39 protein-coding genes and 1 tRNA gene (2 of these 40 cut by a window edge) are annotated in these 57,671 nt (G+C 61.7%); 18 read left to right on the top strand and 22 right to left on the bottom strand.

From position 1 onward, the window contains the following. The 4 genes from Pan216_RS26420 to Pan216_RS26405 form a co-directional block, all read right to left on the bottom strand. On the bottom strand, positions 1 to 659 hold the 5' portion of the coding sequence (locus Pan216_RS26420; RefSeq protein WP_145262973.1) for a BtaA family protein. The gene continues 541 nt to the left of window position 1, outside the view; only the first 659 of its 1,200 coding nucleotides appear in the window; it begins with the start codon at positions 657 to 659; its stop codon lies beyond the left edge, outside the window. 310 nt (positions 660 to 969) lie between these two features. Next, positions 970 to 1,827 (bottom strand): UDP-2,3-diacylglucosamine diphosphatase, encoded by an 858-nt coding sequence (locus Pan216_RS26415; RefSeq protein ID WP_419193028.1) that lies wholly within the window; start codon positions 1,825 to 1,827, stop codon positions 970 to 972. Between the two features lie 559 nt (positions 1,828 to 2,386). Beyond that, complete coding sequence (locus Pan216_RS26410; protein WP_145262969.1) at positions 2,387 to 5,497, bottom strand: efflux RND transporter permease subunit; 3,111 nt, start codon at positions 5,495 to 5,497, stop codon at positions 2,387 to 2,389. Next, positions 5,494 to 6,717, bottom strand: a complete 1,224-nt coding sequence (locus Pan216_RS26405; RefSeq protein ID WP_419193027.1) for an efflux RND transporter periplasmic adaptor subunit — start codon at positions 6,715 to 6,717, stop codon at positions 5,494 to 5,496. Before Pan216_RS26405 ends, Pan216_RS26410 begins: the two co-directional genes overlap by 4 nt. Positions 6,718 to 7,119: 402 nt before the next feature. Here Pan216_RS26405 and Pan216_RS26400 point away from each other — a divergent pair, with 402 nt between their 5' ends. Continuing rightward, entirely contained in the window at positions 7,120 to 9,420 is a 2,301-nt protein-coding gene (locus Pan216_RS26400) for a TolC family protein (protein ID WP_145262965.1), read from the top strand. Between the two features lie 225 nt (positions 9,421 to 9,645). Here the strand turns inward: Pan216_RS26400 and Pan216_RS26395 are convergent, their stop codons facing one another. The 5 genes from Pan216_RS26395 to Pan216_RS26375 form a co-directional block, all read right to left on the bottom strand. Further along, complete coding sequence (locus Pan216_RS26395) at positions 9,646 to 12,099, bottom strand: copper-transporting P-type ATPase (protein WP_145262963.1); 2,454 nt, start codon at positions 12,097 to 12,099, stop codon at positions 9,646 to 9,648. Positions 12,100 to 12,397: 298 nt separating this feature from the next. Next, complete coding sequence (locus tag Pan216_RS26390) at positions 12,398 to 15,079, bottom strand: M16 family metallopeptidase (protein WP_145262961.1); 2,682 nt, start codon at positions 15,077 to 15,079, stop codon at positions 12,398 to 12,400. 37 nt (positions 15,080 to 15,116) lie between these two features. Next, positions 15,117 to 16,310, bottom strand: a complete 1,194-nt coding sequence (locus tag Pan216_RS26385) for a class I SAM-dependent rRNA methyltransferase (RefSeq protein ID WP_145262960.1) — start codon at positions 16,308 to 16,310, stop codon at positions 15,117 to 15,119. A gap of 112 nt (positions 16,311 to 16,422) precedes the next feature. Next, complete coding sequence (gcvPB, locus tag Pan216_RS26380) at positions 16,423 to 17,880, bottom strand: aminomethyl-transferring glycine dehydrogenase subunit GcvPB (RefSeq protein ID WP_145262958.1); 1,458 nt, start codon at positions 17,878 to 17,880, stop codon at positions 16,423 to 16,425. A gap of 88 nt (positions 17,881 to 17,968) precedes the next feature. Next, on the bottom strand, positions 17,969 to 19,603 hold the full coding sequence (locus Pan216_RS26375; RefSeq protein ID WP_145262956.1) for a CTP synthase: 1,635 nt from the start codon (positions 19,601 to 19,603) through the stop codon (positions 17,969 to 17,971). A 310-nt stretch (positions 19,604 to 19,913) separates the two neighbouring features. On the opposite strand from Pan216_RS26375, the gene Pan216_RS26370 reads away from it, so the two are divergent. The 5 genes from Pan216_RS26370 (at position 19,914) to Pan216_RS26350 (ending at position 29,183) form a co-directional block, all read left to right on the top strand. Further along, positions 19,914 to 20,900 carry a FliH/SctL family protein gene (locus Pan216_RS26370; protein ID WP_419193026.1) on the top strand — a complete coding sequence of 329 codons (987 nt, stop codon included), beginning with the start codon at positions 19,914 to 19,916 and terminating at the stop codon, positions 20,898 to 20,900. Between the two features lie 184 nt (positions 20,901 to 21,084). Next, complete coding sequence (locus Pan216_RS26365; RefSeq protein WP_145262952.1) at positions 21,085 to 23,664, top strand: M1 family metallopeptidase; 2,580 nt, start codon at positions 21,085 to 21,087, stop codon at positions 23,662 to 23,664. Positions 23,665 to 23,962: 298 nt separating this feature from the next. Further along, on the top strand, positions 23,963 to 25,444 hold the full coding sequence (gene glgA / locus Pan216_RS26360) for a glycogen synthase GlgA (RefSeq protein ID WP_145262950.1): 1,482 nt from the start codon (positions 23,963 to 23,965) through the stop codon (positions 25,442 to 25,444). 51 nt (positions 25,445 to 25,495) lie between these two features. Beyond that, positions 25,496 to 26,581, top strand: a complete 1,086-nt coding sequence (locus Pan216_RS26355; protein ID WP_419193025.1) for a galactose-1-phosphate uridylyltransferase — start codon at positions 25,496 to 25,498, stop codon at positions 26,579 to 26,581. A 430-nt stretch (positions 26,582 to 27,011) separates the two neighbouring features. Beyond that, positions 27,012 to 29,183: an alpha-amylase/4-alpha-glucanotransferase domain-containing protein gene (locus tag Pan216_RS26350; protein WP_145262946.1), complete on the top strand. Its 2,172-nt coding sequence runs from the start codon at positions 27,012 to 27,014 to the stop codon at positions 29,181 to 29,183. Positions 29,184 to 29,444: 261 nt separating this feature from the next. Here the strand turns inward: Pan216_RS26350 and Pan216_RS26345 are convergent, their stop codons facing one another. The 9 genes from Pan216_RS26345 to Pan216_RS26305 all read right to left on the bottom strand — a co-directional run bounded on the left by Pan216_RS26345 (position 29,445) and on the right by Pan216_RS26305 (position 39,857). After that, positions 29,445 to 30,428 (bottom strand): NAD-dependent epimerase/dehydratase family protein, encoded by a 984-nt coding sequence (locus Pan216_RS26345; RefSeq protein WP_145262944.1) that lies wholly within the window; start codon positions 30,426 to 30,428, stop codon positions 29,445 to 29,447. A gap of 191 nt (positions 30,429 to 30,619) precedes the next feature. Then, positions 30,620 to 31,513 carry an HDOD domain-containing protein gene (locus Pan216_RS26340; protein ID WP_145262942.1) on the bottom strand — a complete coding sequence of 298 codons (894 nt, stop codon included), beginning with the start codon at positions 31,511 to 31,513 and terminating at the stop codon, positions 30,620 to 30,622. A gap of 79 nt (positions 31,514 to 31,592) precedes the next feature. Next, entirely contained in the window at positions 31,593 to 32,357 is a 765-nt protein-coding gene (locus Pan216_RS26335; protein WP_419193024.1) for a tetratricopeptide repeat protein, read from the bottom strand. Positions 32,358 to 32,473: 116 nt separating this feature from the next. Continuing rightward, positions 32,474 to 33,823 (bottom strand): ATPase, encoded by a 1,350-nt coding sequence (locus Pan216_RS26330; RefSeq protein WP_145262938.1) that lies wholly within the window; start codon positions 33,821 to 33,823, stop codon positions 32,474 to 32,476. Between the two features lie 386 nt (positions 33,824 to 34,209). Next, positions 34,210 to 34,884: a hypothetical protein gene (locus Pan216_RS26325; RefSeq protein ID WP_145262936.1), complete on the bottom strand. Its 675-nt coding sequence runs from the start codon at positions 34,882 to 34,884 to the stop codon at positions 34,210 to 34,212. Positions 34,885 to 35,010: 126 nt separating this feature from the next. Further along, positions 35,011 to 35,973 carry a type II secretion system F family protein gene (locus Pan216_RS26320; protein ID WP_145262934.1) on the bottom strand — a complete coding sequence of 321 codons (963 nt, stop codon included), beginning with the start codon at positions 35,971 to 35,973 and terminating at the stop codon, positions 35,011 to 35,013. Positions 35,974 to 36,010: 37 nt separating this feature from the next. Beyond that, positions 36,011 to 36,976, bottom strand: coding sequence for a type II secretion system F family protein (locus Pan216_RS26315; protein WP_145262933.1), 966 nt, complete (start codon positions 36,974 to 36,976; stop codon positions 36,011 to 36,013). A 216-nt stretch (positions 36,977 to 37,192) separates the two neighbouring features. Then, positions 37,193 to 38,533 (bottom strand): TadA family conjugal transfer-associated ATPase, encoded by a 1,341-nt coding sequence (locus tag Pan216_RS26310; protein ID WP_145262931.1) that lies wholly within the window; start codon positions 38,531 to 38,533, stop codon positions 37,193 to 37,195. Between the two features lie 127 nt (positions 38,534 to 38,660). Next, positions 38,661 to 39,857, bottom strand: a complete 1,197-nt coding sequence (locus tag Pan216_RS26305; protein WP_145262928.1) for a CpaE/TadZ family protein — start codon at positions 39,855 to 39,857, stop codon at positions 38,661 to 38,663. Between the two features lie 644 nt (positions 39,858 to 40,501). Here Pan216_RS26305 and Pan216_RS26300 point away from each other — a divergent pair. Next, positions 40,502 to 41,335: a hypothetical protein gene (locus Pan216_RS26300; RefSeq protein WP_145262926.1), complete on the top strand. Its 834-nt coding sequence runs from the start codon at positions 40,502 to 40,504 to the stop codon at positions 41,333 to 41,335. Positions 41,336 to 41,545: 210 nt separating this feature from the next. Here the strand turns inward: Pan216_RS26300 and Pan216_RS26295 are convergent, their stop codons facing one another. Beyond that, entirely contained in the window at positions 41,546 to 41,830 is a 285-nt protein-coding gene (locus tag Pan216_RS26295) for a putative quinol monooxygenase (protein WP_145262924.1), read from the bottom strand. Positions 41,831 to 41,950: 120 nt separating this feature from the next. On the opposite strand from Pan216_RS26295, the gene aroC reads away from it, so the two are divergent. The 5 genes from aroC to Pan216_RS26270 all read left to right on the top strand — a co-directional run bounded on the left by aroC (position 41,951) and on the right by Pan216_RS26270 (position 46,595). Then, positions 41,951 to 43,048 (top strand): chorismate synthase, encoded by a 1,098-nt coding sequence (aroC, locus tag Pan216_RS26290; RefSeq protein WP_145264436.1) that lies wholly within the window; start codon positions 41,951 to 41,953, stop codon positions 43,046 to 43,048. 354 nt (positions 43,049 to 43,402) lie between these two features. Then, positions 43,403 to 43,963: a thioredoxin family protein gene (locus Pan216_RS26285; RefSeq protein ID WP_145262922.1), complete on the top strand. Its 561-nt coding sequence runs from the start codon at positions 43,403 to 43,405 to the stop codon at positions 43,961 to 43,963. Positions 43,964 to 44,009: 46 nt separating this feature from the next. Continuing rightward, complete coding sequence (locus Pan216_RS26280) at positions 44,010 to 44,693, top strand: phytanoyl-CoA dioxygenase family protein (protein WP_419193023.1); 684 nt, start codon at positions 44,010 to 44,012, stop codon at positions 44,691 to 44,693. Between the two features lie 909 nt (positions 44,694 to 45,602). After that, positions 45,603 to 45,675: transfer RNA gene (locus Pan216_RS26275), tRNA-Lys, on the top strand. A 383-nt stretch (positions 45,676 to 46,058) separates the two neighbouring features. Continuing rightward, positions 46,059 to 46,595 (top strand): hypothetical protein, encoded by a 537-nt coding sequence (locus Pan216_RS26270; protein WP_145262920.1) that lies wholly within the window; start codon positions 46,059 to 46,061, stop codon positions 46,593 to 46,595. Between the two features lie 39 nt (positions 46,596 to 46,634). Here Pan216_RS26270 and Pan216_RS26265 read toward each other — a convergent pair whose 3' ends face one another. Continuing rightward, positions 46,635 to 47,462 (bottom strand): phytanoyl-CoA dioxygenase family protein, encoded by an 828-nt coding sequence (locus Pan216_RS26265; protein ID WP_145262918.1) that lies wholly within the window; start codon positions 47,460 to 47,462, stop codon positions 46,635 to 46,637. A gap of 316 nt (positions 47,463 to 47,778) precedes the next feature. Between Pan216_RS26265 and Pan216_RS26260 the strand changes: the two genes are divergently transcribed. The 5 genes from Pan216_RS26260 (at position 47,779) to Pan216_RS26240 (ending at position 55,068) form a co-directional block, all read left to right on the top strand. Continuing rightward, complete coding sequence (locus tag Pan216_RS26260) at positions 47,779 to 48,540, top strand: class I SAM-dependent methyltransferase (protein ID WP_419193022.1); 762 nt, start codon at positions 47,779 to 47,781, stop codon at positions 48,538 to 48,540. 199 nt (positions 48,541 to 48,739) lie between these two features. Continuing rightward, entirely contained in the window at positions 48,740 to 50,011 is a 1,272-nt protein-coding gene (locus Pan216_RS26255) for a glucuronate isomerase (protein WP_145262914.1), read from the top strand. A gap of 1,458 nt (positions 50,012 to 51,469) precedes the next feature. Beyond that, positions 51,470 to 52,168 carry a hypothetical protein gene (locus tag Pan216_RS26250; RefSeq protein ID WP_145262913.1) on the top strand — a complete coding sequence of 233 codons (699 nt, stop codon included), beginning with the start codon at positions 51,470 to 51,472 and terminating at the stop codon, positions 52,166 to 52,168. Between the two features lie 335 nt (positions 52,169 to 52,503). Next, a complete protein-coding gene (locus Pan216_RS26245) occupies positions 52,504 to 53,454 on the top strand; it encodes a DUF1559 domain-containing protein (protein ID WP_145262911.1) in 951 nt (316 codons plus the stop codon). A 123-nt stretch (positions 53,455 to 53,577) separates the two neighbouring features. Further along, the gene (locus tag Pan216_RS26240) at positions 53,578 to 55,068 is read left to right on the top strand and encodes a PepSY domain-containing protein (RefSeq protein WP_145262909.1); all 1,491 of its coding nucleotides are present in this window, start codon (positions 53,578 to 53,580) and stop codon (positions 55,066 to 55,068) included. A gap of 13 nt (positions 55,069 to 55,081) precedes the next feature. Here Pan216_RS26240 and Pan216_RS26235 read toward each other — a convergent pair whose 3' ends face one another. Together Pan216_RS26235 and purH are read right to left on the bottom strand one after the other, a co-directional pair. After that, entirely contained in the window at positions 55,082 to 55,531 is a 450-nt protein-coding gene (locus Pan216_RS26235) for a hypothetical protein (protein WP_145262908.1), read from the bottom strand. Between the two features lie 72 nt (positions 55,532 to 55,603). After that, positions 55,604 to 57,178 carry a bifunctional phosphoribosylaminoimidazolecarboxamide formyltransferase/IMP cyclohydrolase gene (gene purH, locus Pan216_RS26230; RefSeq protein WP_419193021.1) on the bottom strand — a complete coding sequence of 525 codons (1,575 nt, stop codon included), beginning with the start codon at positions 57,176 to 57,178 and terminating at the stop codon, positions 55,604 to 55,606. A 251-nt stretch (positions 57,179 to 57,429) separates the two neighbouring features. On the opposite strand from purH, the gene Pan216_RS26225 reads away from it, so the two are divergent. Beyond that, positions 57,430 to 57,671 carry the start of a metal ABC transporter solute-binding protein, Zn/Mn family gene (locus Pan216_RS26225; RefSeq protein WP_419193020.1) on the top strand. 703 nt of this gene lie beyond the right edge of the window, so the window shows 242 of its 945 coding nt (coding positions 1-242); the start codon lies at positions 57,430 to 57,432; the stop codon falls past the right edge of the window.

Here is a 57,671-nt window from a genome sequence, read left to right as displayed (position 1 = left end):
ACCTGTTGCCGCTGGGGCCGGGGAACCCCGACGAGCGAGAGGGTGGTGTCCTGGCCGAGCCACCAGCGCATGAAGGGGGTGAAGATGATGTCGCGCAGCTCATCGTAGATGACCCGCTGTTCCTCGACGGTTTGGGCGGCGAGTAGTGCGGAGATCCCATCGCGGACCTTGGCGATCTTGTCGATGTAGACGTTGATCAAACGGGCGAAGGTGCCGGAGGTGCCACGGAAGTAGAAGGAGCGGCGCCGCGGGTCGGAGGTGAAGTAGCCAATCCGGCGGTCCCAATAGCTCCGGGCCCAGGGCGAGAGGTCGCTGCGCAGCGAGCGACGGTAGACGGCGCGGGAATCGTCGAGCCGACCGAGTCCGAAGAGGGAGAAGAACTGTTCGTAGTCGAGATTGCGCACCGCGGAGATCTTGAGCTCCAGCAGGGCGTTCTGACGAGGGTTCATATCGACGGCGTAGACGTGCTGGGGGCCGACGAGGGCGTAGTCCAGGGCATTGCATCCCGCGGAGGTGATGACCAGGACGTTGTCCTCGGGGCCAAGCTCCAGCGCGACGCGGTCGAGTCGTGGATCTTCCCAGCAGGTGTTGTAGACGAGGTTGTTGCCGTGGACGAAATTGAACCACTTGCCGCTGAACCAATCACCAATGTTCTTCATCGTGTCGCCGCCTCGAAGTCGCTTGATCGGGAGCCGCTGTCAGCTTCACCCGTGAATGTCCTGGTCGAATCGTACTCCACGAGCCTTTACCGATCACCCGACAAACGGGCATGTTTCCCAGCATGGCGTAAGGATCCCACGGCCCGATCATGGGCACGGCGACATTCGCGGTTGGGTACCTTGGGGAGGTGCTACCGCCGAGAGTCTACCACAGGCCGTTGGGGGGAGTATGGAACTACTTCGCCATGAAGCAATCGTCGACTCCCCGAAAAACCAAAAACGCCGAGCAAGCCCGGTCCCTCCCCTGTTGTCAGGCGAGAGCGACGGGCTCCTCTTCTTCCGCATCGGGTGCGATCAGCGAGTCGAGATCGGAGGGAGCGGGAAGCGGAACGGTTTGCTCCTCTTGAGCCGACGCGTTCCAGGGTTGCTCCGTCCAATCGTGTAGCGGGGAATGGACAAGCCTGAGCCGCCCCTTGTCGTCCTCGACGATGGCGGTGCAGCTTTCTACCCAGTCGCCCGTGTTGTAGTACATGACATCGTTTTGCCGGTGGATGGCGGGGTTATGGATGTGTCCGCAGACGACACCCTCGCAACCCTTCGACCGAGCATAACGCGTGATCATGTGCTCGAAGTTGCTGATCGCGCTGGTCATCTCCTTGACTCGTCGCTTGACGTAGATGCTCAGGGGCCAGTAGGTCATCCCGAGTTGTCGGCGAATCGAGTTGAAGATTCGGTTAAAGCTCAAGAGAATGTTGTATCCAATGTCACCCGCCAACGAAAGCCATTTCGCTCGAACTACCACTGCATCAAACTGATCACCATGGATCACGAGGATGCGGCGCTGGTCGCTGGTGGTGTGGATGAACTCGTCGGAAATCTCGACGCCGCCCAGGGTGACGATAAAGCTCCGGAGGAACTCGTCGTGGTTGCCGGGGGTGTAGAAGATCTCGGTGCCGGCGTTGGCCAAGTCGAGCAGTCGCTTGAGGATCAGCGTGTAACTCTCGGTCCAATACCAGCGTTTTCCGAGCCGCCACCCGTCGAAGAAATCACCCACGAGGTAGAGCCGTTCCGGCTGGTGATCGCGGAGGAATTCGAGGAATGCCGAGGCGTTGGCATGTCGGCAGCCGAGATGGACGTCGCTGACAAAGAGAGCGCGCACCTTTTTCATGGCTGGGGTTCCTTGAGTTGGATCTCCATTTCCGATCGAGGCCGCCCGCGGGTGGCCCCATCCGTGCGTCCAAGCGCGGTGAAGTTGCGGTGGGAGAAGAGGTTTCTCCGAAGGAAGACGAGTCCTCGACAAGGGAGGGAGCCGTCCTCGCCCCAGGCGGGCGAGCGGGAGTTCACGAGTCTCGATTGGCGACATTCAAGCAGGAAACGTTCCCGCCGCGACCCGCCGACTGCTCGACAGGATCGCCAGCGGTAGACCCAGCCCGAAGGCTTGAGATCCGCATTGGGCTGGTCGGCACCCTTGGTGCTTCCCTCGCGCGGAATCATCGGCCTGACCGTTCGCCTCTCTAAGTGAGGTCCGGTTCCGCAGGTTCAGATCCCAGCCCACGGAAATGTACCGGCCCTGTGCAAACTATGTCGATTTCGCTTCAATAGGAGGTGAAGATCTGATGAAGGGTTCGTGAAATTTTAGAGTCGGCAATCTTCGTAAAGTCTTAATTTCAAAGAGCGTTAGGGTTATTCGGCCTTCAAGTCGGTCCGTCGGGGCGTCCCGGGAGATGCTAGCGGGCTTCGGACGTCGGTGGGGAGTTCGGATGGCGATGGCCGCCCAGACGCTCCTGGAGGGATTCGAGGTAGCTGTAGATCACGGGGGTCAGGTAGAGCGTCACCAACTGGGAAAAGACGAGACCTCCCACCACCGCCAGTCCGAGCGGACGACGCGATTCGGCCCCCGCTCCCAGCCCCAGAGCGATCGGCATCGCCCCGAAGATGGCGCACGCCGTCGTCATCATGATCGGCCGGAACCGCACCAAGCTGCCTTCCACCGCCGCCTCGATCGGCGTCTTCTCCCCCTTGTGCTGGGCTTCGATCGCGAAGTCGACGACCATGATCGCGTTCTTCTTGACGATGCCGATCAGCATGATGATGCCGAGGAAGGCATAGAAGTCCAAGGCACAGTTGAAGAGGTAGAGCGTGACGAAGCCTCCCAGGGCCGCTGACGGCAAGCCCGAGAGGACCGTCACCGGATGAAAGAAGCTTTCGTAGAGCATGCCCAGCAGGATATAGATCACCAAGAACGAGAGCAGAAAGAGGATGTAGAGGCTGGTGATCGACTGGATGAAGGCTTCGAGCGCTCCTTGGAACTGGGCGGTGACCTCGACCGGAATCATCCCCTGCGAGGCATCCTTGACCGTGGTGACCGCCTCGGAAAGGGCCACTCCCTCGGCATTGTTGAAGGTGATCGTCACGGCCGGGATACCGCCGTCGTGGTTGACCACCAGCGGCCCGACAGTCTCCTTGACGTTGACGATCGTGTCGAGCGGAATCATCTGCTGCGACTGTGTCTTCACGTAGATGTTCGAGAGCGCCTGCGGGTCGTCGCGGAAGTCTGGCCCCACTTCGAGAATGAGCCAGAAGACCAGACTCGTCCCGTAGATCTTCTTGATCTTCCGCTCGGCGTACGAGTTGTCCAGCGCGTTGATGATGTCCTGGGCGCTGACCCCGAGCGACTCGGCCAGTTCGCGATCGATTTCGATGCTGACTTGGGGATTGCTGAGGTAGGTGTCGGTGCCAACGCCCTGTAGCTCCGGCAGTTCCTGGAGTTTGAGAAGCATCTTCTCGGCGGTCTCGTAGAGAGCGGCCGTGTCCATCGACTTCATCTGGTATTCGTAGAGCGCCTTGGTCTGGGTCGCATTGACCGGGACGGCGGGCGGGTTGACGACGAAGGCCTCGATGCCTGGGACCTGCCGGAGCTTTTCGGCGAGGATGGGGACGAGTTCCTCGGAGCTGTGCTGGCGCTCGCTGCGCGGTTTCAGGATGATCACGAGCAGCCCATTGTTGGGCGAGGTGATCGGTCCGACGACGCCGACGACGCCCAGGACGCTGTCGACGTTCGGGTCCTTCTCGAGGATTGGGTAGAGCGCCAACTGGTGCCGACACATGTCGTCGAAGGAGATACCGGGCTCCGCGACGGTGAAGGCGATGAGGTAGCCCTTGTCCTCGGGTGGGATGAAGCCCTTGGGCATCACCATGAAGAGGTAACCGGTCGCGATGACGCTCGCGACTCCCAGCAGCAGGACGACGAGTCGGAACCGCATCGCCCAATGGAGCGTGTGGGCGTAGATCTGAAGGAAGATCTTGAAGAGCCCCGTTTCCGCTTCGATGGGAGATTTCGCTTCGACCTCCCGTTTCGGGGTCGCCTTGAGCAGCCGGGCGCAAAGCGTCGGGGTTAGGCTCAACGAGATGAAGCCGGAGACCATGATGGTCGCGATGATCGTCCAGCCGAACTCGTTGAAGATCCGCCCGAGCAAGCCGGACATGAAGATGATCGGCAGGAAGACCGCGGCGAGCGACAACGTCATCGACAGGATGGTGAAGCTGATCTCTCGCGACGCGTCCATCGCCGCCTGAAGTGGGCCCTTGCCCATGTCGATGTGTCGGACGACGTTCTCCATCATCACGATGGCGTCGTCGACGACGAAGCCGATCGAGAGGGTGAGCGCCATCAGTGAGAGGTTGTCGAGGCTGAAGCCCGCCAAGTACATCACGGCGAACGTGCAGACCAGCGAGAAGGGAACGGCCAAGCCGCTGATCGTCGTCGCGGTCACTTTTCGCAGGAACGCGAAGATGACGATGATGACCAGCAGGATGGCGATCCCGAGCGTGTCGCGAACGTCGTTGACCGATTCCTGGATCGAGGTCGACTGTTTGTAGACGGTGAAGAGCTTGATCGACGCGGGAAGCTGATCTTCCAGGATGGGATACATCTTTTCGATGGCGTCGACCAACGCGATGGTGTTGGCGTTGCCCAATCGCTCCACGCCCATCACGACGCACTCGCGATTGTTGAGCCAACTCTTCATCTGGTCGTTGCTAATACTGTCCTCGACGGTGGCGACGTCGCTGAGGCGGACGGGGCTGCCGTTGACGTAGGAGATAATCGTCGGTTCGTAGTCCGCGGCGGTGTTGAGTTGTCCATCGGTCAAGACCGTCGGATTGGAAGCGGGGCCGCGTAGACTTCCGGTCGGGAGGGTCGCGTTGGCGTTTTCGATAGCGTTCTGCACGTCGCTGAGACTCAAGTCACGCGAAGCGACCTTGAGCGGATCGGCCTCGACCCGAACCGCGTGGAGGTAGTTGCCGTAGACGAGGACTTGCGAAACCCCCTCGAGCATCGACAACTGGTTGGCGACGAGGACCTGGGCGTACTCGTAGACGGTGGTCGTCGGCAGCGTCTCGGAGGTCAGCCCGATGTAGATGACCGGTTGCTCGGCTGGATTGACCTTCAGGTAGACCGGTGGCGTCGGCAAGTCGTCAGGCAAGTAGCCCTGGGCGCGCTGGATCGCCGCTTGCACGTCGCCCGCGGCGGCGTCGATGTTGCGGCTCAAGTCGAACTGAATCGTGATCGTCGTCGAGCCGAGCGAGTTGCTCGAGGTCATCTGCTGGATGCCGGCGATCATCGCCAACTGCTGCTCGAGCGGAGCGGCGCACTGGGACGCCATGCGGTCGGCGCTGGCGCCGGGGTAGCTGACGGTGATCTCGATCGCCGGGTAGCTGACGTTGGGCAGGTCGCTCACCGGAAGCGCGAAGTAAGAGACGAGCCCGAAGAGGACCATCGAGAACATGACCAGGGTGGTCATGACGGGACGGCGGATGAAGAGCTCCGAGATGTTCACCGGCCGGCGCCCCGCTTCGAGGTGGTTGGGGCGTTGCTCGTCGATTCTTTCGACGTCGCGGCACTCTTCTCGGCCGCCTCGTTCGCCGCCGACTCGAGGCTCTTCTTGATGGCGATCTTCGCGCCCGGCGCCAGCAGGAGTTGGCCGTCGGTGACGACCGTTTGGCCGTCTTCGACTCCCTTGGTGATGACGACATTCGTGCCACGATCGAGCCGATCACCCACCTCGACGTGTTGAATCTGGACCGTGTCGTCACTCTTGACGACATAGACGAATTTCCCGTTCTCGCCCAGCGTCACGGCCGTGAAGGGAACTACGAACTGATCCTTCAGGATCGTCAGCGTTAGGTAGACCTCCACGAACTGTCCGGGCCAAAGGAGGCTGTCATCGTTGGCGAACGTGCCCCGAAAGTCGATCGTTCCGGTCTGCTCGTCCACGGCGTTGTCGCGAAAGGTGAGCTTGCCCTCCTGGGGCTGGGTCGCTCCCTCGATGTAGGCCTGGACCGTGAGCGTTCCCTTCTTGCGGTAGTTGTTGATCTCGAGCAGGTATCGCTGGGGAACGGCGAAGTTGACGTAGATCGGCTGCACCTGATTGACGGTGACCAAGGCGTCCTGGGAGTCCTCCGTGCGGTAGGCGGAGACAAGATTGCCCTCGTTGACGAGATACTTGCCCGCGATGCCATCGATCGGGGAATGGATGTAGCAATAGTCGAGTTTGATCTGGGCCTGGTCGACCGAGGCGGCCGCGGAGGTCACTTCGGCGCGAAGGGCCTCGGCATCCTTGACCTTGGTGTCGAAGGTCTGGGGGCTGACCGAGTCGCTCTTAATGAGGTTGGTGTAGCGTCCCAACTCCCGCTCGGCGGTCGCGGCGCGGGCGAGGTTGGCCTCGAGCTGGGCTTTGGCTTGCTTGAGCTCGGCCTTATAGAGGCTCGGCTCGATGGTGACCAGCAGTTGTCCTTTCTTGACCGCGTCTCCCTCATTGAAGTGCAGCGTCTCGACCTTGCCCGCGACTTGGGCGTTGATCTTCACCGTCCGGTAGGCGTTAACATTGCCGATGACCCGAATCTGCTTGGGGACATCGCGTTTGACCACCTTCGCGGTGAGGACGGGGACCGGAGGGCGCGGGGGCCGGGTCACTTCCTTCTTCGCGCAACCGAGGACCGAAAGGGCGCTCGTGGTCAGCAGCGCGACGCCGAGAAGACGGGGGAACAGGTCTCGCATGGAGGGCTTCCGAATGGACGCGTCACGGACACGTTGACTGGGCGACCACATTCACTTCCGGTTAAAAGATGACGCCGTCCATATTCGCGTCAACCTCACATCGCCCCTAATCTACAGAGTTGACCTCATTTGCAGCAACGCCAGAAGGGAGGTTCCCGCCTGGCGTGGATCGACGTGGAGCACTTCTCGGGGCGTGGCTCGATCGGCGAGACTGTTCTCGCCCAAACTTCCTTGGTCTCCCAGTTGCCCTTCTTGCGGAATTCCGCGCCCTTCGCGAGCGTCATCAGAACCCGCAAATCCGAAACAATCCCGTCTTTCACCCCAGAAACCGCTCAGTTTGTGTCGATAGGGTTGGAGGACGACTGTCCGGCGACAGCCCTTGGGATACGGGATCGAAGTGTCATGGAACGACGCAGCGAGGATACGAGACATCGTCGCCCTTTCGAGGGGCTCGCGTGGAACCTCGTCCTCGCGTTGCTCTTCCTGGCGGCCGGTTGTCACCACGAGCAGATCTCCGTGGTCCAAGATCTTCCCTGGTCGCTCGCCGATGGTCCCGCCCAGACGGGGACAGTGTGCCACGACGACATCGTCGATCGAGCCCTCGCCCTCGACCCGCGCACGATCAGCGAGCCGGAGGGGAAGGAGGTCTGGGAACTCAGCCTCGAGGAGGCGATTCAGATCGCCCTCGAGAACAACAAGACGATCATCACGCGCTCCTACATGCCCGGCCAGGTGGGCACCTTCATCGACCAGGAACTCTCGACCTTCGACACCACGATCTCGTTCGGCACGTCATACTCGCAAGCCGACGAGCCGCAGCAGACCTTTCTCAACACCCTTGGTGCGTCCAGTGCCGAGGACATCACCTACGAACTGCTCGGCAAGGCCAACGGGCTAAGCAACTACGGTTACAGCTCCACCTTCGGCGGGGAGACGTTGCCCTTCCTTTTCGACATCCCTGGCGAGCACATGACCGAGGTCTCCAAACGCAACGCCACCGGCGGATTCACGAAAGCCTATTTCGACGCCAATCAGTGGTATCAGAACCCCGCCTCGCCCGTCCTGACCCAGGTCAACCCGGCGGTCTTCGCGACCGGCGGCATCGAGTACTATCAACCCCTGCTCCAGGGAGCGGGCATCGAGTTCAACCGAGCGCCGGTCATGATCGCCCGCGGAAGCTATCGCGAGTCGATCTACAACTTCGAATCGAAGGTGCACGAACTGCTGCGCGACGTCGAACAGGACTACTGGAACCTCTACAGCTCCTACCAGGTCCTCTACGCCAACGAAGTCGCGATGGCCCAGGCCCTGGCGACGTGGCAGAAACTCAAAAACGAACAGCGCGCCGGCGTCGGTTCGCCCTCCGCACTCGGTCAGGCCCTCGATCAATACGAGGAGTTCCGATCCGCCCGGCTCTCGTCGCTGATTCAGGTCCTCGAGGACGAGCGGGCCCTTCGCGAGGAACTCGGGATTCCCCCCGACGACGGCCGCCGAATCATCCCCGCCGACGATCCCATCGTGGCGGAGTACACGCCCGACTGGCAAACCGGCGTCCTCGAGGCGATCGAGTATCGCCCGGAGCTTCTCTCCCAACGTGAGAGTATTGGTGTCGCCGAACTGCGCTTGCTCCGGGAGCGGAACGGCTTGTTGCCCGATGTCACCTTCGCGACCAGCTATGGAGCGACCGGACTCTCGTCGAGCTTCGGACCGGCCTTTCACCAGTTTGTCGAGAATCGCTTCATCAGTTGGTACTTCGGACTTCGCTACCAGGCCCAGATCGGCGAGCGGGCCGCCCACGCCTCGGTTCGCCAAGCCCAACTGGAGCTATCCCAAGCCCGAGCGAAGCTGCGCGAGAAGGAACATCAAGTCATCCACGAACTCTACAAGGCCTACTTGAACGTCACCGGGCAGTACAAGGTGATCCAGGTCGACGTCGAACGGCGCGAAGCGGCCGCGGACGTGGTGAAGGTTCAAGAGCAACTCTTCCGCGAAGGGACGATCACCATCGACGTCCTACTCAAGGCACAGGAGAGCCTCGCTCAGGCGATCGAAGCCGAAGCCACATCGATCGTGGCCTACAACCAGGCGATTTCCGATTGGGAATACGCTCGTGGCACGATCGCCCGCAACGACAACGTGGCGATTCTCGAACGCGTCTGCCGACTCGAGAAGGTCAAGAAGAAGAAACGGAACCGGTGGATGGCGATGCTGACGCCCTTCCCCTCAATGTCGTCGACTGAGGAGCCCGGCATGCCGATGGGCTTCCCAAGTGACCCCGGCGAGATGATGACGCCGACTCCATCGACGTCGCCGGTCATGGAGACCCCCGAGCAGATCATCGCCCCGCGGCCAGCGGACTCGACGAACCACGTCATGCCACCCTCGGGGCCGTCCAACGTGGAGCGAGGCGGCAAGCGTCGCGAAGCGCGGGGCTTCATCGAGGCCGCGCTCGACACCGTCCCCAGGCCCGGGAAAGAGGCGAGCGACACGGGTGGCTTCGCGTTTCCCGACGCGCTCCCGCGTCGCGAAAAACCGATGCCGATCGAGTCGACATTGGGGGATGGGATGACGCCCAAGTGGAAGACGCCCAGCACGTCGGTCCCGACGCCCAAGCGATTTTGGCCCAAGGAGTACGCGCCGCCCGAGCGTTTGGAGAAGCCCACCGTCAACCTCGCCGGAGCCGAGAGCGCCCAGCCGAAGTGATTGCTCCACGGCCATCGCCGTGGTTTTTCGATCCATCGTGATTGCTTGGTTCCACTGGCTGCTGGCCAGCCAGTCAGGATGATCGGCCGCTACCTCTTCGTTTTTCTAGCCGGGTGCGATGCCCACGCTTGCGTGGGGATGCGGGAAACGCCTCGTTGCGCCAGAGCCACGCCTTCTTCCGTTGGGACATGGTGACCATGTCTCGAAGATGTACCTCCGCTGAGCCTACAGCTTCACCCACCGGAGCCGTAGGGCGTTGGAGATGACGGAGACGGAACTCAGGCTCATCGCCGCGCTGGCGATCATCGGACTGAGAAGAAGTCCGAAAACCGGATAGAGCACGCCCGCGGCGATTGGCACACCCGCCCCGTTGTAGACAAAGGCGAAGAAGAGGTTCTGGCGAATGTTGCGCATCGTGGCGCGGCTCAGCTTGCGGGCTCGGACGATGCCGCGAAGATCGCCCTTCACGAGAGTCACCCCCGCGGCCTCCATCGCGACATCGGTACCGGTACCCATCGCGACGCCGACGTCGGCTTGGGCGAGCGCCGGGGCGTCGTTGACGCCATCCCCCGCCATCGCGACTTTTCGTCCTTCCTCCTGGAGTTTCTTGACGACCTCCCCCTTTTGATCGGGGAGAACCTCCGCGACGACCTGGTCGATACCGAGCTTTCGCCCCACCGCCTCGGCGGTCGTCCTGCTGTCGCCGGTGAGCATCACGACTTTCACGCCGGCCTGGTGAAGCAGTTCGATCGCCTCGGGTGTCGACTCCTTGATCGGATCGGCGACCCCGAGAAGCCCGGCCGCCTTGCCGTCAAGCGAGACGAGCATTGCGGTCTGACCTTCCGATCGCAGTTGTTCCGCATGGCCAAGCAGCGGTTCCGGATCGGCGCCGACCTCCTCGAGCATCTTGCGGTTGCCGAGGGCGACTTGTTTGCCGTCGACCACGCCGCGAACGCCCTTGCCCGTCGTCGACGAGAAGTCGCTCACGGGCAGCAGCTCCAGGCCGCGGTCCTTTGCCCCGCGCACGATCGCCTCTCCGAGCGGATGCTCGCTTTGACGTTCCAGGCTCGCCACCAGCGTCAGAAGTCTCGTCTCGTCGACGCCATCGGACGCGACCACCGCGACGAGCGACGGCTTCCCCTCGGTGAGGGTGCCGGTCTTGTCGACGACGACGGTGTCGACGCGTTCCATGTGTTGGAGGATCTCCGCATTCTTGATGAGAACACCCGCTCCGGCTCCGCGTCCGACGCCGACCATGATCGACATCGGGGTCGCCAGGCCCAACGCACAAGGGCAAGCGATGATCAAGACCGCGACCGCGTTGACCAGGGCGTAGGCGAACTTCGGTTCCGGGCCGATCGTCGCCCAGACCGCGAAGGTGACGATCGCCGCCACGACGACCAATGGCACGAACCATGACGCGACCTTGTCGACGAGGTTCTGCACGGGGGCCCGGCTGCGCTGGGCGTCGCCGACCATCCGCACGATCTGGGAGAGGACGGTATCGCCGCCGACTTTCTCGGCGCGCATCAGGAAGCTTCCCGTCCCGTTGACCGTGCCTCCGGTGACCGGTTCTCCCGGCTGTTTCTCGACGGGCACCGGTTCACCGGTGACCATCGATTCGTCGACGAAGCTGGTCCCGTCGACGACCTCGCCATCGACGGGGACTTTCTCACCCGGGCGGACGCGGAGCTGATCGCCGATCTGGACATCATCGAGCGGGACGTCGTGCTCGCCGCCGTCGGGATCGACCTTGCGCGCGATCTTGGGCGCGAGGCCGAGCAACGAGCGGATCGCGTCGCTGGTTCGGGCGCGGGCGCGAATCTCGATCACCTGGCCGACGAGGACCAGGACCACGATCATCGCCGCCGCCTCGAAGTAGACGTGGACCGAACCGTCGTCGGAACGGAACTGAGGCGGTAGATAGTCTTCAAAGAAGAGCGCGGCGACACTGAAGACGTACGCCACGCCAACGCCCAGCGAGACGAGCGTGAACATGTTCGGGCTCAGGTGAAGGATCGACTGCCAGCCACGAACGAAGAAAGGCCACGCTCCGTAGAGGACCACCGGTGTCGCGAGGAGGAACTGGACGATGCCGGAAGCTTGGGCGTCGTAGAACTGGGCGATCGGATCGCCGGGGATCCATTCGGACATCGCCAAGAGCAGCGTTGGCACGCCAAACAATGCGCTGATGTAGAGCCGGAAGGACATGTCGGCGAGCTCGGTGTCCTCGCCCTCTTCTTCGGCACTGATCGTCATCGGCTCGAGCGCCATGCCGCACTTCGGGCAGGTTCCCGGTCCATCTTGGACGATCTCCGGGTGCATCGGGCAGGTGTACTGCGTCTTGCTACCCGGCGGCGGAGGCCTCTTGGTGGATCCGGGAGCATCGACCTTCATCGGGTGGCCGCACCCATGTTCGTGGTGCTGGCAACACGCCCCCTTGACGAGATGGGCGTCCTCCGGATGGGCGTGACGTTCCTTCATCAGGACGGTGGTGTCGTTGCCATCGTGATCTTGGTGCTTCTTGTGGTCATGGTGCTCGCCGTCATCGAATGGTGAGCTCTTGGCTTCGTAGGGTTCGCCCTCCTCGTGCTCGTGGGGCTCTTGCTCTTGGTGACAATCGTGGTTCTTGTGCTCGTCGTGATCGTGGGAGTGATCGGGATGGGGTGTGTCGGCCATGATTGGCTTCTCCGCCAAGAGATCGCACTAACGTTACTCACCGAAAGGATACTCGTCGAAGGTGTCGAATCAACGGAGGGAAAGCAACGGGTCGTTTCGAGAAACGTGAGAATGGGCGATCGAGGAATCGTTGACGAGCGACGTCGTCGGGGCTCTTCGCGTGGGAACACGCACGATGGGAAAGCCCAAAACCAGATTGGGGAGAGGTCGAACGCTCGCGAGGGATCCTGGAGCGATCGCTCCAGGTTCCCAGCCACTTGGTTGATTGTTCCCGCCCGCAGTGGGACGGGGAAACGTCTTAGTTCGCTTTCGGGCTCGCGGCCTTTGTCGGCGAAGCGGTCAGGATGATCGCGTGCTGGAAGTACTTCTTGACCACGTCGACGACATCTTCAGGCGTTGCCTTCTTCAGTCGTTCCGGATAGGAGCGATCGAAGTCATAACCCAAGCCGTAGAGTTCGTCGATCGCCGCTTGGAAGGCCTGCGAGGTCGCGGTCTGGTTCTTCATCGAGTGCGACGTGATCATCTTGTCGCGAACCTCGTCGAACTCCTTCTGCGGGATGCCTTCCTTCTCGATCTTCTTCAGGCTCGCCTGGATCCGTTCGATGACTTCGTCGGCCGTTTCGGGACGGGTTTGGGCGAGGAAGACGAAGTAGCCGGGCGCGAAGCCGGTCAACTGGAAGCCGAAGACGTAGTAGACGAGCCCTTCGCCTCGCAGCTCCCCGTAGAGTCGGGCTCCCAGGCCGCCGGTGAGAACCGATTGCAACATCTCGATCGAGGCGCGATCCTTTTCGTCGTAGATGCTCGAGGTCGGGTAGGCGACGAGCACCAACGCGGTGTTCTTCTTTTGGTTGGTCAAGTGAGCGATCTTGTTGGCGTCGAGTTTGGGCGCCTGCTCGGGGAACTTGGGCCAGGAGAAGCTCTCGCTCTTTTGCAGCGAGCCGAAGGTGCTTTCGACGAGTGACATCGTCTTCTCGGGATCGATGTCGCCAAAGATCGCCAGCACGGTGTTGTTGGGAACGAAGTAGGTCGCGTGGAGCTTGCGGCAATCGTCGTCGGTCAGCGACGCGACCGTCTCCTTGGTTCCCATCACGGTACGGCTATAGGGGAGCGCGTCGGGCACCTTGGTCGCGAAGAAGTCCATGATCTCCGCTTGGGGATTGGAGCCGCGAGCCGCGATCTGCGCGAGCTGCAGCGCCTTGACCTTCTCGAACTGCTCCTTGGGGAAGGTTGGCTTGGCGTAGACCTCGAAGAGATAGTCGAAGCTCTCCGCGAAGTCCTCCTTCAGCACGGTGCACTGGAGGTAGCTGCTGTTGCGTTGGCTGTTGACCGAGAACTGGCCGCCAATCGAGTCGAAGTAGTTGGCGATCTGCTCCCCGGTGAACTTCTCGGTCCCCTTCTCCATGGTGCTTGCGGTGAGCGACGCCAGTCCGCTGGTCTTGGCGGTGTCGGCGATCACGCCTCCCTTGACGAAGGCTTGCATCGTGACCAGCGGCGCGGTGCCATTTCGCTTGACCAGCACGGTCAGGCCGTTGGGGAGCGTCTTGGCAACGACCGGCGTCTCGTTCGGCGACTCTTCGTTCGCGAGCTCGGTTCCCAGGGACGAACCGATCGGCTCGATCATGACGGTGTTCATGCGATCGACACTGATGTACTTCTTCGCGACCGCTTGCACTTGCTCGGCCGTCACTCCCTCGATGCCGGCGAGGTACTCCTCGTCGAAGGTCGGGTCGCCGGTGCTGAGGTAGTTGCGGCCCAGGCTGTTGGCTTGGTCCTGCACCGTCTGATTTCCGAAGACGAAGGCGGCGGCCATCTGCCGCTTGGCTTTCGCGAGCTCTTCTTGCTCGACGGGCGTCGAGATCAAGCGATCGAGTTCCTCCAGGAGGATGCCCTGGATTTCGTCCATGTTCTCGGGGGTGAAGGTCGCGGAGACGTCGAACCAGCCGCGAACGAAGTCGGGCGTGTAGGAGGAACTGCTCACCGAGGTGGCGAGCGGCTTGTCGATCTTCAGCCGCTTGGCAAGTCGCGAACTGTCGCCACGGGCGAGGATGAAGCTGGCGACGTCCAGCGCGTAGAGATCGGGGTCTTGGAGCGGAACGGTCGGGAAGGCGAGTGACAGGTCGACGACATCACCTTCCATCTGGACCGCGACCGAGCGTGGCGAGATCTGTAGCGGCTCCTCGGGAAGGACCGGCCCTTCGCCGCGCGAGCGCCGAAACTCCTTGAAATTCTCCAGGACGCTGGCGAGCACCGCCTTGGTGTCGACGTCGCCGACGACGACGAAGACGATGTTCTGCGGAACGTAGCGCGACCTGTAGAAGGCGACGACGTCGTCGCGGGTGATCTTCTGTAGCACCGAGAGATAGCCGATGATCGGCACCCGCATCGGGCTGACGGTGTAGACGAGTTCCTTCATCCGCTGATAGCCGACGCGCGAACGCTCCGACTCGCCCATCTCCAGTTCGCGCTGGACGACTTCCATTTCGCGGCGGTACTCCTCTTCGTTGAAGGCGGCGTACTGCATCATGTCGGCGACCAACTCGATGGCGCTGTCGACCTTGTCGCCCGGGGAGTCGATGAAGTAGGCGGTGAGATTGTTCGAGGTAAAGGCGTTGGTCCGCCCGCCGAGCGAGTCGACGATCGCTTGGATTTCGTCCTCGGAGCGTTTCGTCGTCGAACCGCCCGCGACGAGGTGCTCGACCAAGTGACTGATCCCGGCGCCCAGGAATCGCCCTTCGAAGGCGCCACCGGTGTTCTTCACATAGGCCCGCGCGGTCGCGAGCGGGGCGGCGTGGTTCTCCTGAACGATCACCGTCAGCCCGTTGGTCATCTTGGCGAGCGTGATCCCCTTGCCGAGATCTTCCTTCGAGCTGTATGAGACCGTCGTCGCGGCGCGATGCTCGACGGGAGGAGCCTTTTCTTGTGCAAATGCCGACGAGGCAACAAAGAGCAGGCCAAAACAGAAAGCAGCCAATCGCGTCACGGACGTTCCCTTCCACCACGAGTGCCGAAGGCCCGGACTACGTGCGCCGGGCCAGCACGCATTTTAAGTAGGACGTCTCCAAACAAAAGACCGAAATTGGGTGATCGGGCGCCTGGCCGCGTTCCTCGAGGATTGCCAGTTCGTGGCCCGACTCGCGCGCGACCTTCGCGAGCATGCCCTGAAAGAGGTCGCGCGTCACCAAGCCACTACAACTACACGACACCAGAAGCCCGTCCGGTTCGAGGAGTTCCAGGGCCAGTCGGTTGATCTGTTCGTAGCCGCGAAGGGCGCTGGGAAGTGCCCCGGAGGATCGGGCGAACTTTGGTGGATCGAGTACGATGACCCCGAAGCGATGATCTTCTTTCTGGAGTCGTTTCATCGCGGTGACCGCGTCTTCTTTCACGAAAGCGACGTCGACGCCGTTGCGCTGCGCGTTGGCGTTGGCGAGTTCGATCGCTCCCGGCGAGGAGTCGATGCCGATCGCGGTGCGAGCCCCAGCCTTGGCGGCGCGGATCGCGAACCCGCCACCGTGACAGAAGACGTCGAGCACGTCGCGCCCCTTGGCGTAGCAGGCGACCGCGCGGCGGTTGTCACGTTGATCGAGGTAGGCCCCCGTCTTTTGGCCGGTTGGGATCGAGACCGACCACTCGAGGTCATCCTCACGCATCCAAAGCGGCTCGCTCGGGACCTCGCCGAGGAGAGGGCCGTCGTCGACTTCGAGCCCCTCGACCTCGCGGATGCCTCGTTCGGTTCGTCGATAGATCGCTCGCGGACTTAGGAGCTGAGCGAGGCCCTCGACGATCGCCGCTTCGAAGCGATGATGCATCGCGAGGCTATTGAACTGAACGACGAGGACGTCGGCATAGCGATCGACCACGAGACCGGAGAGACCGTCCGACTCACTAAAGACGAGTCGGCAGCCGCCGCGAGGATCATCGAGCCCCAAGGTCTGGTGCCGGAAGTCGATGGCCTGGGCGAGGCGTTGGAGGACGAGTTCCCCATTGACGGGCTGATCCTCGTCCCAGGAGTAGAGCCGGATCCTGATCTTGCTGTTGGGATTGAAGAGGCCGTAGGCGATGAAACGCTCATCCTCGGCCACAAGCCGCACGCTGGCGCCGGGCTCGAGGTTCTTGGGGCACTTGCCGATCGCTTGCTCGAAGACCCAGGGATGTTTTCCGAAGAAGGGTTTCGCGCGGCGTGGCTTCAGGACGACCGTGGGAACGTCAGCCATGGCATCCTCGAATGCTCTCCGTTTTGGTTCCGCGGCCGAGAGGCCTCGGCGGGCGTTGGTGGCCGAAGGAGCTTCCGGCCATGGCGACACGATGGGTATGTTCGACGCGTGGTTACGTCGACGCTTGCCAACGAAGGACGGGCTTGCGGGCCGCGCGGACCTCGTCGGGACGGCTGATGCCAAGCGTGTGCGGCGCCTGCTGAAGGAGTTCGGCCGGCTCCTCAATGATTTCACGCAAGACGTCGGCGAACTGTTCGAGTGTTTCCTTCGATTCGGTCTCGGTCGGCTCGATCATCATGGCCTCGGGCACCACCAGCGGGAAGTAGACCGTTGGCGCGTGGTAGCCACGATCGAGCAATCGTTTGGCGATGTCCATGGTGCGAACGCCCCGGCTCTTGTGCAGCCCGCTCGCGGAGGCGACGAACTCGTGCATGCAACGATCGCCGTGCGGAACGGGGAGGAAGTCCTTCACCAGCGAGAGGAGGTAGTTCGCGTTGAGCACCGCGTTGGTCGAGACGCTCTTGAGGCCTTCGGCGCCGTGGGTGCGGATATAACAGTAGGCTCGAACCAGCACACCCGTGTTGCCGAAGAAACTTCGCACGCGGCCGATCGAGTCGGGGCGATCGAAGTCGAGTCGCCACTGGCCGTCGCGCTCGGCGATCCTCGGAGTGGGCAAGAAGGGTTCGAGCATCCCCCGCACCGCGATCGGTCCAGCGCCGGGGCCGCCGCCGCCGTGGGGGCCGCTGAAGGTCTTGTGCGGGTTAAAGTGCATCAGGTCGATGCCGAAGTCGCCCGGGCGGGTCTGTCCGAGGATGGCATTCATGTTGGCGCCGTCGAGATACATCAGTCCGCCGGCCTCGTGAATGAGGCTGGCGATCTCGACGATCTGATGGTCGAACAGCCCGATCGTGTTGGGGTTGGTGATCATGAAGACCGCGACATCGCCGTCGATCTTCGCACGCAGGTCGTTCATGTCGACGAGGCCGCGTTGGTCGCTGGCGACTTGCACGCAGTCGAAGCCCGCCAGATGGGCGCTCGAGGGGTTGGTGCCATGGGCGCTGTCGGGAATGAGGACCTTGGTGCGCGCCTGCCCCGACTTGCGGAAGTAGGACGCCGCGACGAGCAGCGCCGTCAGTTCGCCGTGGGCACCCGCCGCCGGCTGGAGGCAGACGGCGTCGAGTCCGGAGATCTCGCCGATCATCGCTTCTAGATCGAAGAGAAGACGGAGCATCCCCTGGTGAGTCGCGTCGGGCTGATACGGATGCAGGTCGGCGAATTGGGGAAGCGACGCCAAGCGCTCGTTGCGCTTGGGATTGTACTTCATCGTGCAGGAGCCGAGCGGGTAGAAGTTAGTGTCGACCGACATGTTGCGTGTCGAGAGGTTCGTGAAGTGACGCACGACATCGATCTCGGCCAACTCCGGCAAGGGCGGCGACTCTTCCGCGAGGTCGTCGGCCCCGAAGACGGAGTCGACGGGCGTCGTCGGGACGTCAATCGCGGGGAATCGAGCGGCGCGGCGTCCCGGCTGGCTCAAGTCGAAGAGAAGTTCGGTCGATTGGTCTTTGTCCATGAAGTCCCATCTTCCTGCGGCGGGGCGAAGGCTCGGTTTGATTTACTCTAGAGATCGCGGGATGCTCGATGGTCCTTCGAGCACTCCGCTAGACTCCGTACTCGGCGTTCTCCAGCGTGCTGGACTGACGGCGTCGGCGGCTGGCAGCCACGAAACCCCGAAAGAGCGCGTGGGGAGCGGTCAGTTTCGACTGAAACTCGGGATGGAACTGGACCGCGGCGAACCACGGATGATCCGCCACTTCGACGATCTCCACGAGCGAGTCGTCCAGGCTCGTCCCAACCGGATTGAGGCCGTTGGCGATGAACTGAGAGCGAAACTTGTTGTTGAACTCGTAGCGGTGACGATGACGCTCGCTGATGAACTCACGGCCGTAGGCGTCATGAACGCGGGAGCCGACTTGCAGCTTGCACGCGTAGGCCCCCAATCGCATCGTCCCGCCCTTGTTCATGATCTCCTTTTGCTCTTCCATCAGGCAGATCACCGGGTGCTCGGTCTGCGAGTCGAACTCGGTACTGTTGGCGTTTTCCAGACCCAGGACGTTGCGAGCGAACTCGATCACGGCGCACTGCATGCCGAGGCAAAGTCCCAGGAAGGGGATCTTCCGCTCCCGGGCGAAGCGGATCGCTTCGACCTTGCCCTCGATGCCGCGATCGCCGAAGCCGCCGGGGACCAGAATGCCGTCGAGCCCCGAGAGCATTCGCTCGGCGCCTTCCCGTTCGATCTCCTCGGATTCGATGCGCCGCACGACGATCCGGGTTCCCTCGGGAATGCCGGCGTGATCAAGCGCCTCGTAGACCGACTTGTAGGCGTCCTTGTGACGGACGTACTTGCCGACGACGCCGATCGTCACTTCGCAATCGGGGTTCTTCATCGCGTGCAGAATGTCGCGCCAGTCGTTGATGTCGATCGTGTTCGCCCGGAGCCCGAGCTTGGTGATGATCAACTGATCGAGCCCGTTGTCGAGAAGGCTCATCGGCACTTCGTAGATGCTGAACTCCTTGTCCCGCTCCTCGATCACCGCCCGCTTTTCGACATTGCAGAAGAGGGCGATCTTCTCGCGATCGCCCGCGTCGACCGCGCGTTCGGTGCGGCAGATGAGGATGTCGGGCTGGATACCGAGTTGACGCAGCGCCGCGACGCTGTGTTGAGTCGGCTTGGTCTTGAGTTCGCCGGCCGCCTTCAGGTAGGGAAGGAGCGTCAGGTGAATGTAGAGGCAATTCTCCCGACCGATGTCGAGCTGGAACTGACGAATCGCTTCCAGGAAGGGGAGGCTTTCGATGTCGCCGACCGTTCCCCCGATTTCGGTGATGACGACGTCGACATCGTCATCGGCGAGATGGCGAATCGCCCCCTTGATCTCGTCGGTGACGTGGGGAATGACCTGGACGGTTCCGCCCAGGAACTCGCCGCGCCGTTCCTTCTCGATCACGGTGCGATAGACGCGCCCGGTCGTGAGATTGCAGTGCCGTGTCAGGGGGGCGTTGGTGAATCGCTCGTAGTGCCCCAGGTCGAGGTCCGTTTCCGAGCCGTCGTCGAGGACGTAAACCTCGCCGTGCTGGTAGGGACTCATCGTTCCCGGGTCGACGTTGATGTACGGGTCGAGCTTTTGCAGCCGGACATTCAGGCCGCAGCGTTCCAAGAGCATGCCGACCGAGGCGCTCGTGAGACCCTTGCCGAGGGAACTGACGACCCCACCGGTCACGAAAATATGCTTGCTCACGACCTATTCTCCATCCGCGATTTGGACGAAGCAAAAGACCTGTCGGCCTCCCTGCCGCCCGAAGGAAGGGGTAATGCGCTGCTGAGGCGCTATCTTATCGAGACGGCTCCCCAGCCGGCAAACGGAAGTCGTCCGAGGACCGCGTCGAGCGGACGCTAGTTGAACGCTCGACGGGACTTAGCGAAGATTTGTCCGCGACCCACTCTGCTTGACAATTCGGGCCGATCTGCGAGGCTTCTCCATGGAGCAGCGGTCGGTCGCGCCATCGAGGCGCGGATCGCCGGAGTCCTTGGGAGCAATCGGGGGCACGATGTCCGGACAACCACGGGTGATCAAGGCGGGACAACTGCCGAACGTCCGCGCCGCTCAATTCAATACCGTCGACACCCTCGAAGAACTCCAGCGCCAGCTCGATCAGGCTCGCGCTCAGGTGGAGGCCTACAAGAAAGACGCCCACGCCGAGATCCAGAAGCTCTACGACCGGGTCAACAAGGAGGCATGGGACAAAGGGTACAAGGACGGGTTCGAGAAGGGGAGCGACGAAGCGCGTCAAAAGGGGGAGGCCGAACATCAGTCGAAGGTCGAGTCGGACGTCAACGAACGCCTCGAAACCACCACCCAATCCCTCCGGCAGGCCATCGACCAGTTCGCCGCCGAACGCGGCAAAGTCCATAAGGCTTGGCTCGGCGAGTGGGAACAGACCGCCCTTCGCTTCGTCACCGAGATGGCACGCAAGGTCGTTCGCCGGGAACTCCAGGATCCCTCCGGCATCGCACGGCAGGCCCTCGCCGAGGCGATTCGCTCCATCGGCTCCGGATCCCAAGTCGTGATTCACCTCTCCCCTCGCGATGCCGAAACGCTCGACATGAGCAGTGAGGACTTTCGCCTCCTCAATCGGGGCATCGACAAAGTCCGCATCGTCACCGACCCGCGCATGACGCCTGGTGGCTGTTTGGTGCAAACGGAGTACGGCGAAATCGACGCGACCATCGAAACCCAGCTCCGACGCATCGAGGAGGAACTTCTCGGCAACCCCGAGGATGACGACGAGAGTGCCGAGGAAGAGGCCGTTCCTCCGACGGAATCCGCCGAGTCCTCCAGCGAGGAACCGGAGCAAGAGGAAGATCCCATCGTCGTGACCAACCACGAGACCAGCGCGAGTGATGTCGGCCCATCGGGACAGGACGAAGAACCCTCTCCGCCCGAGGAGCGAACGGGAGTCTCCACCGAGGAACTCGAAGAGGCGCTCCGCCGCCGGCCCAATTCCCAAGATGACCAGCCACCCATCCTCACTTGAGCGAGGGGTCCGAACCTCTCGGACCTTCAATGCCTCGCGTCATTGTCGAGCCCTGTTCACGCCAGCCCCGACCCTGGAGGGTCTCCCATTTCTTTCGGAGAGCCGATCTCAAGGCGGAATAGGGGCGGGCGGTTTGCTTATGATGTCCTGATCAGTGATTGCCGCATCAACTAAGGAGCGCGCGATGCCGTTGGCACGCCAGGGAAGCCTCTGGGTGATTCTCGTCGTCGTTGGGACGATCGTCGGCGAGGAGAAAACGCCCTACCGCACGGCGGCCGATCGGCCGATCGACGTGAAGCACATTCGCTTGGACCTGGAGGTCTTCCTTGAAGATCGCAAGATCGCCGGCGACGCGACGATCACCTTCGCTCCTCTTCGAAGCGTGCGATCGGTCCGTTTCGACGCCGTCGACCATGTGGTCGAATCGGTTCGGGACGCGAAGACGAAGAAGGATCTCTCCTTCGAGAACACCGGCAAGCAGATCGTGGTCGATTTCGGCGAACCGCTTCCCGTTGGCGAGGAGTTCTCGCTGATCATCGACTACGCGGTTCGTGAACCGAAGGCGGGGCTTTATTTTTTCGGCCCAAGCGAGAAGGAGCCCGACGAACCGCTCATGGTCTGGAGCCAGGGAGAGCCGATCTCCAATCGCCACTGGTTCCCATCGCTCGACCATCCCAACGAACGTCAGACGACCGAGATTTTGGCGACGGTGCCCGAGGGAATCGAGGTTCTTTCCAACGGCCGACTCGTCAGTCGCGATAAGCTCGGTGACAAGAGGAGAGTTCGTTACCACTGGAAGCAGAGCAAGCCCCATGTCGCTTACCTCGTGACCCTGGTGGCCGGTCGATTCAACGTTGGCCGAACTCAGTGGCGCGGCATCCCAGTCACTTTCTATGTTCCTCCCGATCGGCAGGCGGACATCGAACGGACCTTTGGCCGCACGACGAAGATGCTCGACTTTTTCAGCGAGCGGTTTGGGATCGACTATCCCTGGGAGAAGTATGCTCAAGTCGTCGTCCACGACTTCATCGCCGGGGGGATGGAGAACACCAGTGCGACGACGCTCTACGATCGAGTGATGCATGATGAGCGGGCGATGCTCGACAGTTCCCCCGACTGGTTGATCGCCCATGAACTCGGCCATCAATGGTGGGGCGATCTCGTCACGTGCAAGGATTGGTCGCATCTTTGGCTCAACGAGGGGTTCGCGACGCTGTGCGAACTGCTTTGGAGCGAGGAGGCCGAGGGGCAGGACGAGTACCTCTATTCGCTGCTGCGGAAGAGCCGAGCGGCGCGTGGCGGAGGTGGCGTGAAGACCCGCCCGATCGTCGATCGTCACTATCGCAACCCACGCAGCATGTTCGATGCCCGAGCCTATCCGAAGGGGGCTTGGGTGCTGCACATGCTCCGCCACCTTCTGGGGGACGACGCGTTCTTCGAGGCGGTGGCGAGCTACGGCAACGAGTACCGCTACCGTACGGCCGAGACCGCCGACTTCCGCCGGTCGCTCGAGCGATCGACGGGCCGGTCCCTCGAACGGTTCTTCTACGACTGGACCCAGCGTCCCGGTCATCCGGAACTCGAAGTCGAGAGCAAGTACCTGCCGGAGGATCGACTCGTTCAAGTCGACGTGAAGCAGACTCAAGAGGGCGAGCCCTTTCAGTTCCCGTTGACCTTCGAGCTGAGAACCGACTCGAGCGACGCGAGCCGGCGGCTCACTCATCAGATCACCGAGAAGGAGGTGCGATTCTTTCTTCCCGCGGCGAAGGCGCCGACGATGATCCTGGTCGATCCCGACGTCGCGCTGCTCGCGGATCTCAAGGAGATCAAGTCGAACGATCTGTGGAAGAAACAAGCTCTCGAGGGTCCGAGCGTGGTCGATCGCATTCGAGCGGTCGAACACTTCGCCGAGAGCAAGTCTCCCGCCGACGTGGAACTGCTGACGGAGGTGCTCAAGAACGACTCTTTCCAGGGTGTGCGGTCGGAAGCGGCGGCGGCTCTCGCGAAAGTGGGCGGGGAGACCGCGAGCGAAGCCCTCATCGCCGCCCTCGAGGATGATCACCCGAAAGTCCGACGCTCGGCGGCGAAGGCACTAGGTGACTTCGTCGGCAATGACGAGGTGGTCGCCGCTCTTAGTAAGGCGATGAAGAAGGGCGACAAGAGCTACTTCGTCGAGGCGGAGCTGTTGGAAGCCTTTGTCAATTGCCAGCGGTTTCCGGAGATCCGCCCACTGACGGATGCCCTGGGTAAGACGTCCCATGGGGAGGTCATTCGTCGGGCGGCGCTGCGTGGGCTCGGCAAGTCGCGCGATCCGATCGCCCTGGATGTCTTGCTCGAATGGTCTTCTCAGGGGAAACCGAATCGCTGCCGGGTCGAGGCGTTGCGAGCGCTTGCGAACTACCTTCGGCACGCCGACATCGAGGAGAAAGAGAAGAAGCTCGCCCTCGACGCGATCGCGGGAGCGCTGAACGAAGGGGGCCCGCGCGTTCGGGGGGCGGCGATCGAAACGCTCCGCGATCTCGGACGGGAGTCGCGGCCCGCGCTGCCGGTGTTGGCGTCGCTCGCGAAGCAGGATCCGGACACCCGGGTGCGCGAGCTGGCGGAGAAGTCGCTGGCGAAAATTAAGGCGGAGACGCCGGTGCCCGTGGAGTTGGGGGAGCTCCAGGAGGAACTCGAGAAACTTCGCAAGGGCAACAAACTCCTCACCGAGCGGCTTGAGAAGCTCGAGTCGAAGAGCCTCGATCCCCTCACCGAGACGAAGTAGCCTGTGGCACTGGGCGCCCCGTGGCTGTCATAGCCGTCACAATGGGAAGACTCCTTTCCCCAATCGGGAAGGAACGATCTCCCGCCGGGCTGTCTCCCTGGCCAGATCGTCCGCCGATCGGATAACATGACGCCACTGATGTGTCGGACCGGAGGCTTTCCCGCGGGGAGAGTCGGACTCGTCCTCGCCTTGTGGAAAGGCCGATCAGTAGCCGAGCCTATCCGCGTTGGGGGCCTACCTTCCGCGACGCGTGGCTCGGTCGTGACGGATCGCATCGACGCCCAACCAGAGGCATTGAATGGACATCGTCTTCGTTGCCTCCGAAGCCGTTCCCTACGCGAAGACGGGCGGGCTGGCGGATGTGGTCGGGGCTCTCCCGGCGAGCTTGGCCAAGCTGGGCCATCAAGTCACGATCATCCTTCCCTGCTTTCGCTCCTGTCGCCCGTTTATCCGCTTCCCGAGTTTTCAGCCGACGGTCGACGTCAATGTCGGGGAACGCCGTGTCGAAGGGGTGATCAAGCAGGCCGAGTCGACGCACGAAGGCGTTCGCGTCTTGCTTGTCGATCAGCCCTCCTATTTCGACCGGGCGGGGCTCTACGTCGACGAGCACGGGCAGGACTACTCGGACAATTGCGAGCGATTCACCTTCTTTTGCCGGGCGGCGTTCGCGGCGATGGAGGCCTTCGACCTCAACGTCGACTGCGTGCACGCGCACGATTGGCACACCGGGTTGCTGCCGGTCATCCTGCAACACGAGGTGCGCCACGTGGAGCGATTCGCGCGGACCGGGTCGATCTTCACCATCCACAACATCGCGTTCCAAGGTCTCTTCGACCGTCGCCAGTGGTACATCACCCGACTGGATGACTCGCTGTTGACGAGCGACCGACTCGAGTACTTTGGTCGGTTCTCCTTCATGAAGGGGGGCATCGTCTTCAGCGACGTGATCTCCACGGTCAGCCGCCGCTACGCGCAGGAGATTCAGGAACTCGAGTTCGGCGGCGGACTCGATCCCCTGCTCCGCCACCGCGCCGATCGACTCACGGGCATTCCCAACGGGATCGACTTCGCGTCTTGGGATCCCGCGAACGATCCCCACGTCCCGGTCGGGTTCGATCGCGAGACGTGGAAAGTCGGCAAGCGGGAATCGCGGCGCGTGCTTCGGGAGGAACTCGGGCTCGAGCAGCGGGAAGAGACCCCACTCCTGGGCATCGTCAGTCGGTTAACCGATCAGAAGGGGATCGACCTGCTGGCCTCGACCATTCGGGAACTCCTTTCCCAGGACCTCCAGTTGGTCATCTTGGGGACGGGCGACCACCACTACGAGAGCCTCTTCGGTCGACTCTCGCAGCAATTCTCGCGACAGCTCAGCGCGCGGTTGCGTTTCGACGAAGGGCTTGCGCGACGGATCTACGCGGGTGCGGACATGCTGCTGATGCCGAGCCTTTTTGAGCCTTGCGGGCTTAGCCAACTCTACAGCCTTCGCTATGGGACCGTGCCGATCGTCCGAGCGGTGGGTGGCCTCTACGACACCGTGGTGGACGCGACACCCGCGACGATTCGCGACCGGACCGCCACGGGTTTTCATTTCGATCACTACACGCCGGAAGCCTTTCTCTCGGCAATCCGTCGGGCGACCGGAGTGTTCCGCAACCAAGCGACGTGGGCCAGGCTCGTGGAGCAAGGAATGTCCCAGGACTGGTCTTGGCAGAAGAGTGCGAAACAATACGTCGAGCTTTATCGGCGAGCGACCTTCCTCGCCGGTGCCCGTTCGCGATAGTCTGTCTACGTCGCGCGGCGACACGGAACTGCCTTGGGCGGGAAGATCGACTTGAAGCCAACAGACGACCGGTCCCATCCGGAGTATCGCCGCGATCCCCTCACCGGGCAGATCGTCATCATCGCTCGGCAGCGAGCCCATCGCCCGATGTCTCGCTTTCCGAGCGACGACGAAGACCTTCCCAGCGGCGATTGCCCCTTTTGCGAAGGGCGCGAAACGATGACTCCACCGGAGGTCTTCGCCATCCGCCCCGAGGGAGGGGCCCGCGACAGTGTCGGTTGGCAAGTTCGCGTCGTTCCCAACAAGTACCCGGCGTTGATGGTCGGCGCGGGAGAAACGCCCTCGTGGAGCGAGCACTCCGGTCACCTCGGCGACTTGCTCCAGGATGACGCTCTACCGGGAGTCGGTCATCACGAGGTGGTGATCGAATGCCCCGACCACGCGTCGAGCTATCACCGCCACGGCGATGCTCAGGCGGGGGCCGTCTTTCTGGCCTATCGCGAGCGGCTCCGCTGCTTCGCCCGCAAGGAGGGGATCGCGAGCGCCATCGTCTTCAAGAACTCCGGTCGATCGGCGGGAGCCAGTCAGCCCCACGCTCATTCCCAGATCATCGCGATGCCGCTCGTCCCTCCGATTCTCGAACGTGAGTGGCGAGGATGCGACGACTATTGGCGAGAGAACGGGCGTCACTATTTCGCCAACCTTCTCGACGCCGAACGGAGCCACGGAGAACGCATTGTCGAGGCGACGGACGACTTCGTCGCTTGGTGCCCCTACGCGAGTCGGTTCCCCTACGAGTTGTGCGTCTGTCCACGCGAGGAACAAGCTCGCTACGACGAGGCGAGCGACCATCAGGTCGAGGCGTTGGGAGCCTTGATGCGACGATTGATGCTCGCGATGGACAATGCCCTCGGTTCGGTCGCGTTCAACTATTTTCTGCACACGGCTTCACTCGATTCCCCCAACGTGGACGGAGTTCCAGCCGGTTTTCGCTGGCATCTCGAGATCACGCCGCGTCTGGAAGGGCTGGCCGGCTTCGAGATCGGTAGCGGGATGTACATCAACCCCGTTCCTCCCGACATGGCGGCGCGCGATTGGCGACGGTACATGCCCGCCGCGGACGGAGCAACGTCGTAGGTTCCTGATCGACTCGTTGCCCAAAACCCTCTTGCGGGCCATGCCCATGCTTGCCGTGGGCATGTTGAAGAGACCCATGCTTGCCGTGGGCATGTTGAAGAGGCCCATGCTCGCCGTGGGCATGCGGGAAATGCCTCTGATTGGGCACTCTCCCGCACGATCTGAGAACCGAGATTTCATGGAACGAACTTGCCAATCAAGACACCAGCGGACCGTTCCGTTCGGCGACTTCGCGATCGTCATTACCGCGACTACCTACCTAGATTTCCCCGATGGCTCAGCCGGCTGCTAAGACACGTCGGTCCTCCCGATCTTATCAGCCGTACATAGGCCCTCAGTCCGCCCAGAGACGCGAGTGGCCTTGCCAGCGTCACGACTGAGGTTAGAGTTGATGGCGGTCCCTCGCGCCTCGCTTTCCGGGAAATCGCCAATGTCCAATGTTCGCTTCGCGTTCGTGCTCCACAACCATCAGCCGGTCGGCAACTTCGACGGCGTTTTCGAAGCGGCATTCCAGGAGAGCTACCTACCCTTTCTCGAGGTCATTGAGGAGTTCGAGGACATCCCGATCAGCCTGCATACCTCGGGGAGTCTGCTCGAATGGCTGGTGGCCCACAAACCGGAGTACATCGATCGGGTGCGAGAACTCGTCGGGCGAGGGCAAGTCGAGATCCTCGGGGGCGGCTTCTATGAACCGATCATGACGATGATCCCCTCGCGCGATCGTCAGGGCCAGATCCGTGGCTACTCGGACTATCTCGAGCATCTCTTCGAGCAGAAGATTCGCGGGATGTGGATTCCCGAGCGCGTTTGGGAGGCCTCGTTGGTCAGTGACATCGTCTCCTCCGAGATCGAGTTCACGGTGCTCGACGACTTCCACTTCCGTAAGGCGGGCGTGCCACCCGAAACGCTGACCGGCTACTTCACCACCGAAGACGATGGCAGCGTCCTGGGCGTTTTCCCTGGCAGCGAGCCGATGCGCTACATGATTCCTTTCCACGAGATCGATCATGTGCTCGGCCACTTGCGGCACGTCGGCGAACAGCGGGACGACGCGCTGGTCGTCTTTGCCGACGACGGCGAGAAGTTCGGCAGTTGGCCGGGAACCTACGATCACGTCTACAAGTACGGCTGGATCCGCAGGTTCCTCGAGGCGCTGCGCGAGAATCGGGATTGGCTCACGCCTTGCACGCTTGGGCAAGCGTTCGACGAGCTCGAACCGCGTGGCGGCGTCTACCTTCCCGCCGCGAGTTATCGGGAGATGACCGAGTGGGCCCTGCCGACCGATCGTCGGCCCGAGTACGAACAACTTCGCACCGAGCTGGAGCACTCCGGCCGAGGCGACCAAGCCAACGACTTTCTCCACGGCGGTTTCTGGCGCAACTTCAAGGCCAAGTACCCCGAGACACGTGACATGTACGCGCGGATGATGGAGGTCAGCCGGCGATTGAACGACATCTGCGTTCGCAACCCGTCGGCGCTGGCGGACCATCGCCTCTACGAGGCCCGGCGGGAGCTCTTCCGAGGACAATGCAACTGTCCCTATTGGCACGGCTCATTCGGAGGGCTCTACCTTCCTCACTTGCGCGGGGCGGTTTATGGCCACCTGATCAATGCCGACAACCAGCTCGACGCGTTCGAGCGCGGCGCCAGGGCCGAATACGCGGAGGTCGCGGCCGCCGACTTCAACTTTGACGGCAAGCCGGAGGTACGGCTCTTCTCCGACCGGCTGGTCGCCATGTTCACGCCTCATGACGGCGGGCATCTCTACGGCTTGGACGTGCGCGCGATCGCGACCGCTCTGGGAGCGGCGGTCGCGCGTCGCCCGGAGCCCTACCACCAGAAGATCCGCGAGGGGCTCTCCGCTCACTCGGGGGATGGGCTTCAGGCCAAGCAGGAGGGGCTTGATCGCTGCCTGATCTACGACGATCACCAGCGTCACTCACTCATCGAGCGTTTCCTCGAGGCCCCGGTCGACGCGGACCATTTGCGGCTTGGCGAGTTCCAGGAACTGGGCGAGTTCTCGACCGGTGACTATCGCTACGCGACCAGCCGGAGCGGAGAGAGCGTACTGCTGACCATGTCGCACACGGGGCGACTTGGCGCGCGTTCGGTGACGGTGGGCAAGACGATTACGCTCACCGCCGGAAGCTCGGACCTCGCCATTCGGTATCGGCTTTCCGACTTGCCGCTCGAACGCCCCGCTCACTTCGCGGTGGAGTTCAATATCGCCGCGCTCGCGGGAGGAGCGGACGATCGCTACTATCGCGACGCCCAGGGGACGCGGCTTGGCCGACTCGATGAGCACGTCGATCTCGACGCGACCTTGGGGATTGACCTGGTCGACGAGTGGCTCGGGATCGAGGCGATGATCCGTGGCAGCGAATCGGCGCGTGTCGCGGCGTATCCCGTGCAGAGCGTCAGCCAATCGGAGGGGGGCTACGAGTTGGTCCATCAGGCCGCGTGCGTCGTGCCGACGTGGACGATTCCCGCCGGCACCGGCGAGTGGGAGGTCGAGCTCGTCATGACGTTCGACGTGAGCCGAGCGGAGAAGAGTGGGCGGATCGATTCGCTCGACGCGCAACCCTCTTCCGCGACGACGTAAGTCGACGGCACGTCGTCGCGATCCGTCGCACCGGGGGCTTCTTGCTCTCGCTGAAATGGCCGCACTGATCGTCAAACACCGAACGTTTCGCCCGAACCGGTGGCTGGCGCGACGACGTCGCGCGAACGGTTCTTGCACGCACGCGGCGCCAATGTGTATATTGAGCGTGGCCAGTCGATTGATCCTGACGGTTCCGCTTGTGGCTGGCCTGTGCAAGCGGTAGTGGGCGAACCGTCGGGGTCTTTTCACCTCTACTCCCTTCTACTCCTTCCATTCCGTCTTCAACCATTCCACGGTGTCGTGAAGTGATTCCTCGGGCGAGCGGCAGACGAGCCCCAGATCGCGACCAGCCTTGGTGTAGTCGAAGTGCCAGCAATGCGATGCGAGACGGACGTCGCCGACGCCGACGTAGATCTTCTTTCCCTGGATTCCGTAGTAGACCCTTCCGAGGGGGGCGATCCCCATCGCCAACCAGGGGGGGATGCGGAATCGCGGGGCGCGGTGGCCGGTCAACTTGGCCAGAATCGCGTGATATTCATGGAGGGCGAGGTTCGTTCCGCCGAGGATGTAGCGTTCGCCCGGCGTTCCCTTTTCCATCGCCGCGACCAACCCCGAGACGATGTCCCGCGCGTCGGTGTAGCACATTCCTCCCTTGGTGAGCCCGAACCAGACTTGTCCCTTCAGGAAGGAGACGATCGTGCGGGCGCTGGAGAGATACTTGTCGCCCGGGCCTCCGAAAAAGGTCGGGTTGCAGATGACCACGGGCAGGCCGCGCGACGCGTATTCGAGGGCGACCTTCTCCGCGCGGTACTTGCTTTGGGGATAGGGAAGCTGAAGCCCTTCGCCGGTGCCGAAGTCCTCTTCGTTGAGCGGCTTGGTGGGGTCGCTGGTCGCGCCGATGGTGCTGACGCTCGAGACGTGAACGACGCGGCTCACCCCCGCGCGCTCGGCGGCGCTCATGACGTGGCGCGTTCCCTGCTCGTTGACCGCGAGGAGTTCCTTGCGGCGCCAGGGGTGAAAATCGACCCGCCCCGCGACGTGAAAGATGCGTTCGACGTCCTTGGTCGCGTCCTCGACGGACGCCGCGTCGGTCAGATCGCCGCGCGCCACCTCGACCCGCGAGGTGTCGAAACTGGCGTTGGTCGGTTCGGACCGGCACAAGATCCGGACACGCTTTTCCTGACTGAGCAATTCGTTCACAAGCTGGCCGCCGAGGAAGCCCGTCGCGCCCGTCACTAGATCCATCGTCTCTCCACGTCTTCGTCACCGCGAGGTGTCCACGTCCTGTCTCGGAGACATGGTATGAGCGCGCGTGGGGAAGGGACACGAGGAGGCGTTTGAGGGCGGGATCGCGTGTTGGGCAAACCGCGACATTGACCGCGCGCGTGCGCACGGAACCGAATGGCTGAGTCGGCGGCGAATCGATCAACGGGTTGTCAGACGGTGACTTCCGCGTCGACGACGACGAGGGCTTCGGCCTCATCCATCGCCTCGATCATGACGGCGGTCGCGAAGACGGAAGGGTCGAGTTCGTCGATCGCTTGCCAACGATTGCGGAGCAGGATCCAGCCGGGGTTGTTCGACAAGTCGATCCCCTCGACGGTGCGATGCTCCTCCATGAAGTTGGCCATCTCCTCGCCGATCGACACGATGGAACAGAGGATCGAATACTTCGGGGCCCGATCGGGATGATGGTGGTATTGAATTGCTTCGACCATCTCCTCGGAGAGGTTCCACATGTTGGCAAGCCACGACCCGAGATCAGTGTGGTTGAAGCCGAGCAGGCTCTCTTCGTCCTGCAGGAGTATCCCTTCGTCGAGTGACTCGCGTTCGGAGAGCTTGCAGAAGACATCGGGATAGCCGACCGCGAGCATGATTCGGCCCAGATCGTGCGCCAGTCCCGAGGAGAATTCCTCGCCATTGAAGTCGAACCCAAGCTTCTCGTTGATGTGGCGACAGAGCACCGCGGTCAGCGCGGAGTGCCTCCAGAGCCGATCGCGCTCTTCCTGCTGGTCCTTCGGCATCCAACGAAAGACGCTTCGGACGCTGACGGCGAGGATCATGTTCTGCGTTTCGCGCAACCCCAAGCGCGTGATCGCCATCGTCAGGTTGCTGATCCGGGAATTCCCCGCGTAGTAGGAGCTGTTGACGAGCTTGAGCAAGCTCGTCGCGAGGGCGGGATCGGACTCGATGACGCGAGCGAAGTCGCTGATGGTGCACTTGGGATCGTTGGCGATCGCCAACGCCCGCGTCGCGGCCTGGGGGAGCGTCGGGATGGTTCCAAGTTTTCGAAACTTTTCGACGAAGATTCCCGCAGATACTGGAGACATAGCGCGTCGCGTTCCTTCAGTTGATGTTTCGCTGGTGAACTATCCCGCGGGGGGAAACGCTATTTCTACCTCCACTATATCATCGGGTTTGCGTCGGTGCGCCGGGTCTCGCTCCAATCTGGCTGACATGCCTGGGATCGGTTCCCGTCATCCGCGAGAGCATCTCCGAGGCGAGAGAGTTTTCTGGATCACACTCGAGGGACCCCTTCAAGTGTTCCACGCACTCGCGATCGCGTCCGTGGCTGTAGCAGAAGCCGGCGATTCGGTAGTGGGCCTCCCCGGGGCTGAAGATGTCGGCGTAAAGCTCAAAGGCTTGGCGTTCCTTGCCTTGCATCGCCAAGACCCCGGCCAAGTTCGACTTGAAGAGGACCCGCGTCGGGTCTCCCTCGATCGCCTTCTCCATCTCTTCACTCGCTTTGTCGTACTCGCCCAACTTGCTGTGCGCGACCCCTAGCTCGTTCCAGAAGTCAGGCGTCTGCTCGCACTTTCTCTCCGCTTTGCGAAGAATCGCGAGCGCCTGCTTGGGCTCATTTTTTCTCTCATACAAGCGGGCTAGGCTCAAGTATGCAGGCAGGAAGCTCTCGTCCTTCTCGATCGCTTCCTCGAAGAGGGGCTCGGCGACGGTGTAGTGCTCGCTGGCGAGCTGAAGGTTGCCGAAATCAACGAGCATCTTCGGCGTCCGTTTGTCGCGGAAACGATCGAAGATACTGACGATCTCCTCGTCGGGCTCGGCGGATTCGTACTGGCTGCGCGTCGGCAGCAGCTTACAGCCCGACAGGCTCGCCACGATCAGCAGCGAGCAAATGATCTCGGTAGGTAGTGAAGCGCGAATCATGCTTCGCATCGATGATCTCCCCATCATCATTCCGCGAGTGTGGCTGCGATGGCGGAGGGCGAAGCTCGGTCAATGGGTGTGAAGCGATCCGCAAGACGGCTTGCCCGCGAGTCTCCTCGCGAGCGTTAGAATTCGGCGATGAACTGGCGTGCCGCCAATTCGATGAGCTCACGCGTCAGGTGTGGTTTCTCCTCCCTGAATCGGCAGATCGACACCACGATCTCCAGCAAATCGCGGCAATCGCTCGGACGCGCGAGCCGACCGTCATTGTAATAGCGTTCGTAGAGGAACTCGATCGCTTCGGGGCATTCGTTGAGCCGTAACCGCTTGCAGTTGAGATTGAAAATCTGGATGTAGAGATCCTTCGAGGGAGCGTCGACGCTGAACTTGTGGCGGATACGGCGAAGGAACGCGTCATCGACGAGATCGGCGGGGTCCATATTCGTCGAGAAAATGATCAGTTGCTCGAAGGGAACCATCACCTTCTTGCCCGAGGCCAGGGTCAGGAAGTCGTGACGGTCTTCGAGTGGCAAAATCCAACGATTGAGCAGCTCGCGGGGACTGCACAATTGGCGGCCGAAGTCGTCGACCATGAAGATGCCGCCGTTGGCTTTGATGTGCAGCGGAGCTTGGTAGACGTTCGCGTTGCTCGAATAGCGCAAGTCGAGCATGTCGAGGGTCAGTTCGCCCGCGACGATGATGACCGGCCGGCGGATCTTGACCCAGCGCGGATCGGGCGTGTCCTCGTTGAGTAGGCGCTTGACGAGCGCTTGGGCGTTCGGGCCGACGTCGGCGGCGTCGTCCTCGATCGGGCGATGGACGATCGGGTCGAAGAGCGTGACCACGCCATCCTCGGCCATCAGGGCGTGGGGAATGTAGATCTCGCCGCCCGAGTTGTTCATGTACTCGCCGACGGCGCGGGAGAGACTCGTCTTGCCGGTACCCGGCGGACCGTAGATGAAGACCGCTTTGCCGCTGACGATCGCCGGCCCGATCGTGTCGATCAAGTCATCGCTGACGATGAGGTGCGAAAAGGCGTTGCGCAAGCCCTCGGTGTTCATCGGAATACCGGTGACGACCTGCTTGTAGCACTGCTCGACGTAGCGTTCCATTGGCACGGGGGCCGGGCCGATGTAGGAGCAATGGGCCATCGCGTCGCGTGCGCGCTGCCGGCCGAGGTCGGTGAGCAGAAAGCGGTACGATGCGGTCCCGATCAAGTCGCCGCCGCTGATCTCGACGCACTTTTGATCCTTGAGGAAGAGAAGCGACTCCTCCAAGATCCGGAAGGAGATCGCCAGTTCGCGCGAGAGCTCGATCCCCATGAGGGTACCACGAGCGAGTAGGGTCTTGAGGATGAGGTCGGTGAGAAAGCCGGCGTTGAGGCCGGTCTCTTCCATGTTTTGAGGAGCGACGGGCGCCTCGGGCGTGAATAGATCGCCTGTTGATTCCTCTTCGTAGAGTTGAGCCCGTTCCACTTGGTCGCTCCCGAGATGCCGATTGCTTGCTCGCGTCGTCGTTGATCGCCCGACGTCGTCACCGGACGTGATCTCCCGCGCGGCGGATGTGGCCACTTCGGGAAGTTGAAAGTGCTCGCCGAGGCTGTGCCGCGAACCGAACCCCTTCGCGCGATCGACTCCATTATACTTCAGGACAAGATGACAAAGGACGCCTACTCGGGGCGAATCTGAACTCCACGCGATTGGCGTTCGATCGTGATCGGTCGAGCATCGAGTCCGGGCGGGAGTGGTTGGTCGCGCTTCTCCTCTCCAAGAACGCGACGATCCCGCCAAGGAATGTCTCCTTGGCGAGATCGCGATGGTTGTTAATGGACGCGTCTTGTCGGGACGCGATAGGCAAACGCTTACTGAGCGCCGCCGAAGAAGTCCTTCTTGATGGCGCCTTCGTAGACGGGCGGTCCCGCACCCGGGCCGATCATCTTCTCGATGTTCTTGGGTGCCTCACGTCCGAAGAGTCCGGCGGGACGGCGGTTCACGATGGAGACCTGCCAGTCGAGAGGCTCCAGGGAGCGCGTGCGGGCGAAGTCGACGACCGCTTGAGCACGCTTGGAGTCGAGTTCCGGATCGAAAGAGGTTTCGAGGAAGAGCTGCGGAATGACGTAGGGCTTGCGACGACTCAAGTACGTGAGGCGCGCCTCGCCGGCCGAGTTGAGTTGGCTTTCCTTGCCCTCTTGGGTGCTGAAGTAGTGCTTCCAGACGGTCTGCTCGACCTCGATGCCGTTGATCATTTGCTGGCCAAGCGGAGCGTTGACGCGCCGGGCCGCCTCGCGAGCATATTGCTCGGGCCAACAGTGGTCGGAGTGAAGCTGCTCCCAGTCGAAATCCTTCAGGCTCTTGTGCCACTTGTCGCGGCCGCAGCCATTGCAGGAGGAGCAATCGTCCTCGAAGCATCCATCGGCGCACTCGACGGCGCCGCACTCATCACAGTCCTTCTTGGGGAGAACCTTGCAGCCAGCCGCGAGAAAGGTCACGCCTAGAGTGACCCCCGCGATGCCGCCCCAGCGCATTACTGCCTTCATGACGGTATCCTTTCCATCCGGCAGACGGCCCTTCATGGCCTCTTGCCTTGAAGGGGATCCTAGGATCGTACCTCGATTGACCCGCTTGCGGCGCGTCGGTACCCGAGGGACGCCGACGGCTCGCGCTTACTTGTTCAGCATGCGGTCCGCGATCTGGATAGCCGCGGGACCGACCAGGACGACGAAGATCGCGGGAAAGATGAACAACACCAAGGGGAAGATCAACTTTACCGCGGTCATGGCCGCCTTTTCCTCGGCCATCTGTCGGCGACGCGTCCGCATCGAGTCACTTTGGACCCGCAGCGCCTGCGCAATGCTCGATCCGAAGCGGTCGGCTTGGATCAAGATCGCCGCCAATGCCTTCATGTCGTCAACGCCGGTGCGAACACCCAAGTCGTGCAGCACCTCTCGTCGGGGGCGTCCCATTTGAAGCTGGAAGTTGCAAATGGAAAACTCCTCACTAATGATCGGAAAGGTGCTACCCATTTCTTCGCAAACTTTTCGCATTGCCGCATCCAACCCAAGTCCCGCCTCGACGCAAACGACCATCAGATCAAGGGCATCGGGCAATCCGAGAAAGATTTGTTCCTTGCGTGTATTGACCCGCCACGTCACCAAGAGAGTCGGAATGTAGAAGAAAATCCCCGTGAGCAGCACCATGTAGAGGATGCCGTTCATCGAGAATCCGTAGCTCGGATAGATGGTGATTCCGGCAACCGCCGCCCCGACGAGAAGGGAGACGAGCCGCATGGCGTTGTAGACGGTGACGGCGTTTTCCGACCGCCAGCCGCCGTGCGCCAGCTTCATCTTGAGGTTATTTTCTTCCTTTTCGGAAGCTTGGAGCGGCTTGGCCAGCGCCGGCGCGGCTCGCTCGAGGAGATCCTGAAACCGGTCCGGGGTTCCCCCAAGACCCGACGCGCCGTCGGGGGAGGAGAGCTTTCCGATTCGATCGAGCCGTTCCTCGGTCTTGCCGTCACGCTGTGAAACGATGCTGAAGATGACGTAAATGATCGCGACGATCGACAACGCCACGAGTACCGGCACGATCTCTCGCGCTCCCAGAGCGGCAAAGATCAAGAAGGTGGACATGCTTGGATTCTCCCTCGCAGGCGGGGTCTGGTGCCGCTTAGACCTTGATGTTGACGATTTTCCGGATCAAGAGGGCACCGAAGATCATCGAAATGATCGCGAAGACGGACATCTTCTGGCCCATCGGGTGCGTCCAGAGCAGACGAATGTAGGTCGGGCTGATTTGCATCATCAGCAGCAATAGGCCGAACGGCAGCGCGAGAAGGACCACACCGCTAAGGCGGCCTTCGCCAGTGAGTGCCTTGACCATGCCCATGATCTTGAACCGCTCGCGGATGACATAGCCGATCTTGTCGAGGATTTCGGCCAAGTCACCACCGGTTTGCCGCTGGATGATGACCGCGGTGACAAAGAACCGCAGATCGAGATTCGGAACCCGCTCGGCGAGGTTGCGCATCGCTTGCTCAATGCTGATGCCGAGATTCTGTTCTTCCCAGACGCGTCCGAACTCCTTGGCGATCGGATCGGGCATCTCCTCGGAGACGACGTGCATGCCCGCCGCGAGACTGTGGCCGGCGCGAAGGGCGCGGGCGACCAGTTCCAGTCCCTCGCAGAGTTGCGCCCCGAATTTCGCCAAGCGGCGTTTGCGCATGAAGAAGACGAAGCCGAGCGGCATAAAGGCGCAAATGGCACCCGATAGGATCGAGGTGATGATCGGAAGCCGAACGATCGCCGGAGCCAAGGCCCCCAGGCCGGTGATGCCGGCGGTGATGAGCCAGAACTGCGACGGGGAAATCTTCAGGTCCGCTTGTTCGAAGACGCGGCCGAGATCGGGAAGACTGGGAAGGATGCGTTCGACGATGCTTCGTTCGTCGTCGGGGAACATCGGCTCCTTGAGGATCCCGCTCGACTCGAGCGTCGGCGTGCGGTTGGCCGCCATGCGTCCGAGTCGCTCGTCGAGATTTCGGCTACCGGCGTACTCGCGGTAGAAGAAGAAGCCGGCGAAAATCAGCGAGACGACCCCGACGGCCACGATCAGGGAGACGATGAACAGTGGATCCATGGTTCTCGTTCTTCTTAAGCAACCGCAATCATCCGTGAGTGACGAAGCCGGAGGTCCCTTTCTGGCTTCCACATAGAGCCTAGGTCATAAGTGCCGCAGGGAGCAAAAATTGAGTCCACCGGCTCGATTCAACCGGGTGGAAGCACGTCTCGATTTGCGGATTCTGCGGGCTCCGCCTGCCTTCACGCGGTGAGGCCGGGGAGAGGTTGGCCCTCGTCAGTCGCGAAGCAGGACGCGCTCGGCGAAGAGGTTCGGGGGCAAACGAATGCCCGAGGCCTCGAGCTTGGGCATGAACGAGGGGCGGACGCCGCACGACTCGAACTGCCCGAACGCCTTGCCTTCCTGATCGATCCCGAGTTGCCGATAGCGGAAGACTTCCTGCATGATGACGGTATCTTGCTCGAGATTCATCACTTCGGTGACGGAAGTGACCTTTCGTGGACCGCCTTGAAGCCGGTTGACCTGAATAATCATGTCGACGGCACTCGCGAACTGTTGCCGGATCGCCTTCATCGGCAGTTCGACCCCACCCATGAGGACAAGTGTTTCGATACGCGAGGTGGCGTCGCGAGGGGAGTTGGCGTGGATCGTCGTCATCGAGCCTTCGTGGCCGGTGTTCATGGCCTGGATCATGTCGAGCGTTTCGGGACCACGACACTCACCAATGATCACCCGGTCGGGACGCATCCGGAGGGCGTTTTTGACGAGCGAGCGGGCTGGAATCGCCCCCTTTCCCTCAATGTTCGGCGGGCGGGTTTCGAGACGGACAATATGTTCCTGCTGAAGTTGGAGCTCGGCCGAGTCTTCGATCGTGATGATCCGTTCCCCGTCGGGGACGAAGCTCGACAACGTGTTGAGTAGCGTCGTTTTACCGGAACCGGTACCGCCGGAGATGATGATGTTGAGCTTCGCCTTGATGGAGGCTTCGAAGAGCATCGCCATTTCAGGCGTAAAGGCCTTGAAGCGAAGCAGGTCCTGCAGCATCAGCGGCTTGGAACCGAATCGCCGAATCGAGACCGCCGCGCCGTCGAGCGCCAGCGGGGGAATGATCGCGTTGACACGCGAGCCATCTTGCAGGCGGGCGTCACACATCGGCGAGGTTTCGTCGATTCGGCGGCCCACTTTGGACACAATTCGGTCGATAATCTGCAAAAGATGCTGAGAATCGCGAAATTTCACGTCACTTAGGACGAGTTTTCCCGCCCGTTCGACAAAAATCCTCTCGGGACCGTTGATCAGGATTTCCGTGATCTGCTCGTCGCGAAGCAGCGCCTCGAGCGGTCCGAGCCCGAACGTCTCATTGAGCACCTCGTCGATGAGACGCTGCCGCTCCATCCGGTTGAGCAGCGGGTTTTCCGTATCGCAGAGATGTTCAACGACGATCCGGATTTCACGGCGGAGCGTATCGCTGTCGAGATCGCTGACCTTGCTGAGGTCCAGCTTGTCGACCAGCTTCGAGTGGATGAGCTGTTTGAGCTCGTCGAATCCCTTTCCGCTCTGTTGATTGCGCTGGGACAGGCGGCTTGGGGGTTGAGGGAGCTTACCCAGAGATGACATACACGCTCCTCCGACGAGGCTGATCGTTGCGCTCGGAAAGCGACGAGAGGACGGATCGTCGCTCAGAAGACAAGCACGCACCGGTGGCGTCCCCGTCACTCTATCCAATATGCCTCAGATTTGTCGGTTAGTCATGACTGAAGAAGAAGAAACCCTTACGTTCCTTCGGTTTGGCCGGAGCCACGAACTCTTCACCCGACTCCAGAGAAGCCGTCATCGAGACGACCGATTGGTGAATTCTCGACTTGGGAGCATGCTCAAAGAGCGGCACGCCGTTGTTGCGCGACGCCATCATTGTCCGCGCGTCATTGGGGATCTGGAAAGCGATCGGCCGACCGATCGTCTCCTCGGCGCGCTGAATCCCGATCTCGTTCTCGTCCGAGCCGACGCGGTTGGCGACGACTTGGACTTTGTCCCCCAGGCCCTCGATCTCGTTGAGCAGCAACATCAGCCGCACGACATTTCGAAGGTTGCTCACGTCGAGCTGCGTCACCAGGAGCACCGCGTCGGAAAGATGCATCGCCGCCATGTCGATCGCGTGAAAGCCCTTGCTCAAGTCGAGAATGACGTGGGAGAAGGACATCTTCAGGAGAGAAATGACTCGTGTGATGTGGTCCTGTTGAATCAGCCCGGCGTCCTCGATCTTGACCGGGTGCGGCAGCAAGTACAGTCCCGAGGGGTGCATACTCAGCGATCGCTTGAGAAGCTGCAAGTCGATCCGGTCGATGTTCTCCGCGACATCAGCGAGGGTGTAATCGGGAATGATGTCCAAGCAGACATCCGCATCCCCCATCGCCAAGTCGAGATCGACCAGGACGACGCTGTTTTCCGGTTGCAGCGCCAGACAGCAGCCAATGTTGACCGCCATGCTCGTTGCGCCGACGCCGCCGCGCGCTCCGCAGACCGCGTAGACCCGCGTCGACTCCTCGTCCGATCCTTCCCTGCCCGCGCGAGCGCCGCGAAGCCGGCTCAGGGCGCCGAGCATCTCCTCGAATTGCAGCGGTAGCCCGACGAACTCCTTCGCGCCCAGACGCATGACTTGCAGGATGAACTGACCGTCGGTACGTCCGCTGGCCACGACGACGTCCAATTCCGGTTGATTGAGCATCAACTGCTGAACGAGTCGCAGCCCTTGGTCGGGATCCTGGTCGATGGTGATGATGGCGACATCGGGGACGTTTTGGGCGATGACGTCGCTAAAAAACTCGTAGTGAGCGCACTCGGCTTCTAGGTAGACGCTCTCGACTCCGAGCAGCGTATCGCGCAGAACCGTTCTGGTCTCATCCGAGGGATCGACAATAGCTACGCGTTGTACAGCAGCCATGAACTCACCGAGGGGTGTCGCGGCGACGAGGCGCCGCTTGCTGATTGCGCAAAAGGAAAATCGCGTGCCGCGTCGACTTCGGCCGCGATTCTCTCACGGGTCTCCCGAAAACCCGCATCCGTTATTTCGTATTGCCAAGGTCGCGTCAAGCGCGTCGTCACCGACGACTCAAGATTGGCGGGCCCGACCATACCGGTTCTGTCGAGCTTCGCGACAACGAAGGCTGAAACCTAAGAACGTCCGTTCCGCGATGATCGCGGATCGCCTCTCGCCAATTCCGCGCTCCTGGATCTGCCCTATTGTATCACACGCGCAGCGACCCGGAAGGGAGAACGTACCGGCGGACCCCCCCAGCCGATCCTGTTTCGCGTCCGCTCTAGGTTGGGTTGTAACGATTTGCGCCAAGCTGTCGAGTCGGCGAACCAGCGGATCCAGGGGACTTCTCGCGTTGGCGCGCTTTCCGAAATTTATCCCCGAGCCGATGGGAACTTTCCGCTGGGAATCGGGCCGGACCGCGTTCACGATGGATAGTTCCCATAGGGGCTGGGGGAAATGACTCAATAGCCCTAGGAAAGAAGGCTCGACTACGCGAAGATGGCCAAGGACCCGCGCGAGTGGTCCGGGGCCCGACTGAGAAGGACACGATGATGCGATCGACCCTGTTGGCGTCGCTGCTGTTGCTAGCCGCCGGATGTGGTTACCAAGACTACATGAATCGGTTCGAAGACACTTTGGCGAAGCGCGATTACGAGAAGGAACTCGACGAGTCGCTGCACCGATCCACCATCGCGGGGGAAAGCGGCTTGGTGATTCGCATCCCCCGCGAAGCGAATCTGGAGACGGCGCCGAAAGAGGAACTCTTCGAACCGCTGGTCGCGGTCTACGAATCGGATGAGGATCTTTCGCATCCGCTGAAAGTCGTCGTGGCGGTGACGAAAAAGGAGAAGGAAACGCCCGCCCTCAAGCTCGACGAGTTCATCGCGGTGCTCTTCGAGCCCGGGTTCGCGATGGAGTGGATGGGCCCCGGAGTGATCTTTCCCGAAGCCGAGGGGGAGGAGGAAACGACGGGCGACGCTCCGGCCAACGACAACCCCTTCGCGCAGTTCGCCGACGAGGAGGAAGCCAAAAGAGTCAGCATCAAGCTCGAGGTCCGCAATGTCCAAGTAGGGCCCAAACTGAAGATGGATCCCGCCGCGCCGACCAAGGAAATGAAGTGGTTTAGCGTCCTGCAGGAGGTCCCCTTCACGCCGATCGAGGCGGAGGACGACGCGGAGAGTGAGGAGCCTGGGTTCCGCCTCTACCAATGGCAGATCTTCTTCCTCGAGGCCGGAGATTCGCGGGCGATGATTGCTTACCGGACACTCAAGAATGACTACGGCGTCTACTACGCCCGTAAGCTCGACCAAAGTGTGTCATCGGCGAAGCTTCAAGGCGGCGGTGGCTCTCGAAGCCGTCGCGGCGGCGGCCGGCGGATCTAGCAGACCGTTGACTTGAGTGGGGCCAAGGCGAGAGCGAGCCTCTTGTTCCCCTCTCCCTGTGGGCCTGAGGGGTTAGGGGTGAGGGGGCTCATCTTCGCGAATCACCGTTGATTTCCCGAGCCGGAAACTCCCTCACCTGGCCCACTGCGTTCGCCGACCTCTTCCCAAGGAGAGGTGAGTAGAACGAGGCGTCGAGAGAACGACTCGCCACTAGAGCAGATCCGCGGGGTGCCCTTCCCGGTCGACCTTGGGCAAGACGTCGACCTTGTAAATCTGCTGATACGCTTCCGCTTCGCGATGCTGGTCGAGGTGCTCCTGGCTTTCCCAGTGCTCGACGAGAAGGAAGCGGTTGGGGTCGTTCTTGGAGTGGTACGCTTCCCAACGATGACAGCCCGGTTCTTGGCGGGATTTTTCCCCCGCGCGGGTCAACGCCTCGGCGATGTTTGGAACATCCGACGCTTCCTTGACCTGAAGATAGACGTTGAGGTAAATCACGCCCTTGCCTCCCAGATTCGCTAGTCATGCCAGCGGAGGATCGCTCCTCCTCGGTTGCCGGAGGTTCGTGCCTCCTTGCTCGACGGTTCTACCATCGCCAACTACGAAAGTCACACGGGGATGCCCGGGAACAGCTTCGGACAAGTCTTTCGGATCACCACCGCCGGTGAGTCCCATGGGCCGGGAAATGTCGTCATCATCGACGGAGTTCCTCCAGGCTTGAGCCTCTCGGAGGAGGACCTGCTTCCCGATCTCCAGCGGCGCCGCCCCGGCCAGTCAAAGATCACCACCCAACGCGACGAGCCGGACTACCCCGAGATCCTTTCGGGCGTTTTCGAGGGGCGAACGACCGGCACCGCGTTGGCCATCCTGATCCGCAACAAGGATCAGCGAAGTCGCGACTACGCCGACATCAAGGACAAGTACCGCCCGGGCCACGCCGACTATACCTTCGACGCGAAGTTCGGCTTCCGCGATTATCGCGGCGGAGGACGCAGTTCCGCACGTGAGACCGTCGCCCGTGTCGCGGCGGGAGCCGTGGCCAAGAAGATCTTGGCCGAGCGGGGCATCGCGATTGTCGGCTACGTCAAGCAAGTCGGTTCCATCGTCGCCGACATTCCCGACCCCGCGTCGGTTTCCCTTGAGCAGGTCGAGGCGAACATCGTTCGCTGTCCCGACAGCGCCGCGGCCGATCAAATGATCAAGCTCATCGACGAGGTGCGAAAAGACCAGGATTCCATCGGCGGCGTCAGCGAACTCGTCGCGACCAGCGTCCCGGCGGGCTTGGGCGAGCCGGTCTTCGACAAGATCAAGGCGGACCTGGCCAAGGCGATGTTCTCCCTCCCCGCGGTGCTCGGCGTTGAGTACGGGGCCGGCTTCGGCGTCGCGACCGCGCGCGGAAGCGAGAACAACGACCTCTTCGCGGCCTCCGGAGGAGAGATCACCACCGAAAGCAATCGCCATGGCGGCATGCTGGGAGGGATTACCAGCGGGCAGCCGATCGTTTGCCGGGTGGCCATCAAACCGACGAGCAGTCTTTCACGGTCTCAGCCGACGGTGACTTCCTCGGGAGAGCCAGCCGAGATCGTGACGAAGGGCCGTCACGACCCCTGTCTCCTTCCTCGATTCGTTCCCATGGGCGAGGCGATGATGGCGCTCGTCCTGGTCGACCACTTACTTCGTTGGCGCGCTCAATGCGGCACCGATCCCGCGCGTTGAAACCGATCGGCCAGCTCGCCAGCGAATAGATCAACGACTTGTGTACTGGTCCATCTAATACGTAGGGTGCCACTGCCTGTCAGCCAGTGCCAAAGGGTTGGGGTTACTCGAACACCAGCTTCAAGGTGGAAAAGAGCACGAGCAGCCCGTTGATCTATTTGCTGCCGGCCGCGAACGGCCCTTATTGACCAATCTCGGGGTCAAAGAGACTCGACGAATCTACAGTTTCGCCTTCGTTTCTTCTCCTTGATCTTGGCCAACATGGCTTGTTCTCGCTTTGCCCCGCTCAAGTCAACGGACTGCTAAAAGAACACGACATCACCACCGACCATTTTCCATTCAACGGAGAGATCCATGGACTATGCGGACAAGTTCGACCAAGCCCTCAGCTACGACGAGTTTCTCGCCAAGTACGGTTCCGACGAGCATCAGCGGCGCTGGAAGGAGTTTCACGCCGAGTTGAAACTGAGCGATGCGCGACGTTCGTTGATTGCCGGCTTCACGCGGGAGTTGCGCGTCCTATGCTTGGCCGGCGCCTGGTGCGGGGATTGTGTCAACCAGTGCCCCATCTTCCAGCGATTCGCCGAGGTCAACGATCGCATCAAGCTGCGTTTCGTCGACCGAGATGATCACCCCGACTTGCAAGAGCATCTCTCGATCGGCGGGGGGAAGCGGGTTCCGGTGGTCGTGTTCCTGAGCGAAGAGAACAAGTTCATCGGTGCCTACGGCGACAAGACATTGACGGCCTACCGCAAGCTCGCTTCCGGTCTGGGAGGAGCCGCGTGCGCGACCGGGCTCACGAAGCCGGAGGAGTCCTATCTCGACGGCGTCGTTCAGGACTGGCTCGACCAGTTCGAGCGGATGCAACTTCTGCTGCGTCTCTCGCCGCGTCTCCGGCAGATCCACGGCGACTGACGGGGCCTTCTCTCGGAGATCCCGCGTGACATGGAGGGAGTCGCCATTGGATATCGAGCGCTTCGATCGCCAAGGGTGGTTGGTCGTCCCATCCCCCTTCGAGTCGATGCTTATCGACCGGCTTGCGGAGAGACTGGAGCCCTGCCTGGCCGATGGCGTTCGACGCGGCGGTGCTCGAAACATGCTCGAAGTACCCGAAGTCCGGGAGCTTTCCGCGGCGCCGGCTCTTAAGAGGCTCGTCGAACCGCTCCTGGGAAGGAGCAGCTTCGCCGTCCGCGGCATTCTCTTTGACAAGACTCCCGAATCGAACTGGAAAGTCGTCTGGCATCAAGATTTGAGTATCGCAGTCTGCGAGCGGTACGAAGTCGCGGGATACGGTCCCTGGTCGGTCAAGGAGGGAGTCGACCACGTTCAACCTTCAACGGACGTGCTTGAGGGGATGCTGGCTGTACGGATTCATCTCGATCGCTGTGGGGAGGAGAATGGTCCTCTTCGCGTCGTTCCCGGGTCCCATCGGTGTGGTAAGTTGCCGGCTGATCGGATCGCGAGATTACGTGAATCAGGGAGGGAAGAGACGTGCTTGGCGGAACGAGATGATGTTCTTCTGATGCGGCCGCTATTGCTACACGCTTCTTCGGCCGCGACGAGCCCCAGCCATCGCCGAGTGCTTCATCTTGAGTTCGCGTCCACGGTATTGCCGAGTCCGCTGCGGTGGTATCAGTCGGTCTAGGCGCAGACGGTCGACGGAGATGCTCCGAGCAGAGGCATGACGCATTCGCCTGTCCCGCCAAACATGCTTGCACTCAAGATCAGAGCGATCTGGATCAGCCAGCGATTCATAAGGTCTCTCCGTTCTCTATGCGTCGACACGGATGTCTTGTCGTTTTTCGAAGCCTGCTAGCAAGACTCCGCGGGTCCTCATCACTTGGTGATGAGTCTTTGTGTGGAGTTCCATACGCTCGGTCGGCGAACGCGGAGAATAGAAACCGTCGCCATACCGGATAAGAACGATTCTTCATTCACTTGCGATTCGTTACTGATACGTTGCTCACCGTACCATCGCGGAGATGTGCTTCGGTGAGGAAGTGCATCAGGCTCCGTTCTGGTCGAGGCCTCTCGGTGGGGCACGCGGTCGCTGTCCGGGCGTCTAGGATCGATCCTTCGTTTCTCCGTGCCGATCGTCATCCTAGCCGTGGTCGAAAAGGTCAGCAACGGGAGCATGCCCCATGTGGCTCCGTTTCGTGCAAACTTCACTCCGTTAGGAATGTTGGTTTTTGATGAAGGCTCTGCGCGGTGGCCTCGTCGCTCTCGGAGCGAGCAGTGGAGATCCCTTGGCCAGGCCTCGATCCCGGAACCCCACCCCGTTGTGACGATCGTCTCGTCATCGCTGTCGGCGCCAAGTCGGAGGCTCGGAGATTCGACTGGGAAGGCAACGGCGCTCAAAGGGGGAGGTTGCTGGCCCCGGATGGGATGTCTTGCGGGGGGAGGTGCTTGCTCGGACGGGGATGGCGACGACCGGATCGAGAGCACCATTCGCCCCGGTGTGAAGGGGAGGATCGGCGACCTTCCCGGTGGTCCTGTCGATCGGCTCTTCAGGTTGCTCTGGACACGACTTGTCCTTTGCCCTAGAAAATCTGGTGCCCCTTTAGCTCAATCGGTAGAGCAACTGACTCTTAATCAGTAGGTTTTCGGTTCGAGTCCGAAAGGGGGCATTCTCCTTTCACCCACCTTCCCGGTTCATTGCTTGCGACCTGGCCTGCTTGCCCCAGCCTGTTGTGGCTTAACGGGTTCGGTCTCTTTGTGGTGCCGGGCGTGGTTCCAGATGATCCCCCATTTCAGAACGTTCGCAACCGGTAAGGTCGCAGCCAATCTCGAACCTGGTCGCTCTTGTCCTCTCGGGACGGGGTGATGGCACTCGTCCGGTGGCGACTACCAACTCGCCGATATCCCCGACCTTCGAACACGTTCCCGATCGTAGCCGTTTGTTTGCCGCCTGCCTTTTTATTACACTCATTGGCGTTCCTCATGGGTGAGATAGCGTGATGCGTGGGTCCGCGCCGAGGATGCTGGGGCCGCCCGGTCGGTAGGTGATTTCATGCCAATTCGCGTTCAGTGTGGCGGTTGTGGTGCCCGCTACCGAGTTCCCGAGAAACTGGCCGGAAAGAGAATCCCCTGCAAACGCTGCGACGATCGCATTCCCGTCGCTGGCGAGCCCCCCGCGCTTCGGTTAAGCGAGCCGGCTCCAAAGCCCAATCGAAAGAGAAAGCGGCGCAGACGCCGGCCAACGGTCCCGATCAAGCACTGGATCTATGGCATCGGATTGATTTTCATCGGGATCGGCTTCCTGCCGATCATCGGGATGGTCCCCGAGGAAAAACGGGCGGTCGCGTTGCCCTTTTTTCTCGGGCTCGCGATGCTCTGTTGGAGCGGAACGCTGGCGTTCCTCGTGCCGGCGTCGCGGCCATACACCGTTCGGATCCTGGGCGTGGCGCTCTTGGCGTTCGGGCTTTTTGGGGTCGTGAACATGCTCTCGAACTCGAACCGAGGGGCCCCGTTCGCCCTCGGATTCGTCGCTACTTGCGTCGTCGGAGGCGCTTCGATGGTGTGGAAAGGGGGAGCGGTCGCGGAATGATCGCGATTGCCAGCGGGGTAGTCGTTGGCTTGTGGGGCCCTACTCCGATGTCGGCCGCTTTGGATTGGCCCAATGGGCCGATGAGTCCGAACCGGAGACGACGACCCCTTTCGCGTTCCAGCCGAGGTGGGCGCGTACGCTCGTGGGGCAGTAGCGGAGCGTGAGACCACAGCGACGCCTCTCGGAGAGGTTCGCTCCCGAGCCGTGCAGCAGTAGGTCCGAGTGGATCGAGATTTCGCCCGCCTTGAGGACGCAGTTGGACGGTTCGCCAAAGCGTTCGACGGCATCGACGGTCTGGTTGAGAACATTTCGCTCGGCGGTATCGCTCTCGCGGTAGGGGAGATGTCCGTGCCGATGCGATGCGGGAAGGAACTGCATGCAGCCGTTCTCGCAGTCCGCATCGTCGATGGCGAGCCAGACGGTGACGGTCCGCGTCGGCGTGAGGGGCCAGTAGCTCGCATCCTGGTGCCAAGCGACCGTCTTGCCGTCGCCGGGCAGCTTGCAGAAGAAGTGCGATCCCCATCCCACCACATCGTCGCCGAAGAGGTCGCGGACACACGCGACGATCCGGCGTTCCGTCAAGATATCGAAGACGCGACCATGGCGCAGGTGGGCGGAGCTGATCGAATAGGCGTCGCCTCCCTCGGCGAGCGTGCGCTCCAGTAGGGCGTCGAAGTAGGAGCGTATCTGGTCGATCTCGGCGGCGCTGTAGATCGTGATGCCGGTGAGGAAGCCCTGCTCGTTGAACTGGGAGATCTTGTCGGCCGACAGCGTGCTTGGCGCGGTCGGTTCGCAGGGAATGAAATCGAACTGGCGATCGAGGCGGTCGAGATCGGCTTGTTCCGGAACAATGGCGAACTGTTGCATGACAATCTCCAGGGCGAGGAGGTGGATCACGGCGGTCCGGCATGGAGCTGACTCGTGGACGGCCGGTACGTTTCGGTGAGCGACTCGGGCGAAAACATCGCCGTCGTGTGCCGCCGAGACGACGAGGAACCTTTTCCCATGGCCCACTCGTCGCCGCAAGAGGGCGGCGTCGTTGGTCGGTCACCCATCCTCCCGAGTCTACCGGTCGGACGTCGCGGGGCCAACGGCAACCTCTCTTCCGTCGTAGTAAGAGAGGATGTAGACGAGCGATGACACGAAGGATTGGCGTAGGTGTACGATGCATGCTTCTGCACAAATGTCCGCGAGACTGGATCGCCTCGCGTTTGACTCCCCGGAATACAAGAAGGCCTTTGGAACCTTCCTGAAGAGCACGGACCAGAAGAAGAAAGCGATCGCCTGGCTCCGCGGTCAACTAGCGTCGATGCCCGAGCGCGAGGTCTTTCTCGATGTCGGTGCCGGATCGGGTGTCATCACCGGCGCCTTGGCGGAGATGTTCCGCACGACCATCGCGCTGGAACCAAATCGGGATCTTCGTCGGGAGCTTGAGCGGAACTGTCCCAACGCGAGCGTTCTCCGGGAGACGATCGGCGGTGCTCCGCTCGGGCCGGCGATCGCCGACTTCGTCCTCTGCTGTCATGTCTTCTACTACATCGATCGGGCCGATCGCCTCCCGATTCTTCGTCGGCTGTTGGGGTGGGTACGTCCGGGCGGGATGCTCGTCGTCGTGCTCCAGAGTCCGCGGTCGCAATGCAGCAACTTTCTGCGGTCTTTTGGTGGCAGTCCGGAAGATGTCTCGGAACTGCGGGACTCGTTGCGGCGCGAAGCTGAGATCAATTTCGAAAGCACGTTGACGACCAGAGAGTCACACATCGATGCCGCCTCGTTCGAGGACGCATGCGCGATCGCGCAAGTGGTGCTTTCCTACGGCATCCCCGACCACCTGGAGATGCCGACGCTCGACGAGTTGCGAACCCTCCTGGATGAGAACTTCCGCCAACCCGGCGGTGGTTATCGCATCTCCTGCAATCAGGACTTCCTCTGCCTCCGGCCGCGGTAGCGGTCCCATCACCCACGTGATGCCGCTCCCTTGATGGATTGATGCTCGGGGTGCCCAGGTCTTCCCGCGCCGCGATGACTGCCTTTGGTGATCCGTCCGTTTACGCGGCTGGATGCCGCCTCGGAAGTAGGGCAAGTCGGCCGCGAATTCTTATCATTTCCATCTGACTATCGCATCACCGAACAGGAAGGTATCGCTCATGGATACGCTCGCTCAGCGGCTCTACGAGGAATTCGTCAAGATCCCGCTGATTGACCCACACTCGCACATCAACCCGCACGCTCCGGTCGCGAAGAGTCTCAACGACATCCTCGGCTACCACTACTACACCGAGTTGGCCCACTCCGCCGGATTGCCCAAGGACAAGATCGAGACCAATCAAGGTTTCGATCAGATCGAACAATTGGCGACCCATCTCGGTCATCTTCGCAACACGGTCCAGTACTCTTGGCTGGTCGAACTCGCGAGCACGTTCTTCGGTTTCGAAGCCGAAGAGGTCACGCCCGAGAACGCCCGAAGGCTCTTCGACGCCGCCGAGTCGACGTTGGCCAAGTCCGACTGGGTCGAGACCGTCTTCGAGAAGACCCGTCTGGAAGGGATCTTCCTGACCAACGACTTCGACGATCCGCTGGAGGGGTTCGATACCAAACGCTACATCCCATGCCTCCGCACGGATGAGCTGGTCTTCAAGCTGGGCGAGGAGTCGGTCCGCAATCGCTTTGAAGCATCGTCCGGCGAATCGGCGAGTACGATCGCGTCGTTAAAGAAGGGGATTGGTGCCCTCTTCGAGCGGTTCACCGCTCGCGGCGCCCGCGCTTGCGCGATCTCGTTGCCGCCCGATTTCGCTCCCATGCGTCCCGCTGAGAGCGAGGCTTCCAGGGCCCTCGACAAGGTGATCCAGGGAGACGCATCGCCCGAGGAAGCGCGGACGCTTTCGAACGCCGTCTTCTTTATGCTCGCGGACTATTGCGAGGAGTTCACACTGCCGTTCGACCTGATGATCGGCGTCATTCGTGGCGTCTACGCCGATGGGGTCTTTCAGGGGCAGGATCTCTTCGATCGACGGACCTCGCTACATCAGTACCATCGACTCTTCAACGAGAAGAAGGCGGTGACCTTTCCGATCTCGGTGCTGACCAGCAATCAGAACCAAGAGCTGGTCGCGTTCTCGTGGATCTTTCCCAACGTCACCACCAACGGCCATTGGTGGTATTCGAACATCCCAGCCTACATCGAGACCGATCTCCGCGCGCGGATCGAGGCGGTGCCGATCAACAAGCAGATCGGTTACTACAGCGACGCCTACAAGCTGGAGTTCGTGCTGCCGAAGTTCAACATGTACCGGCGCTGCTTGTCGCGCGTCCTGGCGAACGACTACGTCCTGGCGCGGGGTTGGAGCGAAGAGCGGGCGATTGGCTTGGCGCGCCAGATCCTCCGCGGCAATGTGGAAACAATGTTTCCTGGTCGATAGTGCCAAGGTTGGCCCGTCGACGTGGGCGTGTTGGGGCGGCGGTGCTACGTAGCTTGCCCGCGCACGGGTGGCTCGTTCGCTCATGCGAAGGTAGGCCATTTGTTCGTGCTCAGGCTAGCGTGAGCATGAGACGGCATGGAGACTCCGGCAGGGCATCGCCGAGAGATGGAACCGAATACGTCACTCGTCATTGGAAAGAACACGTGGGGTGACATCGTCGTGTCACCCCGCGTGCCGGTAGTGATTGGGGGAAAGCCTCCCTCCCTTGGGGCCTGGGATGTGTTGGGTGGGAGGGAGGCTGGGGAACCGATGCCGTAGAAGAAACGCAAGTGGTGTGCCGCAAGTCGGGCTCTAGCCGAAGGAAGGTTGCGGAGATTCGTCGAGGCAAGCAAGAACCCGCATCAGTCAAAGGAGATACGAAAGGAAAGAATTTCCTCTCGCTTGTCGTTGGCCCTTTGGACGCGGCTCGCAAAAGGCGTCGCGATCGCCCAAGCACCAGGCAGTCACGCCCATGATTGATGCCTCATTTCCCTGTAAAAACGTAGAAGTGACACGGCAAGTTCGGGTCTTCGCGGTGGCTTGAAAAAGGGTATCGATCGGTCTGGTTCGCTTTTCCTTCGGAACCGTGTTCGTCGCCTTACTCGAGCTTGTCGACCACCGTGTTCCTTGGTTGGTCCACTTGCTCCCGCATCCCCACTATTGACGCCGTCCGACTGATCGCGCGCGAACGCGCAGGGAGACGCCTTCTCCGCGCGAAGAGGAAGCTAGCGCGGTCTGTCGGACACTGGACTGGACGGATGGCACGACGCTTTCCCATGCCGCGCGAGAGAGTGCCTGAACAAAACGTCTAGGTGAAGGGGCGATAAAGAGGTTGGATGGTGATCGAGTGGTGCGACTATTGAAGGAGAAAAGGAAAGGGCCCAAGGGGTTTTAAAAAGCCTCCCTCCCTTGGGGCCTGGGATGTGTTGGGTGCGGGAGGGAGGCCGGGGAACCGATGCCGTTATTAGATTGCAAGGGGTGTGCCACTAGAGCCTTTTCAAGTCCTCGATATCGAGGGCCAAGTTCCAGGTCGGTGATGTAAGTTGCTATTATGGTTGGCCTTGGGTGTTGCGGGTTTGGGGTTGAAAAAAGTGTGGCGCCGGGAGAATGCTTCGTCGGAACGGGCGTGCGGCCCTGAAATAGTGCCTAGCATCGCATCACCCTCGCTCAAGATTGATGCCGATGCGAGCACGCGGGGACGTTGCTCGTTTCGGAGTGTTCCTTGGTGGTTGAGTGTTTCCGTTCACTTCTTGGTGATGGGGATGTTACCTTTGGCGAGTTGCAGCGATTGAATGGTCTGGACTGGTCGCATCGCCTTGCGCGTCCTAGCCTATTCGCTGGCGGTTTGTTCTTCATGCGATCGCGATGGCCGACAGGGTTCTGATGCGATCGCCCCTACCAAGCTAATGGGTCATCCACTTGGCTCCGTCGCTTTTTCGGATCGTTTTCGTCGGACTCGCGATCGCCGGCATTCTTGCCGGATCGATCGGCGTGCCGCTACCGGCGATCACGAATGGGACGGCCGCCATCCCCTATCCCTGTCAGTACCGCCGTTGCGGTTGCTCGTCCTCGGGCCAGTGTTGGGCGGGTGATTGCTGCTGCTACTCCATTGAAGAGAAGATCGCCTGGGCGAAAGCCAACGATGTCGCCGTTCCCGCGATCGCCCTTGAGGCCGCGCGGAGATCGAATCGCGAAAGGAGACCGGCGGCGAAGAGCATCGTCGTTGCCGGGAAGGCACCTTCCGCACCGCGAAGCTGCTGTGCGAGTCACGCTCCCAAGCCCGCGACCGTCGAGCTCGATTCCGCGACTCCGGCGTCGTCGTGTTGTTGCAAGGCGAAGAAGGCGGCTCCGAAACCCGTCGCGCCGTCGAACTCTTGTCCCTCATGTACTCGTCATCGAGAGAAGTCCCTGACGCGGCTGGTCGCGACGCTTGAGGCGGCCAAGTGCCAGGGGTTTTCCGGGGATGTGCTCGGACTCATTGTCGTCGATGTTCCACCGACGACGGCCGGTCAATCGCTTGGAAACGCACCGAGCGACCTGATCCTCCCTCGTGATCTGGCGGCGTCTCTGATGGCCGTCCGTCCTCCCACGCCACCGCCACGCTTCTCCATCTCCTGACCATTCGAGAGCTGAGTTCCCACGCGGGTTCATGCCGCGACGCGCCCTCGCCCACGGCGAAGGTCTGTCGTCGGGCTTGGCCGGTTTGGCCTCGCTCTTGGTTCGTCAGCTCCCACGTTTCGCGACGTGTCCGTTCTTGAACTCCGGGTGCTCCCGGCTGCTGGGCAGCCATGGAGCATGAGTGCCCGACGTCTGGCCGGCAGGCACGTCTTGAGTTCCTCCACGCGTTCTTTGCGTGGGAGCCCGCGGTCAATCTCACGCAGGCGCGATCTATTCACGCTGGCGCTCGCATGATCCACGCACACAATCGAACAACGATACTCAGGAGAACATTCATGCGCACGAAGAAGCGCGCGTTTACCCTTGTTGAACTGCTCGTCGTGATCGCCATCATCGGCGTGCTCGTCGCCCTGCTCTTGCCCGCGATCCAACAGGCCCGCGAAGCGGCACGCCGATCCCAATGCTCGAACAACCTTCGTCAGGTCGGGTTGGCGATGCAGAACTACTACGACGCCAACGGCTGTTTGCCTCACTCCAGCTATACGCACGAATACACGTACAGCGCCCTGGCCCGAGCGCTTCCCTACTTCGACATGATCAACCTCTACGACAAGATCAACTTCGACGTCGGCATCCGGCAGTCGCCTCCCTCCGGTGATCCTTCCGCCGAGAACGCGACGGTCGCGGCGACGCGCGTCGGCCTCTTCGTTTGTCCGAGTGATCCCAATGGCACGCAGATCCTCAATCCGCTGTGGCGTCCGGGTAGCTACGTCTCCAACAGCGGCTCGGGAGCCGGTGGCGGTGCCTCGACCAATACCGACGGCGTGATCTATTCCACCTCGTCCACGAGGTTCAGCGGGATCTCCGACGGGCTCTCCAAAACCGCGCTCTACAGCGAGTCGATGATCGGATCGGGAGCCGGCGCGTTGGCGAGCGGAACCGGCGACAACGCCTTCCACTACATTCGGGTTCCGACCGGTGTCAATCCGTTGGACGAGACGGCGTGTGATCCCTCGGGCGACTGGTACGAGAACCGCAACTACGCGTGGTCGCTCGGCCGGTTCGATTCGGCCCAGTACAACCACCACCGGCTTCCCAACGACAAGCTCCCCGACTGCATCGCCGCATGGTCGTACGGCTGGAAAGCGGCCCGAAGCCGCCATCCCGGTGGCGTGCACCTCCTGTTCTGTGACGGCAGCAATCGCTTCGTCGGAGACTCGATCGATTCGGTCATCTGGCGGGCGCTCGCGACGCGAGCGGGCAATGAGATCGTCGAAGGATTCTAAGGCCATCGACGTCCGTCAAGACGGCGTGGGATTCCTCGGTGGATGGGACGACACCTTTCGTCCATCGGGACCCAGGCCCCTTCTCGTGACCATCGATCATTCTCGTTGTCGTCGGAGTAGATCATGAAATCCTTGCTGTACCGTTCCCATCGGTGGATCGGGTTGGTGGCGTGCGTGCCCATTCTGGCATGGACCGTGAGCGGCATCGCGCATCCGGTAATGGGGTGGCTCAGCCCCGAGCCGGCTCAGAAGAGCTTTCCGAAACGCCCGGTCGAACCGTCCGAGTTGACGATCGGTTTACGGGAGGCTCTCGAGAAACAAGGGGTCGAGGAGATCACCTGGGCAAGCCTTGTCCCGATTGAGGATCGCACCTTCTACCAAGTTGGCGTTCCGGGGACGACGGTGCCTCGTTACTTCGACGCCGCGACCGGCGACGAGTTGGTCAACGGCGATGTCCACTTCGCCGAACTGCTCGCGCGCCACTTCGTCGGCGACCAGACCTCCTCGGTCACCGATGTCGGCGTGGTCACTTCGTTCGACCAGGAGTATCGGCCCATCTTTCAGTTCCTGCCCGCGCGTCGCGTCCTGTTCGGTCGCGACGACAACATGCGAGCCTACGTCGATACCCGCGCTGGTCGGCTGGGCATGCTCGTCGACCGAACCCGTGGGAACCTCTTGGGCCTCTTCTCGTGCTTACACAATTGGGAGTTTGTCGGGCTGCCCGAGGTTGGCCGCGTCGCGATGCTGTTGGCCTTCAGTCTCTTCGTCTTCGCCGGGGCGCTCAGTGGATTGCTTGTCTATGGCCTCATGTGGCGTCGCTTGGGCATGGGGGCTCAGGCTCGGACGCCGCGTGGGAGGCTCCGTAAGTTCCACCGGCTTGCGGGGTTGTCGGTTTCCGGCATCATGCTCCTCTTCGCGTTCAGTGGTGGCTATCACGCCCTGAAGAAGCTCGACCCGCAACTCCACGGGTTCCCGCTCGGGGAACGGCGCTGCGCGGTGTCAGGGATTCAGCGGTCACCGAAAGAGGTCTTCGAACTGGCCGAGGAGACTGGCCCGGTGAGGGACCTTCAACTCGTCGTCCATCAGGGCGAGCCGCACTACCTCGTCTCCTTCGTCGGCAGGGAGAACGTCCCCAATCCGAAGTTGGTTCACGCGACGAGCGGATTGGTCATCGACGAGGGAGACATCGCGCATGCGAAGGATCTCGCGACGCGGCTCGACGGCATTGAAGTGGCGACCCTTCGGGGTGGGAAGCGACTGCCGACGTTCCTTCGGGAGTACTCGCCCGTCAACAAGAGGATTCCCGTGGTCCGCGTCGACTTAGAGACCTCCAACAACCGGCGACTCTACGTCGATCCCAAGACCGGAGTGGTGGCCACGTCGATGGATGACTCGGTCACCTGGGAACGGCTCTCGTTTCTCTTCCTGCACAAGTGGCACTTCCTCGATCCACTGGGAATGGGGAGCGACGCGCGCAACGGCGCCATGGTCGTCGCGACCGCTTCCTGCGCCTTGGTGACCGCGCTGGGGCTTGCACTACTGGTCGGTTGGTTTCGGCCGAAGTTGAGGGCGAAGCGATCGGATCCCGTACTCGCGGAGGAGGAGGCCCCTTGAGGGGCTGGTTGGGTTACCACTCGTCATCGAGAGATGAGGGTTCGTCGTCGGCGCGTTGACTCTGGTAGAGACGGCGGACCGAGTCCCTGAGTAGCACGAAGATCGTGAAGGCGCCAAAGATCGTTCCCAGGGGAAAGAGGGTGCAGTAGATCCCGGCGATCACGATGCTGTACTCGCGATGGCGCAGCCGGAGCATGGCTCGTCCGGAGGCGACCGTCGCGATGCCGAAGAACCAGGCGGCGAGGAGAAAACATCCCCAGATCAGCGACATCAGCACGAGCGGGAACTCGCGGTGGTGCGGCAATGCGAAGGCATCTTCGGCGACCATGGTGAAGGTGACGACGATGAAGATCGTCAAGAGGAGAGCCAGGGCGAGCACGAACCCGCCGACGAGATAGTGAAACGCGGCGACGACCTTGAGGTAGTCGAGATCACGTTCCGCTTCGCCGCCATCGTGTCGCATGTCGCTCCCCTTTTGCGCTCGGGAAACACCTCTCCGACGGAATTCCTCGCTCGTGACCGGCGAGTTCGTTGGCTAGTGAAGGAAGTGTCGCACCCCGGTCATGAGCATCGCGATTCCATGTTCGTCGCAGGCCTGGATCGAATCGAGATCCCGCTTGGAGCCGCCGGGTTGAACGATGGCCGCGATGCCCGCCTTCGCCGCCAAGTCGATGTTGTCCCGGAAAGGAAAAAAGGCGTCCGAGCCCAGCGACGAGCCGACGGCTCGGTTGCCCGCCTTCTCGATCGCGATGCGGACCGAATCGACGCGACTCATCTGACCGGCGCCGACGCCGACGAGGGCCTGGTCCTTGACCAGCACGATGGCGTTGCTGCGCACGTGCTTGACCATGGTCCAGGCGAACTCGAGATCCTTGAGCTGATCGTCGCTCGGCGCCGTCTCCGTGACTAGTTTGCGTTGCTCGAAGCCGCTCGGGCCGACGTCGGCCGATTGGCGGAGCATGCCACCCTCGAGTGGCCGCAGACGCATCGACTTCTGGCGTTGGTCCTCGTTTGCCGTGAGGTCGCCGGCTTGAAGCAGGCGGACACTCTTCTTCCACGTCGGCCGCGTGGTCAAGACGTCGACCGCATCGGCCTCGAAGCTTGGAGCGATGATCGCCTCGACAAATCGATCCGGCTCGGTCATCGCTTCGGCGGTCGCTTGGTCGACGGGACGGTTCAGGCCGATGATCGATCCGAAAGCGCTGACGGGGTCTCCTTCGTATGCCTTGGCGAAGGCGTTCGCGAGGGAGTCGGCGATGGCGGCGCCGCAGGGATTATTGTGCTTGATGACCACCGCGGCGGGGTCGCGGAACTCGCGGACGATCGACAGAGCGGAGTCGAGATCGAGCAGGTTGTTGTAGGAGAGTTCCTTGCCGTGGATCTGTTCGGCGCCAACGGCGGTCGCGTAGAGGCAGTCGGGATCGATGTAGAGAGCGGCGCGTTGGTGCGGGTTCTCTCCATAGCGAAGGGTCGCCGACTGGCCGTAGGTCATGCTCATGGTGAGCGGTAGATCCTCTTGGGCCTCGCCCGCGTGTCCCGCCAGATACTGTTCGATCGCGTGATCGTAGCGGGAGGTTCGCAGGAAGGCCGCGTGGGCGAGCCGCGCGAGGAGTTTGTCGGGGACCTTGCCGCCATGGCGGTCGAGTTCTTCCAGGAACTCCGCGTATTGACTCGGGTCGGTGAGCACGGCGACGTGAGCGTGGTTCTTCGCCGCGGACCGAATCATCGAAGGGCCGCCGATGTCGATCTGCTCGATCGCCGCTTCGAAACTGACTCCCTTGCGGGCGACGGTCTGCTCGAACGGGTAGAGGTTGACGACGACCAAATCGATGGGATCGATGTCGTGTTCACGGGCCGCGTCGACGTGGGCGCTCGATTCACGTCGGAAGAGGAGCCCCCCATGGACCTTGGGATGAAGTGTCTTGACCCGGCCGTCGAGAATCTCCGGGAAGCCGGTATGCTCGGAGATCTCCTTAACCTCTATACCCGCTTCACTTAGCGTCCGGTAGGTTCCCCCCGTGGAGAGGAGTTCGACCTGATGTCGGCGGAGTCCTTGAGCGAGCTCGACGAGCCCGGACTTATCGCTGACCGAGAGTAGTGCACGTCGCATCGAGGCCGACGCCATCGCGAAACCTTTCATCTTCTGGAAGATCGCCCTGTTCCCACAGATACCTACTGAAACGCCCGACGTCGACCACGCGGGAGTGAGGGCGATGCCGCTTGACGGAGTCGTCGGTCTTCTTAGAATCGACAGAGAGATGTTTTTGGTTATCCAAAAACATGTGTTGCGGTCGTTTCAAATTACCGATCTACAACAGGGGTCGACCCTTGTTGACCGTTGCTTTGCCTAGGAGACGTTTCGTGCCGCATGTCGTTCGGTGGGTACTCGGAGCCGCCCTGATGGGGGCGTTGTGGGGATGTGGAGCGGCCGATCACGCCGGGCCGTCGGCGGGCGGCAGCACCTTCTCCGGATCGTTTCCCATCAAGATCGCCTGCACGACGGGCATGGTCGCCGATGTGGTCCGCGAGGTCGGCGGCGATCACGTCGAGGTCGAACAACTCATGGGTGAAGGGGTCGATCCTCATCTCTATAAGACCTCGCC

The organism is Kolteria novifilia (assembly GCA_007748055.1).
Taxonomy (GTDB): domain Bacteria; phylum Planctomycetota; class Planctomycetia; order Kolteriales; family Kolteriaceae; genus Kolteria; species Kolteria novifilia.
Note: the sequence above shows the minus strand (reverse complement) of the source record. Positions and strands in the feature narration are given on the sequence as shown.

What these genes read in the sequence shown, in the direction of transcription:
- Pan216_RS26415 (WP_419193028.1), bottom strand. Translation starts at nt 1,827, where the DNA reads ATGAAAAAGGTGCGCGCTCTCTTTGTCAGCGACGTCCATCTCGGCTGC.
- Pan216_RS26405 (WP_419193027.1), bottom strand. Translation starts at nt 6,717, where the DNA reads ATGCGAGACCTGTTCCCCCGTCTTCTCGGCGTCGCGCTGCTGACCACG.
- Pan216_RS26400 (WP_145262965.1), top strand. Translation starts at nt 7,120, where the DNA reads ATGGAACGACGCAGCGAGGATACGAGACATCGTCGCCCTTTCGAGGGG.
- Pan216_RS26395 (WP_145262963.1), bottom strand. Translation starts at nt 12,099, where the DNA reads ATGGCCGACACACCCCATCCCGATCACTCCCACGATCACGACGAGCAC.
- Pan216_RS26385 (WP_145262960.1), bottom strand. Translation starts at nt 16,310, where the DNA reads ATGGCTGACGTTCCCACGGTCGTCCTGAAGCCACGCCGCGCGAAACCC.
- gcvPB (WP_145262958.1), bottom strand. Translation starts at nt 17,880, where the DNA reads ATGGACAAAGACCAATCGACCGAACTTCTCTTCGACTTGAGCCAGCCG.
- Pan216_RS26370 (WP_419193026.1), top strand. Translation starts at nt 19,914, where the DNA reads ATGTCCGGACAACCACGGGTGATCAAGGCGGGACAACTGCCGAACGTC.
- Pan216_RS26365 (WP_145262952.1), top strand. Translation starts at nt 21,085, where the DNA reads ATGCCGTTGGCACGCCAGGGAAGCCTCTGGGTGATTCTCGTCGTCGTT.
- glgA (WP_145262950.1), top strand. Translation starts at nt 23,963, where the DNA reads ATGGACATCGTCTTCGTTGCCTCCGAAGCCGTTCCCTACGCGAAGACG.
- Pan216_RS26350 (WP_145262946.1), top strand. Translation starts at nt 27,012, where the DNA reads ATGTCCAATGTTCGCTTCGCGTTCGTGCTCCACAACCATCAGCCGGTC.
- Pan216_RS26345 (WP_145262944.1), bottom strand. Translation starts at nt 30,428, where the DNA reads ATGGATCTAGTGACGGGCGCGACGGGCTTCCTCGGCGGCCAGCTTGTG.
- Pan216_RS26340 (WP_145262942.1), bottom strand. Translation starts at nt 31,513, where the DNA reads ATGTCTCCAGTATCTGCGGGAATCTTCGTCGAAAAGTTTCGAAAACTT.
- Pan216_RS26335 (WP_419193024.1), bottom strand. Translation starts at nt 32,357, where the DNA reads ATGCGAAGCATGATTCGCGCTTCACTACCTACCGAGATCATTTGCTCG.
- Pan216_RS26325 (WP_145262936.1), bottom strand. Translation starts at nt 34,884, where the DNA reads ATGAAGGCAGTAATGCGCTGGGGCGGCATCGCGGGGGTCACTCTAGGC.
- Pan216_RS26320 (WP_145262934.1), bottom strand. Translation starts at nt 35,973, where the DNA reads ATGTCCACCTTCTTGATCTTTGCCGCTCTGGGAGCGCGAGAGATCGTG.
- Pan216_RS26315 (WP_145262933.1), bottom strand. Translation starts at nt 36,976, where the DNA reads ATGGATCCACTGTTCATCGTCTCCCTGATCGTGGCCGTCGGGGTCGTC.
- Pan216_RS26310 (WP_145262931.1), bottom strand. Translation starts at nt 38,533, where the DNA reads ATGTCATCTCTGGGTAAGCTCCCTCAACCCCCAAGCCGCCTGTCCCAG.
- Pan216_RS26305 (WP_145262928.1), bottom strand. Translation starts at nt 39,857, where the DNA reads ATGGCTGCTGTACAACGCGTAGCTATTGTCGATCCCTCGGATGAGACC.
- Pan216_RS26300 (WP_145262926.1), top strand. Translation starts at nt 40,502, where the DNA reads ATGATGCGATCGACCCTGTTGGCGTCGCTGCTGTTGCTAGCCGCCGGA.
- aroC (WP_145264436.1), top strand. Translation starts at nt 41,951, where the DNA reads ATGCCCGGGAACAGCTTCGGACAAGTCTTTCGGATCACCACCGCCGGT.
- Pan216_RS26285 (WP_145262922.1), top strand. Translation starts at nt 43,403, where the DNA reads ATGGACTATGCGGACAAGTTCGACCAAGCCCTCAGCTACGACGAGTTT.
- Pan216_RS26270 (WP_145262920.1), top strand. Translation starts at nt 46,059, where the DNA reads ATGCCAATTCGCGTTCAGTGTGGCGGTTGTGGTGCCCGCTACCGAGTT.
- Pan216_RS26265 (WP_145262918.1), bottom strand. Translation starts at nt 47,462, where the DNA reads ATGCAACAGTTCGCCATTGTTCCGGAACAAGCCGATCTCGACCGCCTC.
- Pan216_RS26260 (WP_419193022.1), top strand. Translation starts at nt 47,779, where the DNA reads ATGTCCGCGAGACTGGATCGCCTCGCGTTTGACTCCCCGGAATACAAG.
- Pan216_RS26255 (WP_145262914.1), top strand. Translation starts at nt 48,740, where the DNA reads ATGGATACGCTCGCTCAGCGGCTCTACGAGGAATTCGTCAAGATCCCG.
- Pan216_RS26245 (WP_145262911.1), top strand. Translation starts at nt 52,504, where the DNA reads ATGCGCACGAAGAAGCGCGCGTTTACCCTTGTTGAACTGCTCGTCGTG.
- Pan216_RS26240 (WP_145262909.1), top strand. Translation starts at nt 53,578, where the DNA reads ATGAAATCCTTGCTGTACCGTTCCCATCGGTGGATCGGGTTGGTGGCG.
- Pan216_RS26235 (WP_145262908.1), bottom strand. Translation starts at nt 55,531, where the DNA reads ATGCGACACGATGGCGGCGAAGCGGAACGTGATCTCGACTACCTCAAG.
- purH (WP_419193021.1), bottom strand. Translation starts at nt 57,178, where the DNA reads ATGCGACGTGCACTACTCTCGGTCAGCGATAAGTCCGGGCTCGTCGAG.